A 57,671-nucleotide genomic window follows, 5' to 3' on the forward strand; every position below is an offset into this window, starting at 1 on the left:
TTTTTAAATACAATCAATTTAACCTATACACCCCGGTGATGCATCATAGATCTCGTTCCCAAACACATTATTCACTGGAGTGACTATCATGATCAACACAACTATCAAACCTTTCTCAGCTACAGCGTTCAAACAGGGCGAATTCGTCGATATCACTGAAGCCGATGTACTCGGTAAATGGGCCGTATTTTTCTTCTACCCTGCTGACTTCACCTTTGTCTGCCCTACCGAACTAGAAGACCTTGGTAGCAAATATGAAGAACTGAAAAAAATGGGTGTTGAAGTGTTCTCTGTCTCTACCGACACGCACTTCTGCCACAAAGCTTGGCACGACACTTCTGAAGCCATCGGCACCATCAACTACTACATGGTTGGTGATCAGACTGCCACTATTACTAACAACTTTGGTGTACTGCGTGAAGGCCAAGGCCTTGCGGATCGTGCAACCTTCTTGATCGATCCAGAAGGAGTGATTCAAGCGATGGAAATCACTGCAGAAGGTATTGGCCGTGATGCTGACGACCTGATGCGCAAAATCAAAGCCGCACAATATGTTGCAGCTCACCCAGGTGAAGTTTGCCCAGCAAAATGGAAAGAAGGTGAAGCGACATTGGCGCCATCATTGGATCTCGTCGGCAAAATCTGATCCACCAGCGATGACGGGCCTTTTATAGGCTACCCCATCTATAGGCTACCCCATCTATAGGCTACCCCATCGCCGAATAAAGACACCCACCATCACGCTTCTTAAAAGTGTTGATGGTGGGGGTTTGACCGACCACTCAATACCTTTTAACTCAATTCAATCCGGATGGTGATTTATGTTAGACAGCAACATGAAACAACAACTGGGCACCTACCTTCAGAAAATCGATAGTCCGATTGAGTTGACGGTGTCTGTAAACGAAACTCCAAAATCAAACGAGCTGGAATCACTCGCCAAAGAGATCGCTGAGCTATCAGCTAACATAAGCCTAAACATCAAAACCGATGATTCAGGCCGCGTACCCCGCATGGCGATTGCCCCTAAAGGAGAAGTCGCTAGGGTCACCTTTGCCGGTGTGCCGATGGGGCATGAGTTCACCTCGTTAGTGTTAGCCCTGCTACAAGCCAGTGGCTACCCGAGTAAAGAAAGTGAAGCGCTACAGGCGCAGGCAAAAAGCCTGACTAAGCCGCTTAATTTTGAAGTCTACATCTCGCTGTCATGCCACAACTGCCCCGATGTAGTTCAGGCAATTAACCTGATGGCGATACTGAACCCGAATATCAACGCAACCATGATCGATGGTGGTGTCTTCCCACAAGAAGTGGAAGAGCTCGGTATCATGGCGGTGCCAACACTGATGTTAAACGGCCAGCCCTTTGGCAATGGCCGCATGACCTTAGAAGAGATTATTAACAAAGTCGATGATAGTGCCGATGAGAAACAAGCCGCAGCGCTTGCCGCTAAAGCCCCTTTTGATGTGCTGGTCGTCGGTGGTGGCCCCGCCGGCGCATCCGCCGCGATTTACGCCGCCCGTAAAGGCATTCGTACCGGTATTGTCGCTGATCGTTTTGGTGGTCAGGTGATGGATACCATGGCTATCGAGAACTTTATTTCGGTTAAGGCAACCGAGGGGCCTCGGCTGGTCGCAGGGCTAGAAGAGCACGTCAAAGAGTATGACATCGATGTGATGACGAACCAGCGTGCCGTCGATATCCGAGATATAACCGAGCCTGATGGCCAACAGATCAAACAGGTTGAACTGGAGAACGGTGCCATCTTAACCGCTAAATCCGTTATTTTAGCGACCGGAGCCCGCTGGCGCAAAATGAACGTCCCCGGCGAAGAACAATATAAAACGAAAGGGGTTGCCTTTTGTCCGCACTGTGATGGCCCGCTATTTAAAGGCAAACCGGTAGCCGTCATTGGTGGCGGCAACTCCGGCATAGAAGCCGCAATTGATCTCGCAGGCATCGTTGAACACGTAACGGTATTGGAGTTTTCCGACATCTTACGGGCCGATGCGGTGCTGGTGAAAAAAGCAGAATCACTGCCTAACATCACCATCATTAAAGAGGCGATGACCACCGAAGTACTGGGGGATGGCAATAAGGTCACTGGCCTTACGTATATGGATCGCACCACCGACGAAAGCCACATTGTCAATGTAGACGGTATTTTCGTCCAGATCGGTTTAGTGCCCAACAGCGACTTTTTGAAAAGCACTATCGAACTGAGCAACCGAGGAGAGATAGTCATCGACAACCGTGGCCAAACCAGTATGCCCGGCGTGTTTGCTGCTGGTGATGTCACCACCGTACCGTTCAAGCAGATCATTATCTCCATGGGCGCCGGTGCAACCGCTGCCCTCGAGGCGTTTGATTACTTGATCCGTCAGTAATCAAAGCGTCAACCGGCGTTGCATTCAATTCATCTAAAAAGCCACCGCCCAACAGCGGTGGCTTTTCCATCTTCCTTATGCCTGAACAATAGCGTGATATAGCCATCAGATTGTTCATTACAGCCCTATCGATGACGGGTGGCATGCTCTGGCTTTTGCAAGCGAGTCCCGTCGAGCCCGAGTGACGTGTGATACAGCGGTAAAGAACTTGCGGCATTCGCATTACAAGGTTGTTTTAAGGTTCCATTCATCCATGCTATATACTCTGAACAGTAACGAGGGAGTGAACACTCAGCTCTCGCAATATAAATCACAATAGGGACATGCATGAAACTTAAATTACTACTATCTAGCATCGCGATCTCTATCGCATTTTCATCGACAGCTCTGGCAATTGGCGGCGATGATCCCATCCCAGGCATTGATATCATCATCAAGAAATCCGCACTGTGCCACCCACACTGTGATGAAAAAGCACCGATTGCTCCCAGTGCAAGTGGTAGCGGGACCTCCGTTCAAGGCAGTCATGCTGTCAAGAAGGTGAATTCTGTGCGTTCACCCAGCGTTAAGATGAAGCAAGGTGACCCGAATGCTAACCGTTATGATTTTAAAACAGAATAAAGAATTTTCGATCGAGTCGCGTCCCTCAAGCAAACGACACAATCGTTTCGAACTAAGAACTACGTGCTCTTTTCACTCGGGTCAGCACACTTAAAAAGCGCTCATTCAATACCCTATAATGATAGAAAATGGCCTTAACCAGATATTCCGTCTTCCAAGTGCTTGGTTCATAATTGAGATAGCAATCTCCCCACAGAACACTTCATCACGATTACCCGATAGGTTAAAGAAACAGATAGCTGACCGTGGGTTAAACCATGAAGAATCAGACCGATACTGATCGGCGTTTCCATCATAGAGATCAGATAGGAGCCCCATAAAACAGATTCCTTGGGGCGTTTGATTACTTGATACGTCACTAATTAAAGCGCCAGCGGCGTTACATTCAGCTAGTCTAAAAAGCTACCGTCCAACCACGGCCACTTTTTCACATCGACAATGTATATCGATCACACAGGTCTTTCGTCATATTTTACTGACATTCACAACGACCAGTACAGCCAATAGGATCGTTATGATATTGACCTGAGAGACTCCCCCACACTTCACGCTACTGCCTACAACTAAAAAAATACCCACAAAACGGCTTTAGATCATAAAGTTACACATATATCATGGGTGCAGCCGCACGCCCTTCCCCCTTAAGCTGGCGCCTTGATGTGCATGCACATTGATAAAAATAACAATGAAAAGAGACAACCGATGCAGATGTTAGCGGTGCTGATTAACCCGGTATTACCGGTTTTTGCCATTTTGGCGTTAGGGTTTTATTTAGGCCGCTGTAAAAAACTCAGTGATGAGCAGGCAAAGAGCATTAACTGGGTCGCGACCGCTGTTTTTCTCCCCATCCTCGTCTTAGGCTTGGTCAGCAATGCGCCGATTGAGCAGTTTAGTCTCGCACCGCTATGCGCTTACCTGTCGGCTGAGGCCGTACTGATAACGCTGGCATTCTGGTTAGGGCGCAAGCTTGGGTTGGAAAAACAGGAAGCCGTTTTGATGTCAGTCGGCTGCGTCTTCGTCAACAATGTGTTTCTGGTACTACCCATCAGTCAATTCCTGTTCGGCAGTGAAAATACTACCGCGATCATTGCCATTGTGACCTTGGATACCATTTTGTTATTTACCGGCACCTTGTTTGCCCTCGAACTGACCCGCCCAGAGCGCCCCTCATTAGGCCGCGTTATTAGCATTGTGGCACGTTTGCCGCTGATTATTGCCATCGCAGTAGGGTTACTGCTAAACCTTCTTCAAATACAACTCCCCGATGCGATAGCAACCTTCATTAGTTTTAATGGCAAAGCCGCAGCCCCCCTTGCGCTACTGGCACTGGGCGTGGTGCTGTCACAAATATCACTGCATCCAGATAAAATCGTCTGGCTGTTTACCGGACTGAAACTAATTGTGTTGCCACTCTTTGTTTGGCTCACCCTGTCCTTCTTTGCCCCACAAACGCAAGATAGCAGCCTCTATATGCTCAGTTCCGCTGGGCCGATCACCACCGCAGTATTCTCTTTTGGGATGCTGTATGGCATACATACCCAACGTATTGCCCAGTTACTGGTTTTGACCACGCTATTCAGCCTAATCTCATTGGCGGCATTGGCCTGACAAGCAGAACGTCAATAAGCGCTCAGGAGTGCATCGCCACCTTGCGGTATACTCAGCACAACCAACAATAATAAAATAACCGGAAGCGTTCCCCTCATGCGAAAAGACCTTTCAATATCAGCGGTTACGGCGGGCTTACTGGCTGTGTTGATCTCCTATTCCGGGCCTTTGGTTATTTTCTACCAAGCCGCACTGAGTGCCGATATCTCCAGCGAGATGATCTCCTCCTGGGTTTGGGCCGTTTCCATGGGCGCGGCCGTATCCGGCATTTTTCTTAGCATCTGGTTTAAGGCTCCGATCATTACCGCTTGGTCTGCACCGGGCACCGCCTTGCTGATCACTCTATTTCCCGAACTTTCACTAAATGAAGCGGTGGGGGCATATATTACGGCGGCGGTCATACTGATCATGATCGGCTTTTCCGGCTACTTCGACCGTATTATGAATATCATCCCTCGAGGCATAACCTATGCCATGCTAGCGGGTATCCTATTTCAGTTTGGTGTGAATGCCTTCCTCTCCATCGAGGTCATGCCGGAACTGAGCATTCTGATGATCAGTAGCTACCTTATTTTTCGTCGACTGCTGCCCAAATACTGCCTGCTTCTGCTGCTAGGCATCGGCCTCCTCGGAGCCATCGCTCTGGGTGAAACGAATCTGCAGTCGGTGTCATTCAACCTTACGGTACCGATCTTTATCGCCCCTGAATTCACCTTCAGTGCAACCCTTAGCCTTGCCTTACCCTTGGTGATTGTGAGCCTGAGCGGACAGTTTTTACCGGGCTTTGCCATCCTCAAAGCCTCGGGGTTTAATACGCCGGCCAGGCCTATCTTTCTCTGTACCGGCGGCATCTCGCTCATCACCGCATTGTTTGGGGGGATCACGACCGCCATTGCGGCCATAACGGCAGCACTGTGTACCGGTAAAGATGCACACCCCGATCACTCTAAGCGCTATGTTGCCGGCATCGCCAATGGTGTGTTTTATCTAATCGGCGCGACCTTTTCCGGCACCATCATTGCGTTATTTACCGCCCTACCTGATCACTTTGTCGCAGTACTCGCCGGATTGGCGTTGCTCGGCGCGATCTCCAGTAATCTACTCGGCGCCGCACAGGAAACCACTCACTTTGAAGCATCATTGATCACCTTTATCGTCACCGCCTCAGGTATGAACTACCTCGGTATTGGCGCGGCTTTTTGGGGTGTTATTATTGGTTTGATCAGCTATCTTGTGCTGTACCAGCCATTTGGATTTACAAGCGGCTTAAAACAACGAAAATAACGTTACGTGAACCCAGTGTCAGCAGGCCCATATGACCGCTATATAGATAACAAAGCCGATTCGAAATTGCGATTCAGCGCTTAAACCGTCATCATATAGGCCGTTTATAACTGTCACGGTATACAAAGCATCATGAGTAATTTCACCGACGTATCTTATCTAAACACGGTCTTTGGTAATCTGAAGGGCGATCTGCAGAACCCCGACTGGGAAAAAGCGGGCAAACAACTGCATCTGATTCAGGAAGAGCTAGCTGAACTGGTGGAGGGGATTAACAATAAAGATATGTCTGAAGTACGTGATGCGGTAGCGGACATCCTTGTGGTTACCTACGGTATGGCGCATATCCTTGGCATCGATGCCGATACTGATATGTCAGCGGTACAGGCCAGCAACCTATCAAAACTGTGTAAAACAGAAGATGAAGTCGAGCAAACACTGGCCTACTATCGCACCGAAGTAGGTCTGAATGTTTACCGTGGAGGCGAGCTACCCGAAGCCTTTATCAAATCGGCAGAAGATCAAACCGGTAAAGATGGCAAATTCTACCCCGGCCATAAGTTTCTTAAATGCATCAACTGGCATGAGCCTAAACTGGTCTGACAACCCTCTTACCTCTTTAGCCATTCGGTCAAACGCACATTCCGCAAGCTCACTCAAACGGTGCCCATGGCACCGTTTTTAATATCCGTTCACGGCTAACAGTCGCAGGTCAATTATGCTTTGCGGGTCGCTGTTTTTCTCGGCTTACTCGGTTTTTTAGTTTTCGCTGGCCCGCGCTTAGTCCCATTGGCCGGTTTACGTGTGCCCGTTCGGCTGGTACGTCGCTTTGGCTTGGGTTTAGGACTGAGGGCCTTGAGCGTATCCGGAATAACCACTTGGGATGACTGAGCAATCAACTCTTTTAGCCGCTCCGTCAGCGGTTGCATAAAACTATTATAGCTCGCCTCTTGCTGACACACTCGACCTAGCTCTGCTTCCCATACAGCGGTCATATCCGGAGTCGTCGCACTTTCGGGTAAACAGTTGATCAGCGCCCGGCCAACCTCAGTAGAGCGTATGGCTTTACCTTCACGGCTAAGAAAGCCTCGAGTGAACAGCAGTTCGATAATCCCCGCACGTGTTGCTTCGGTGCCTAGACCATCCGTTTCTTTTAATACTTTACGAATCTCCGGATCGGTAACATAACGGCCAATGCCAGTCATCGCGGCTAACAAAGTTGCGTCGGTGAAGTATTTAGGCGGCTGGGTATTTTTTTCATCCAACACCCCATCAACACAGGTTAATGACTGCCCCTCCCGCAAGACCGGTAGGCTACTGTGTTTTTCTGCCGCATCGGACAGCAAAGGTTTCCAGCCAAGGCGCTTGGTCTGATGCGCACTGGCAATAAACTGGCCACCAGCAATACGCAGATCAACCCGAGTATCATCATATTCATAAGGCGACATAAACTGCGCCAGATAATAACGACTCACTAAGATGTAGAGCTTACGTTCAGCATCACTCAGCGAAGCCAGATTTGCCTGACGAGTAGTGGGAATAATCGCATGGTGAGCACTGACTTTCTTATTGTTCCAGGCAGCGGAACGCCGACTAGCATCAATTTGTGGCAAATGTTCAGCAAGGCTTTGCTGATTGCTCATGATGCTTGCGATCACGTCCCCCGCCTGAGCAAAATGATCTTCCGGCAGATACCGGCAATCAGAACGCGGGTAGGTTAACAATTTATGGCGTTCATACAATGTCTGGCAGCTATCCAATACCGCTTTGGCGCTCATGCCAAAACGTTTAGCCGCTTCTATCTGTAAGCTAGACAAGCTAAAAGGTAACGGGGCATTTTCACGCTTACGTTTTTGCGTCAGGCTCAGTAACTCTGCCGGTTGACCTTTGATCCGGTTGATCACCGTTTCCGCCAGTTTACGGTTTAATACTCGCCCTTCCTCATCCTGATAAGGCTGACAGTTTTCACTCGGTTTCCATTTGGCATTAAAACGCTCTCCCGCTTCTGTTTCTATTACCGCTTGCACCTCGTAAAAGGGCTTTGAGACAAAGTTATCAATCTCAGCATCACGCCGCACAACCAAGCCCAATAAGGGAGTCTGCACCCGCCCCACCGACAGCACCCCCTGATAACCCGCTTTACGCCCCTGAATACTGTAGGCGCGGGTCATATTGATGCCGTAAATCCAATCCGCGCGAGAGCGCGCCAATGCTGAAACAGATAACGGTATAAATTCAGAGTTAGCTTTTAAATTATGTAGCGCTGCACTAACGGCTTTAGGGTTAAGGTCACTGATCAAGACGCGCTGGGCAGTGCGTTTCTTTGTTTCACTCGCACCGAGGTAGTTAATCACCTCATCCACCAGCAACTGGCCCTCCCGGTCAGGATCGCCAGCGTGAACCAACTGTTTTGATTGCCGGATTAAACGCCGCAACACCGTTAACTGAGAACGGGTTTTAGTGCGCGGCTTTAGCTTCCACTCCGCCGGGATAATCGGCAGATGCTCAAAGCGCCAGGGTTTAAAATCTGGGTTGTAGTCCGCCGGATCAGCCAATTCGAGCAGGTGCCCTAAGCACCAACTGACACAATCACCATTACCTAGCTCAATAAAACCATCCTGTTTTTTATGGGGTTTCGGCAACACATCCGCGATGGCGCGGGCAAGGCTGGGCTTTTCTGCTATGTATAGAATCATGGTTAAAAAGTACTGGTTAAATATACAGACAAGTTATCCCAATTTGATCGATGACGCTAGCGACAGGCACAAAAAAAGCAGCCTTCGCTGCTTTTTTAAGCCTCGACGAGACTTATGCGCCAATCTTGGGTGTGACATAAGCCTGTTCAAGATAGTGAATAATGTCGGAGGATTCATACATCCAACGCACTTCGCCATCGGCCTCATCAATACGCAGGCAGGGAACTTTCAGCCGACCACCACCCTCTAGCAGTTCTTGACGGTACAATTCGACCTTTTTGGCATCACGCAACTCAATATTCAGACCGTTACGACGCAGCGCGCGGCGCACCTTAACGCAAAACGGACACGCCTCATACTGATAGAGAGATAAGTGAGCGGTGCGAAGATCTAACTCACGCTGCTGCTCAGGATCTCTTTTAATCGCCCGAGGACGAAATACAAAATTCAATAGCAGGATAATCCTACCCAGAAACCAACGAATAAATGCCACTCTGATAACTCCTTAATTCGGGCCTGATGGCAACCGGTTAATTCGCGCGACAGTATATCACTACCTTAATCAATTGTTCCTGTAAAAAATCAGGGCTTAACCCGAGGCCGATTGATTGTATAATGTTAAATTATTACGACAGCCGCTGAACTTATCGCATCGATACCGGTCTACCGCTGTCCAGCTTTGCCTGAAAACCAGGTTTCGGTTTTAGGGGGGAAGGCTGAACGTCTACACACACAGGAAGAACATGAATTCGTCAAATAAACTCCCAAAAAAGCCATGGATCGCATGCCTTTTTGCCGTGGCACTTTCAACCTCGGCTGACGCCGCTAATTATGTTAGCGATGATGTCTATACCTTTTATCACGGTGGTCCAGGAACGGAATACCGGATTACCGGGCGGATACGCAGTGGCTCACCAGTCACCGTGCTTAATCGTAATGAGAAAACGGATTTCATTCAGATTAAGACCCCGAGTGGCAAAGTTGGTTGGATGCCCGCCGACAAGATCTCATCAGGTATTAGCTTAGCGACCCGCTATCCAAAACTGCAAGAGCAACTAAAACAGAATGAAGAGAATCTGGCGGCGCAGGCTGAAGAGATCTTAGCGTTAAAACAACAGAATCAGAGCCTTGCCGGCCAAAATGCGGGAAATGCGGGTAAAGTATCGGCCCTTGAGGAAGAGATCGTCAGCCTCAACCGCACCATCAATGGTATGGATGAAAGCAATCTGATGCGCTGGTTTACCTACGGTGGCTTAGTCGCCTTCGGTGGATTACTACTAGGTTTAATGATTCCTTATCTGCCAAAACGTAGAAAGCGTCATGACACCTGGTAATCTGCGGGGCTAGCGGCAGCTAAAAGCCCCCAGATGCCATTAACCGGCCGAAATCATGTTGCAAAGGTGAGCCTCCAGCGTTAACGGAGGCTCATACCTTAAATTCATATCGACCGTTAATCGTTGGCTTTATCGCGTAAGACAAACTTCTGAATTTTTCCGGTTGAGGTTTTTGGTAACGGACCGAAAACGACTTTCTTCGGTGTTTTAAAGTTCGCCATATTCTCACGGCAGAAATCAATTATCTCCTGCTCAGACACTTCCGCGCCCTCTTTTAGGGTGACAAAGGCACAGGGCACTTCACCCCACTTCTCATCATCTCGGGCAACAACCGCCGCTTCCATAACACTCTTATTGCGATATAACACATCTTCGACTTCAATCGAGGAAATGTTTTCCCCTCCGGAGATAATAATATCTTTTGAGCGATCCTTAATTTCAATATAACCATCGGGATGCCACACGGCTAAATCACCGGAATGGAACCAACCTCCGGCAAAGCTTTCTTCAGTGGTGGTCGGGTTTTTCAGGTAACCCTTCATCACCAGATTACCACGCATAAAGATCTCACCCATGGTGAGGCCATCTTGAGGCACCGGCTCGAGTGTAGTCGGATCCGCGACCATCAGCCCATCAAGCATCGGCGCCCGAACACCCTGACGGGATTTCAATCGCGCAATCTCTTCGTCGTTTCGATCATTCCATTCCTGATGCCACTCACATACGACCGATGGCCCGTAGGTTTCGGTCAGCCCATAAACATGGGTAACATCGAAGCCCATCGCTTCCACCCCCTGAATCACGGCGGCCGGTGGCGCAGCTCCGGCGGTCATCACTTTAACCTGATGATCAATACCCGCTTTCATCTCATCCGGCGCGTTATTCAACATATTCAAGACAATCGGCGCACTACAGAAGTGATTAACCTTCTCATCTTTAATCGCTGAGTAAATATCATCGGCCCGAACATGACGCAAACAGACACTCACGCCGCTAGATGCGGCCAGACTCCAAGGGAAACACCAACCATTGCAGTGGAACATCGGCAGTGTCCAGAGATACACCGGGTGATGCCCCATATCCCAAGAAACGATATTACTCATCGCATTCAGATACGCGCCCCGATGATGGTAAACCACCCCTTTCGGGTTGCCCGTTGTTCCTGAGGTATAGTTGAGGGTAATGGCATCCCACTCATCTTCCGGCATCTGCCAAGCATAAGCTGCATCGCCGGTGGCAATGAAGGCTTCATAATCGGTGGAGCCAATCAACTTACCGCCTTCATAATAGGGATCATCAATATCGATCACTAACGGCTTATGGGGGATCATTTTAAGTGCTTGATCAATGACCTCAGAAAACTCTCGATCCACCATAATCACTTTCGCTTCGCCGTGCTGCAGAATAAAAGCGATCGCTTCGGCATCCAGACGCACGTTCAGCGCATTTAGCACCGCACCACACATCGGCACACCAAAATGCGCCTCAAACAGTTCGGGTAGGTTCGGCGCCATCACCGCGACCGTATCCCCTTTTCCAATCCCATTCTGAACCAAGGCGCTGGCTAACTGACGGCAGCGATCATACGTTTCCGACCAGTTACGTCGGGTTTGCTGATGCACCACCGCTGTATGGTTAGGAAAGACGAAAGCGGAACGCTCGAGAAAGCTTAATGGGCTCATAGCAGAAAAGTTGGCGCTGTTCTTATCCAAGCCAAACTGATATGGATTCGAGTGTTTTGACATAGTAGTTAATCCCTGAACATTGCTGTATCCGCGATCAGCCAGCGGGCCCAGCAGTATTTTTATTGTGAAAACGGATGTGATAAATCGCACCGCCTAGGGTATACCCTTATTGCATCCGTTATAATACGTAATTACCCTGATGAAACAAGCTAGCCTTAAGTCCAAAGCCGTATCAAATGCAGCACTGGAACGACATATTAAGGGTTTTTACCTGATCAGCGAGCACTCATGAGTATAGAACAAAACCTGAAAGCGATCAGTGAGATGGATGAGGGCGAACGATCGCGCTTTCTCGTCGAGCAGTCCACCGATATGATCTCCCGCCACACACCGACAACGGAATGGACCTTTCTCGATGTGAGCCCAGCGGTAGAACGTATGCTCGGCTATACCGTCGAAGAGATGATAGGCACCGCCGGCTATGACCTCTTCCACCCGGAAGATGCTGATAACCTGATAAAGCGTTCCGACTCCGTCCGTTATCGCAAAGGGATGTACACCAACGTTTATCGTTATAAACATAAAAATGGTCACTACATCTGGCTAGAAACCACCAGCCGTACGTTGAGAAATGCCGAAGGCAAGCCCATTGAGGTGGTCTGTGTCTCTCGTGACGTTACCGAGCAAACCCTGGCACAACAAGCCACCCGCCGACTGGCACGCGTGGTGGAAGCCTCTTCCGACATGATTATGTTCTGCAACCATAAAACCATGCAGCTGACCTATATGAATGAGGCCACCTACATCACCTTGGGTACCGAAAAAGAAAACCCGATGGTGTTTTATCTTGAGCAGATGTTTTCCCCCAAAATTTTTGCCTCATTAGTGCAAGATGCCCTCGGTCACGCTGCCGCCCACGGCACCTGGTATGGCAGCATTAAAATGCAACTGCCCTCTGGCCGTGAGCGTACCGCAGAAATTCGTGAAGTGATCGCCCACCGAAACCTTAATGACGATATGCAGGTGGAGTATTACTCAATTATCGGCCGGGATATTACCCTGCGCCGAAAGGCCGAAGATGAGATGAAACGTAACCAATTGGAGATGGCGCACATTGCCCGGTTACTCTCCGTTGGCGAAATGGCCTCCGGACTCGCCCATGAGATCAACCAACCGTTGGCCGCCATTCTAAATTATTGTCGCGGCTCAATGCGCCGTATTGAAGAGGGACGTATCAGCTCGGTGGAGGAAGTCAGCCACTCGATGGGATTGATTACCCGCCAAGCCAAACGTGCCGCAGAGATCGTCAAACGCATGCGCAGCTTCGTTAAGAAGACCGAATACCAGCGTATGGAATTCTCACTTAATGACAGCTGCCAAGAGATCGCTGAGTTTCTTAAACAGGAAGCACTGGATCACAACACCACCTTTGAATTTGAACTGGAACATGGCGAACTAGCCATCGTCGCTGATAAAATTCAGATTGAACAGGTGCTGGTTAACCTGATTAGGAATGCGATTGAGGCTTATAATGGCTGTGAAGTTAGCCATCGTCCCGTTATTATACGCACCCGAAAAACCAAGGATTATATCTATATCTCGGTGTCAGACCACGCCAAAGGCATCAGTGCCGAGATATTAAGTAAACTGTTTGAGCCTTTTTTCACCTCTAAATCGACCGGTTTGGGAATGGGATTATCCATCTCACGCACCATTATCGAGGCCCACGGTGGGCAGCTATGGGCCGAAAGTGATGGTCAAACAGGCACACAGTTTTTTATTAAAATTCCAGCGAAAGGCTAGGACCTGACAACATGAGCAGATACAACGGTACCGTTTTTATTGTCGATGACGACGATGATTTTCGAGATTCCATGCAATGGCTATTGGAAAGTGATGACCTGCCGGTCAAGAGTTTCTCCTCGGCCCGTGACTTTCTCAGCAACTACAAAGGCGACCAAGGCTGTATGCTGCTGGATGTGCGTATGCCTGAAATTAATGGTCTAGCGCTACAACAAATCATGTTGGAAAGAGATATCCGCCTGCCGATCATTGTGCTCAGTGGTCACGGTGATATCCCGATGGCCGTGACTGCCATGAAAAACGGCGCGATCGACTTCCTCGAAAAGCCCTTCGATGACGAAGTACTGATTCCATTGGTGCAAAATGCATTGAAAAAAGCCGATGAGATATTAGCCGGTCAGCAACAGCTAGAGCAGATTCACGCCCGCTATGAAACCCTGAGCCGACGGGAACGGGAAGTGATGGCGCTGGTCGTTTCTGGCAAAGCTAACCGAGAAATCGCCGAAGAACTCGGTATTAGCCCGAAGACCGTCGAAGTACACCGCTCTCGGGTGATGAGTAAAATGCGCGCTGAAAGCTTGCCGGCACTGGTCAACCAAGCCGCCCAATTGGAAAACTAAGCCGCAAAAACAGCTCACAACAAAAGCAGGTAACAAGGTCGTCACTCAGCACACGCTGAAAACCACGCTGTTACCTGCTTTACTGCCCCTCAAGGCGACGATCACCCATCAACCTTAACTACTGATCGCGACTAACCGTTTCACGGAGCACTGTTTGTTCGATTGTGACAACCGATTCAACCACCGACTCAACTTCTAACTCAACTGCAGCTTCAAGCTCCTCAACGACAGCCGAGTGCTGTTGCAGCCAAACGAGTAGTCGCGGCAACAGTAAACCCGCAATCACAATAGCCATCCCGACAAACTGCAAATCCGTCACTGACTGACCAAACAGCAATGCAGTCAATACCGCAAACACCGGCACAAAATTAAAGAATAGCGAGGCCGTCGCGGCCCCCAACTGATTCACGCCACTGATCCATAATAGATAGCCGCCCACCGTACCAAAGACACCGATGAACAGCAGATCAGCCAATACCCAAGCGGAGATCGCTAGACTTTCCTGCACCGGATGCACCTCAGCACTAAAAGCTAGCATCAGCGAGATCACTCCTGCACCCGCCATCATGCCAACAAGCGTGAAAGGAATCATCGGCAGCCAACGACCGATACTTTGAGTTAAGCAGGTATACAGGCTCCAACACAACATACCGACAAAAATCAGCTGGTCCCCCTGATTAAATTCAAAGCCAAGCAATCGTGATAACTCGCCGTTGGTCAGCACCAACAACACACCCGACAGACAAATAATCAGACTGAAGATAGCACTCAGATGAGGCAATTTTCGCTGCCACAAGGTGCCCATTAAAGAAGTCGTTAAAGGACTCAGCGCCATAATCAATGCGCCATTACTGGCATCGGTTTTTGTCAGCCCAGTGAACAGGCATAGATTCAATCCGCCGACGCCCACAATCGAGGCAATAATCGCCCACAACCACTGTTGAGCCGTTAATCGCGGCAACGGAACCTTCACCCAAATGGCATAAATGAATAGACAGCTAGCCGCCACCGCAAAACGCCAAAGCACTAGGGTCAGGGCACTGACTTCCGCTAACGCATGCTTTCCTACCGGAAAACATGCGCCCCAAAAAATGTGCACAGCAGCAACATCCAAACAGCGTTGCTATTAGCTGAACGACTCATGCGGATCTCTCTCTAACATTGCGATTACAACCTATAGAGCGCAGACATCGATATATAGGAAAAATGAGCGGGCATAATAGCATAAGAGATTAAATGATTATCTAGCTGCGATGGGCTCTTTATGCCAGACGTAAAGGATAGCCAGATTCAGCGAACTCAAAGCCAATATCATCGTTATCGCCGCTGTCGATAGTCACTGAAGATCAGGCTACAACGCCAAGGATTCAATGAATTGAGTCATCGCCTGCAGCGTTGCTTTTTTTGCTTGTAAGTGGGGTACATGGCCACACTGAGGTATAAACACACCCGTTGCTCTTTCGCCAATGCCACTGACAATATCCTCTACCTGCGAGACTTCACCGTATTCATCCTCTGCGCCCTGCATAATCAGCGCCGGACAATGAATATTCTGTACCCAATCCGTCAAGTCTAACGGCTGGAAACGATCTCGCAGCCAGGTTTCATGCCAGGCGCGAAACAATATATCCGTGCGCTCACCGTGATAACGGGCCAGCTTTTCAGGAAAATCCGTGGTGTTATACAGCTCCACTGCGGCAATAATGCCCGCTGTGGTTAAAGGATCGATACGAATATGCGCCGCCTCGGTGATCACAGCGACCACCCGTTCGGGCAGTGCTGCCGCCGCAATCAGTGCGATAGAACCACCGTCACTGTGACCGACTAAGATAACCTGCTCTAGCCCCGCCGCATCCAACACCGGCTTAACCCAATCCCGTCCTTCTCGATCAAGATAATCATCCGGGCGTGGTAGGGTTATCGGTGATGAACGACCATAACCGCGACGCTCATAAACCAGCAAGTCCATGCCGGTTGCATCAGCTAACAATTGTGGAAAGTCCTTCCACATATCGATATGCCCCAATGCCTCATGTAACAACACCAGAGTGGGCCGATCCCAGCCTTCGTTATGGGGATGACGACCGTGCAGCGCAAAAATCTCAGTACCATCGTTGAGGATAAGTCGCCGCTCTTGCCACTGAATCTCAGCCATTCTTTAACGCTCCGCTGGTATTGAGTAGGTCAGCGTCGTGTGCGCCACCACCTCTTCACTGCCCTCTGAGCGAATCCACACCTCTCCAACCGCCAATCGCTTGCCCACTTTCATCAAATTACAGCGGGCGATCAGGTCGCAATCCGGTCTAGGTTTACTCATAAAGTTGATATTCAAGTTGGTCGTCACTGCCAACGCCACAGGACCAATCTGGCCTAGTAGTGCCGCATACATACAAACATCCGCCAGCGCCATCATCGATGGCCCAGAAACAGTACCGCCCGGCCGCAAGTGTCCGGTATCAACCGGCAGCCTCATCTCGGCCCAACTATCTCCTAAGTCGGAGAGTAGACCAAACTTTTCACCCTGCGGAAAATGCTCCGCCAGAAAATCACTCATCTGTTCAATTGTCATAACAGGCATAAAAACGTCGCCCCATAGTTTTTATTCATTTTATTATTCAGGTTTATCGACCACCGCTAGCGTTACCGTCGCTTTGGATACCAGTTCGGCGTGATCCTCCCGAAAGCAGAATACCTCCGCCTCGGCAATGATTAAACTGGCACCAGGCTTTAACACCCGCGCCTGACAGCATAGCCGCTCACCTTTAGCCGCCCGCAGCAGATTAATCTTAAACTCTGCCGTGAGAATAATCTGCCCTTCGGCCAATAGGGTCGCCGCGGCGGTTCCGGCACTGTGATCAGCCAGAGTAGCTTGCACTCCGGCGTGGACATAGCCGTCCTGTTGCAGATGGTTCTCTTGCAGCGTCAAAGCCGTATTACAGCGTCCTGCTTCAAAATCAGTTAGCTGAAACCCTAATGCTTGGACAAACGGTGCCTGAGAAAATACCCGTTCAACTTCTGCCGCGAAGTTCGGGTTACGCACCCGGTACTCCGTCGGTAACGCCGGTAGCTCAATCATCGTTATGACATGCCATCCGCTTCATCCTTGGCGCGATTACGCAGAATGAAACGCTGAATTTTGCCACTCGGCGTTTTCGGTAGCTCCTGCATAAATTCGATCTCCCGTGGGAAAGCGTGGGTCGATAGACGGCTGCGGACGTGCGTTTTCAACTCGGCAATCAATTCATCGCTCGGATCAAACTGTTCGCGAAGCACCACATAGGCTTTAATAATCGCACCACGCTCAAGATCCGGCTTACCGATCACGCCACTTTCTGCCACGGCTTCATGTTCCAGCAGCGTATTTTCAACATCTGATGGCCCAACACGGTAACCGGCAGTCGTGATAATGTCGTCATCACGGCCATTGAAGGAGTAACTGCCATCACCATGGCTAACCACCACATCGCCGGTCAGATAGTATTTACCCCGGAACGGGTTTTTCTCGCCCCAAGTGTAGCCAGGGAAAATAAACAGCGGGGATTTTTCCATGTCCACGGCTAGCTCACCAATCTGACCTTCTTGTAGTTCATTGAGATCATTATCCAATGCCACTACACGATGTCCTGGCAGAGAGAATCCCATAGATCCAACACGGACGATATCCTGTTTAAGATTATGGTGATTACAGGCGGTCATGCCGGTTTCGGTTTGACCATAATGATCCATCACAGGGCAGCCTAAACGACGCTCAACCCAGCCAATCACTTCAGGATTTAGTGGCTCACCAGCACTGCTCGCCAGCCGTAGTTCGAAACCGCTGTGCTCGGCCAACAAGTTCTCATGGGCCATCAATAAACGATAAGCCGTCGGTGCTGCGGCAAGATTGGTAATCTTATACTTGCTCAGCATCTGATAAGTGGTTTCAGGGGTAAACGCATTCTCATTGAAATGCGTGGTGTTACCTAACAGTAAGGGGCCGACAACCGCATAATAGAGACCGTAAGCCCAACCCGGATCTGCCACATTCCAATAACGATCTTGTGGTTCTAAGCCGATGGCATAGCGCATATAAACATAGAATGACAACAATGCACGCGCAGGCACAGCCACCCCTTTCGCCTTACCCACCGTACCGGAGGTAAACATCTGCAGGAAGGGATCATCCGCACTTATTCTAACGGGCTCAAACTCACTGCTCTGAGCGGCCATCTCTGTTTCAAAATCAGGTAATGCTGCATAGTTATCGGCCGCTGCCGCACGGTTAAATAACAGCACCGGAGGGCAACCATTCACGGTGTCCAATTTTTCAATATTGTCGGGATCCGTGACAATCAGTTTTGTCTCCGCTTGCGTCACTCGATACTCAATCGCACCACTGCCAAACGCGGTAAACAGCGGTTGATACACCGCGCCGGCTCGCAGTGTGCCTAACACGACCACCAGTAGTTCTGGCGTCCGAGGCATTAAACACGCTACCCGATCGCCTTTACCAATACCCCGAGCCGTCAGCAGATTGGCAAACTGTGCCGCGCGCTGCTGCAACTCAGCAAAAGAATGACTCGATGCCGGACGGCTCGCACCTTCGTAATTTAGCGCGATGCGTTGATCATCCTCAGCCCAACGGTCACAGATCTCTTCACAGACATTAAAACCCTGTTTCAGATCTCCGATCAGCTTCTCTTCGATCATGGACGGCGTAAAGGAATCGTAAAATTCCTGGTAATTAGCAATAGTCATTATTTGCCTCGTTATTATGTTTATTAAGGCCCTGCTAGAGAACGCGATACGTCCCCGTAACAGGCTCATCCCTTTGTGTGCTTATTTTATCTAGCGAAACCACAATTGATGTAACCTAGGGTCACCGGCTAATCAAACAGCCCGGCATCCCTTAGTTTGTCAATTTCAGCCTGGCTATAGCCTAATCTTTCCATTATTTGTGCACCCTGCTCACCACACCGAGGAGCAGGCTGTATCGGTTGTTGCTCAAATCCGAGGGCCGAATCGACCTGCCGCTCACCACTCGGTTGCGTGACGATCATATGGCGGGCAACAAACTGGGGGTGTTCGGCGGCTTCAGACACCGTCAAGACCGGCTCGACACAGATATCTTGGTCGGCCAGTTCCTCACACCAGGTTTCGAGGTCCTGCTTGGCAAATTTTTGCTGTAATAAGGTTTTCAGCTGACGATCTTCTAAAGGCGGGTTATCTTGAATATTCAATGCTCTCGCCAGCCGCTGACGAAACTGCGGCTCTAAGCTACCCACCGACAGGTAACGATCATCGGAGGTACGGTAATAATCATAAACGCCACCGCCATTGAGAAAGTTACTCTCGGGCTGTGGGTCCGGCGCGCCATTTAGCGCAGCGGGTATCATTAATGCTTGTAACGCGAGGGTGTTATCCGCCATCGAGATATCCAGATAGCAACCTTCACCACTACTTTGCCGACCAATCACCGCCGCCAATATGGAAATCACGGCGGGGTGAGAGCCGGCCGCCACATCCGCTACCTGCAACCCCATCGGGGCAGGGCCACTTGCCTTACGCCCCATATGGCTGGCCGCACCCGACAACGCCAGATAGTTAAGATCGTGGCCCGCTTTGTCGCGGTAGGGACCCGTTTGACCATAACCTGTGATAGAACAGTAAATCAGCCGTGGGTTAACCTGCTTTAGGGTGTCGTAATCCAATCCCAAACGCGCCATCACCCCCGGGCGAAACTGTTCAATTAAAATATCGTATTCCGCCACCAACTGACTGATCAGTCCAACCGCCTCCGGATGTTTCAAATTCAACGCAAGAGATTGTTTGCCCCGGTTAAGGTAGCTAAAGGCAGCCGACTGGCCATCGATCAACGGTTTCATATTGCGCACCAGATCATGCCGAGAAGCCGACTCAACCCGTAACACCTCAGCACCTAAATCCGCTAACATCATGGTTGCATAAGGGCCGGGCAACAACGTTGACAGATCGAGTACTTTTAGACCTTTCAAGGGCTCTTTCAAGGGTAGATCCTCAGCTAGCAGCGTTAAGAATTTCGCGTGCGATGATCAACCTTTGAACTTCGCTGGTGCCCTCATAGATTGAGGTAATCCGAACATCCCGACTCAGCCGCTCTAACGGATATTCCTGCATATAGCCGTAACCACCGAGTAGCTGTAAGGCGGTGTAACAAGCCTGATTAGCCTTTTCACTGGCAAACAGCTTGGCCATCGATGCTTCTTTAGCAAAGCTCTGGCCCCGTTGTTTGCGATCCGCGGCGCTCATCAACAAAAGGCGCGCCGCTTCAAGTTCCGTCATCCGGTCGGCAATCATCCATTGCAACCCTTGGAAATCAGCAATCGGCTTACCAAACTGCTGACGCTCTTTGGTGTAGGCAATGGCGTAATCCATCGCCGCTAAACCAACCCCCAGTGCCAATGAACCAACCCCGATACGACCACCGGCAAGCTCACTCACGGCGATGCGAAAGCCATCATTCAGCTTACCAAGAATGGCTGAGTCGGGAACTTCACACTGATCAAAATGGACTTCATTGGTGGCTGAACCGTGCTGCCCCATTTTTTTCTCGGCAGCACCGACGGTAATACCGGCAGCATCGGCGGGCACCAAAAAGCAGGTGATCCCTTTGCCTTTTCTCGCCTCAGGATCAGTCACGGCCCAGACCACGAAGACACCGGCAAATTCGGCACTGGTGATCCATTGTTTAGTGCCGGAAATAGACCAGCCAGTATCCGTTTTGACGGCTTTGGTGCGCATCGAAGCCGGATCAGAGCCTGCTCCCGCTTCCGTTAAACAGAAGCTGCCACTGAGGTATTCACCACTACAAATCTTCGGCAAGTAATGTTGTTTCTGTTCTTCATTGCCCACCACCTGAATAACCTCAGCCACCATATTGGTAACGGACATGGTCACGGCCGTTGATGCACAGGCTCGAGCGATCTCTGTCACCGCTAGACTGAAGGCAACCGCACCCGCTTCTGTTCCGCCGTAGTCGGCATCGATATTCAGGCCCATAAAGCCCAGCTCGGCAAGTTCACGGCAATGGCCGGTAAGAATACTACGATCTTTGGTTTGGTCGAGTTGCTCAGCGGTCGGCGCCAATTCACTTTCCGCATAGCGGCGAGCGGCGTCCTGAATCATTTGTTGTTCTTCGGTGAGATTCAGATCCATCGGAAATTCCTAGTTTTTATTATCTAAGCTTGGCAAGTGCCAAAGCATAATTAGGGTATACCCCTAAGTATATACCCTAAAAACAGTAAAGTCGTAAACAGTAAATAAATTTTTTTACCCTGCACCCACAAGGAATCTCGACTGGAAACTGCCCTAGATCATAAAAATATCGCGATAACATCAGCTTTCTTCTGAGTTTAATTGCCCTGTCCGTTTTACCTGTTAGAATCCGCCCCGTCACAAAACCACGCTATCTGTACCTAAGAATGATGAATAACAAAAAAAACAATAAAATACTGATCAGTGCCTGCCTACTAGGTAGTAAAGTCCGTTACGACGGCAAAGATAATCTCATCGACAGCCCACTCATCCAACGACTACGGGATGAGGGACGTTTAGTTCCGGTCTGCCCTGAAATCGAAGGCGGCCTAAGCACCCCTCGAGCGCCTGCAGAAATCCAAGATAAATTTCCGCTACGTATCACCAATATCGATGATGAAGATGTTACCCCACAGTTTTTGAGCGGCGCAGAAAAAACCCTCGAAATCGCCCTACGAGAAGGCTGCTGTTGCGCCCTCATGAAGTCCCGCAGTCCCTCCTGTGGCAATCATGAAGTCTATGATGGACATTTCAACAATACGATTAAGCCTGGCTCCGGTGTGACCGCCGATGAGCTTATGCGTAAAGGCTTTCCGGTATACAATGAACGGCAACTCGATCAGCTGACCGAATTTATGGCGTTGCAGGACCGCTAAACCCGGTTTCGCTCGCCTTTACAGCTGATTAGCCTTGCCCGGCAAGGCAATCAACCGCCGTTCAGCTACAGGAGACCCGTCTATGATCACAGACGAGCTGGCAAATCTGTCACAGCTTTATACCCTCATTATCGATTTCTTTGTTAACTACAGTTTTCAGGTTATCGGCGCCATCATCATCTTGATTATTGGCCTCATCGTGGCGCGCTGGGTGGGTAAATTAGTACTCAACATCTGCCTACGCCACAATGTCGATGTCACTCTCAGCAACTTTATCAGCAGCACTATTAAGCTACTCCTTATCGCTATGGTGGCGATTATCTGTCTCGGTAAGTTTGGTATCAGTGTCGCCCCCTTTATCGCGGCGATTGGTGCTATTTCACTGAGTATCGGTTTGGCACTGCAAGGGGTTTTCTCAAACTACGGCGCGGGCTTTACCATTATCTTGACCCGCCCTTTTGTCGTGGGTAATACCCTACGCTGCAACAATGTCTGCGGTGTCGTAGAAGAGATCCGTTTGGCCTATACGCAGCTGTCGACCGAAGATGGCGAGATCATTACCATCCCCAATAAACATATCGTTGGCGAGGTACTGATTAACTCGTTTGAAAATACCATTGTCGAGGCCAGCATCGGCATCAGCTACTCGGCTAATTCAGACCAAGCCATCGCATTAATTCAAGCGCAATTGCAAGCCAACCAGGGGATCGTGAAAGAACCGGCCCCACAGGTGGGGATCGCCAACTTCGGCGATTCGGGTGTCGATATTGCTTATCGCTACTGGGTGCCAACGAAACAACTATTTGAACTTCAGTTTCAAATTAATGGTGCTGTTTACAAAGCCTTCAATGATGCAGGCATTGAGATTCCATTCCCACAACGGGAAGTGACCCTCAAGCAGGCTGAAACCCTCAAACCTTAGCAGATTACGGGTAACCTGCTATCTAAACCTTTGATAAATAAGAAATGGGTATAAGCAATCACTTATACCCATTTCAAAAACATTCTAGTCATTCTTTGGCCAGGATGGCGATGTTAACTTAGCTGTCAGCGCAGCAACAATCGAGGCTAATAGTTGAGTATCCATTTCGAATCATTAAGTGCCAATTTGGTTTCGTGAAAGCACCCTATCCCGGTTTGATGAAAAACGATAGCAAGTTAGCGATGTTATTCACACTAGCCAACATCACAGGAATTGATCAAATACTTAGAGCGTAGGGCAAGTCCGCCTGCACCCAGAGAAATCATGATGCCGACGGTGAGATAAGAGAACTGTTAGGCCAAATTTTGATCATTCTGTTTGAGTCAGCGAATTAACTAAAACTCGGGCACTTAAGCATAGACTCCTTAGCGGAAGATTAGCCGTAATAGCTGAGCACGGGTAACACTCAATATTTTTCTGACCAAGTCACCACATCAGGCAGCGACTGCGCCCTGAGATAGGGCACATTATGCTGAAGTTAAGTGCTTGAGCTCAAAACTTATCCAGCATCTCTGGACGGAAATCATCATTAGTCACGTTCACCCCATACTTCTCCATGGTCAGTTGCAGCTCTTTCATCGACTTGTGCAACTCTTCCATCGTAAGGGTGTTGTTATCAAGGTTATACAGCTGCTCTGAGCCATTATAGCTCCAATGCATGATAACCATCGCATCGCGGTCGCCGGCTTCAACCGCTTCTTTGAGTTTTTTCTGCTTGCGATAAATTTTGTTAAGCATCTGTTTAAGATCCCAAACATAGCTCACCTCATACATATACTCATGGTCGCGGTGGTGACGAAGTAACGCTACCACCACAATACCGCCGATCACTACGCCGGCCACGTTAAGCCAAAAATTATTACCGTCGGCATTGCCCATGACTTGGATTAAGAGGCTAGACACCGCTAATGCAATCACCGCCAGAATGATCACTACGCCAATCATAATCTGCTTATAATGCTTACTGTAACGTTCTTTGTTGATCTCTTTAAGCTGCATCGTTTTTCCCCTGTAACATCAGCGGCCGATTATAGAGCCTCCGGCGGTCAAAGGAACCTGTGCAATATCAGTATTTAGGTTTTTATATTGAATAGTTTCGCTGCCCCCTTGTTCCAAACGCCTCCCCCCTAAAATGCTTGCTCTTAAAGTTTCGGATATCAGGTATAAAAATCTATGCGCGCCAGTCAATTTCTGATTGCAACACTGAAAGAAACCCCTTCTGATGCAGAAGTTATCAGCCACCAGCTGATGCTTCGCTCGGGCATGGTCCGTCGAGTCGCGGCAGGGCTGTACAACTGGCTTCCGACGGGGCTGCGTACCCTGCGCAAAGTTGAACGCATTGTTCGTGAAGAGATGGACAAATCCGGCGCACAGGAAGTCCTAATGCCGTCGATTCAGCCCGCTGAACTGTGGCAGGAATCTGGCCGCTGGGAAAAATACGGCCCAGAACTGCTGCGTTTGCATGACCGTCATAACCGTGAATTCTGTGTTGGCCCAACCCATGAAGAGGTGATCACTGATCTGGTGCGCAACGAGATTCACAGCTATAAGCAGTTGCCCGCTAACTTCTATCAGGTACAAACAAAGTTCCGTGATGAAGTTCGCCCACGCTTTGGCATTATGCGCTCCCGTGAATTCATCATGAAAGACGCCTACTCGTTCCACTGTAATTTAGAGTCTCTGCAACAGACCTATGATCTGATGCACCAGACCTACTGCAAAATCTTCGACCGTATCGGACTGGATTACCGCCCTGTACTCGCCGATAACGGTTCTATTGGTGGTAATTCATCCCATGAATTCCATGTACTGGCTGACTCGGGCGAAGACGATATCGCCTTTTCCGATAGCAGTGATTTTGCCGCAAATATTGAAAAAGCCGAGGCCATTGCCCCAGCCGGTGAACGTGCAGCGCCCACTGAAGAGATGAGATTGGTAGACACGCCCGACGCCAAAACCATCGCCCAGCTGGTTGAGCTGCATAATTTACCGATTGAAAAAACCATCAAGACACTGTTTGTGAACGCATCCGATGAATGCGATGCCGACTTTGTCGCATTGCTGGTGCGCGGTGACCATGACCTCAACGAAATTAAAGCCGAAAAACTACCGCAAGTTGCCGTACCGCTAGAAATGGCCGATGAAGAGGCGATCAAAGCACTTATCGGTGCAGGCCCTGGCTCCCTCGGCCCTGTTAACCTGCCGATCCCTTGCATCGTAGACCGTACCGTTGCACAGATGTCTGACTTCGGTGCCGGTGCCAATATTGAAGGCAAACATTATTTCGGCGTCAACTGGGAGCGTGATGTCGCGCTACCTGAAGTGGCCGACCTGCGGAATGTTGTCGAAGGCGACCCTAGCCCTTGCGGTAAAGGTAATATCGTGATTAAACGCGGTATAGAAGTGGGCCATATTTTCCAACTTGGACAACAGTATGCTGCAGCGCTGAATGCCAACGTCCTAGATGAGAATGGCAAAGCCGTCACCATGGATATGGGTTGTTACGGTATTGGGGTTTCCCGCGTGGTTGCTGCGGCGATTGAGCAGAACTATGACGACCGCGGCATTATCTGGCCTGAAGCGATTGCACCCTTTAGCATCGCACTGGTTGCTCTTAAGTATGAAAAATCGGAAGCGGTTCGTAACCAAGCTGATGCGCTGTATGAAACACTGACGGCGGCAGGCTATGACGTGATTCTAGATGACCGTCCTAAGGTTAGCCCTGGCGCTAAGATGGCCGATATGGAGTTGATGGGCATTCCTCATCGTATCGTGATCTCTGATCGCGGTCTTGAAGCAGGCACCGTGGAGTATAAATACCGCCGCGCTGCTGATAAGCAAGAGATTCAACTGGCTGAACTCGAGGCGTTTATGCGCTCAACCTTCACACAGTAAAATCTTTCGAGGCTTATTTCATCTAAGCCCTCGATAATCGAAGCAGGCCTCGCGCCTGCTTTTTTTCGCCTGAAATAACCCGCCCACCGCCATATTGGCACTCATCCACGGGTTATTCTCCTCAAGAGAACGGGAACAACAGCACGAAAAACGGGTCTATCACACAGTATTACTGAATACCTTGCCTGTGGGCTGGAAATCCCCAGCAAAGCCAAGCATTATTAACGCCATAAGATTCAGCCCTTGCTCATCAGCGCCTCGCTGAATCGTCTTACACTCTGAGAGGAATTCACTCGCTATGTTTATTGCCATGAACCGTTTCCGTATTAAACTGGGCCACGAACAGGACTTTATCGATATCTGGAAAAACCGCGATAGCCACCTCGAATCAGTGCCGGGCTTCATCTCCTTCAACCTATTGCAGGGCGATACCACCGAAGAGTACACACTGATGTCATCCCATGCTGTCTGGCAGGACAAGGCAGCATTTGATGGCTGGCTAAAATCCGATGCTTTCAAAAAAGCCCATGCTAACGCCGGTGGCCGCAAGGATATCTATATGGGCCCACCACAATTTGAAGGCTTTGAAACAGTTATTTAAAAACCGCTATAATCCACGTTTAAACCGCTGTAGGAATCTGTTTGTGCGACTGATTATGACACTGCTGTTACTGGCATGGAGTTTATCGCTATCGGCGGCAACGCAAGAAATCGATCCCGAACTGCGGGAAGAATTGAAACAGGCGTTTGCTGATAGCAGCAGCTTTGAAGACCGCTTTGCTGCTGAGGTTTGGTTAACGGATATGTCCGGCCGTATCAAACGCTATGTCGACAGTGATCGGGAACGCATCGAGATTCTCAGAACCGTACACGCCGAAGCAGACCGGGTGCAACTGCCACCGGCGCTATTGCTCGGCGTCATCCACACAGAGAGCCGCTTCAATCGTTTTGCCGTATCGGTCGTTGGCGCACAGGGGCTGATGCAGGTTATGCCTTTCTGGAAAAAAGAAATTGGCCGCAACGACGACAACCTTACCAATATCAAAACCAATCTTCGCTACGGTGCTACTATTTTGAAACACTACCTCAAGCGCTCCAAAGGCAACCTAACCGAAGCCTTGGCCCGTTATAACGGCAGCTATGGTAAAGTTTGGTATCCCGAAAAAGTGTATCGCAGCCAACGCCGCTATGAAGATTAAGTAGGCTAACCCTAGCAGCCCAAAAACGACTCATGTCAATAATGGCTAATAGGGTTATCTAGGGTTTTAAAGGATCACGAACTCGATAAACTCCTCAGGTGCTTCAACCCGTGAGCTTGTCACTTCGGCAACCGTTGCTAACGCCGGGCCAATACTGAGCCAAGCCTCCAACTGCATGACCCCATGCTCATGACCACGGGCCATCACTTCGACCCGCCCATCGTCCAGATTACGTACCCAGCCCGTTAAACCATGCGCTTGAGCTTTTTCCAATGTAGACTTGCGAAACCAAACCCCTTGCACTCGGCCACTGACGAACGCATGTAAGCATTGTCCCATAAAGAATCCTCTTATCGTTGATCAATCATTTCACACACCCTATTTAACGCTAGCCGTTGAGCGATGGTTCAGCACCGGGCTTAACCTGAGCGTCTGACGGCGCGATAAAAAGCTGTTCTAAGGTCAAACTCAACTGTTGTTGGCGCACCTCGCTGAGCTGCTGTAAACGCTGGTCTAACTGCTGTTGCCAATAACGGGTCGACTCAACAGAAGAGCGCTCCGGTAACGGCCATGGCAGTAGTTTGTTTAATTGCTCCAGCGTAAAGCTTCCCATATCACGGGCGAGGATATAGCCCCCACGATCGGTTCGGCTAATCACCGAAGCATCCAAGAGAATAACATTGTAATGATCCCACTCATTCTGCTCTAAGCCTTCAACCTGTTGCAACAGCTGCCGGTCGGACAGCGACTTACCCGACTGCTGAGCCTGCCATAAACGCTGCAACACCGCCACCAGCGTATGTAGGTGGGACAGATGTTTACCCTTACGGTGGTCTCGATAGACACTCAATGCCCGACTTAACTCTGCGCCTAACAGAATGATCGTCCAAGAGATAAATATCCACGCCAGAAATAACGGCACAGCAGCGAAAGCGCCATAGATCAACTCATAAGACGGAAATTGAGTAACAAACAGGGCAAACGCGCGCTTAGCTGTCTCAAACAGTATCGCCACCACTAACCCACCGATCACCGCATTGCGCAGCGGTACCTTACAATTAGGCACCGCCGCATAGAGCAGCGTAAAGGCGGCAGCCGACATCACCAAAGGCAAGGCCGATAATAACCGCGCTCGACCGACTAACTCCGTTGCACTGGTAAACAGCGATAACGAAGCGATATAGGAACTCACCAACAAACCCAAGCCGATCAGAATCGGCCCAAGGCTCAAGACGGCCCAGTACAGTAGAAAGCTCGACATCCCTTTACGCGGCTCGCTCACCCGCCAGATGCGGTTAAACGCGCCCTCAATATTTTTCATCATCATGATCGACGTGACGAATAGGAACACTAACCCCACCGCCGTTAGCTTACTGGCCTGAGCGGCGAAATCAGAAAGATACTCTTGTACGACCGCGCCGGTCGCGGGGACAAAATTTTCAAAAATCCAACCCTGCAATTGCTCTCCTGCCCCCTGAAAGGAAGGGATCGCGGCTAACATCGCATAGGACACTGTCATCAAAGGCACAACCGCAAACAGAGTGGTATAGGTGAGCGCCGACGCGTTCAACATGCCTTTATTGCGGATAAATTGACGAGCAAGATACAGCAAAAAATGCCCAATGCCCCGCAGTGTCAACAGATGATTGCCCTTCATAACGATCCTGTAACGATGAATTAAAGCGATATAATACCCTGCCGCTCTTTAGGCTGGTAGCTAAGCTGTATACAATATCGCACTTACATCAAAATCTGTCGTTACGAACAGGATCAGTACTATGTCTGTTGAAATTTATCACAACCCTCGCTGCTCAAAATCCCGCACTACATTGGCGCTATTAGAGGAGCATAACGTTACCCCCCAAGTGCGCCTTTATCTTGAAAATCCACCGACCGCGGCCGAGCTGACCGATGTCATTACTCAACTCGGTATCAGCCCTCGCGAGCTACTGCGTAAAGGTGAAGCGGAATACAAAGAAAACAACCTTAGCGATACGAACCTAACGGATGCTCAGTTAGTCGACCTGATGGTTCAGTTTCCGCGTCTAATTGAACGCCCTATCGTTATTACCAAAGGCCAGGCCCGCATCGGTCGCCCACCTGAGTCTGTACTGGAGATTCTGTAAGTGTCGCAACCTTACGTCCTCGTACTCTATTACAGTCGCCACGGTGCTACCCGCGCCATGGCGAATCTGATCGCTAGAGGCATCGAACAGAGCGGTATAGAAGCTCGCCTGCGGACTGTCCCGGCGATCTCAGCAAACTGTGAAGCCACCGAGGACAGCATCCCCGAGAATGGCGATCTGTATTGCAGCGAAGCCGATCTTGCTCACTGTTGCGGCCTCGCACTCGGTAGCCCTACCCGCTTTGGCAACATGGCCGCGCCGCTGAAATACTTTATCGATTCAACCAGCAACCTTTGGTTAAATGGCGCCCTAATTGATAAACCCGCCGCACTATTTAGCTCCAGCTCCAGCCTACATGGCGGTCAAGAAAGCACCCTGTTAAGCATGATGTTACCTTTAATGCATCACGGCATGGTGATCTGCGGTTTGCCCTACAGCGAATCAGGATTGCTCAGTACCACCAGCGGCGGCACCCCTTACGGAGCTACCCATCTGGCTGGACAACAGAGCGATCGAGCTGTCGATGACACCGAAACCGCACTCTGTCTGGCACAGGGAAAACGACTTGGGCGATTAGCGCTTCAGTTATCAGCTTAAAATCTCAGGATTAAAGATGCAGCAAACACTCGCAAAAAAAGTGACTATCAGCCGGGCCGTGACACTGTTCAGCTATTTTGGTCTGATTCTCTTGCTCACCGCTTGGCACCTGATCATTGCGCCACCCGAAAACGCCAACCCTTATAGTATCTGGGCCTTCCAGACAGTGCCGTTGCTACTGTTCTATCCGGCTATTCTGAAGAAACATCTACGCGGGCATATCTGGTTATGTTTCTTTATTACGGTGTACTTCATGCATTCGGTGACCATCGCTATGTCCGCCCATAGCAGCGCTATTCTCGGCTTAGCCGAAACACTGCTGGTCGCGGCACTGTTTATTGGCGCTATGATGTTTGCCCGCTGGCAGAGCCAGTTAAACAAACTGTTAAATAACCCTGAACAAAACCGGTAACGGGAAGCTCGCGTGGATCTCAAGTCAGTCAGAAAACAGTTCCCGGCGCTGCAACAGCAGATAAACAGCCAGCCACTGGTATACCTCGATAATGCTGCCACTAGTCAGAAGCCCGAGGCCGTTATCCGCGCCGTGGAACAGTTTTATCGGCAACAAAATGCCAACGTTCACCGGGGCGCTCACCAACTGAGCGAACAAGCCACCCGCTTGTTTGAAGCGGCGCGCACAGAGGTCAAAGTTTTTATCAATGCCGCCGCTGAGCAGGAGATTATCTGGACCCGAGGCACCACGGAGGGGATCAATTTGATAGCGCAAAGCTATGCCCGTCCGTTACTGCAACTGGGTGATGAGATTCTCCTGACCGAATTGGAACACCACGCTAATATCGTCCCCTGGCAGATCGTGGCAGAACAAACCGGCGCAGCGATCAAGGTCGTGCCGATTCACGATAATGGCGACCTTAACCTGCCACGTTTTGCCGAGCTGCTCAATGAGCGAACACGCATTGTCAGCCTGACTCACATATCCAATGCCCTAGGCACGATCACCCCGGTTGCCGGGCTAATCCGCCAAGCGAAGAGCATCGGTGCCACCGTGATTGTGGATGGTGCCCAGGCAGTATCTCATCTCGAGATCGATGTACAACGGCTCGGCTGTGACTTTTATCTATTTTCCGGTCATAAACTGTTTGGCCCAACCGGTATCGGTGTTCTCTATGGACGCCAAGCGCTGCTAGAGGCGATGCCTCCTTGGCAAAGCGGGGGCGAGATGATCCGTAAGGTGTCATTTTCGGGCACTGAATACAACGATCTACCGTTTAAGTTTGAAGCCGGCACACCCAATATCAGCGGCGCATTGGGATTAGCAGAAGCGATTCGTTTTCTCAATCGCCTGGATCGTAAAGCCCTAGCGCATCATGAGCGGGCGCTGATGAGCAAAGCGGTTGAGTTATGCTCAGCGATTCCCGGCTTTACCCGCATCGGTAACCCCACCGCCTGTGCATCGATTTTGTCATTTCAGTTGATCAGCCACCATCAACAGGATGTCGGCCTGATGCTGGACCAACAAGGTATTGCGGTACGTACCGGCCATCACTGTGCGATGCCCTTGATGGAACGACTTGGCCTGCCGGGCACCATCCGCGCTTCATTCGCGTTTTATAATAGCATTAAGGATGTTGAACGCTTTGCCGAAGCCCTCAGCCTAATTGCCCAAGGCGGCTCGTTTTCAACCGCTGATACGGCGCCCACTCAATCCGTTTTTGATAGCTCCCCTTTTGGTCGAGAAGTGAATGACCGTGATATTCTGGCCAAACTGACCCCCTTAAAAAACTGGAATGATCGTTATCGGGAGATCATGCTACTTGGCAAGCGCCTACCATCATTTACAGCGACGATGAAAAGCGATACGCCGCGCATTAACGGTTGTGAAAGTGATGCCTGGGTCATGGTCGAAAAAGACGCTGACGGCGCACTCTGGTTTGCCGCCGACTCGGATGCCCGCATTATTCGCGGATTAATCGCCCTCGTCCTCGCTGCGCTAAACGGCCGGACGGCACAAGAGATTCTGGACTTTGATATTGATGGCTACTTTGAACAACTACAGCTAAGCCGACATCTTAGCCCTTCTAGGGGCAACGGTTTGAAAGCGATTATTGAAGTGGTCAAACACCACGCTCATGATGCCCTCAACGAGAGCCCAGTTTAACAAAGGTATGTCTTGATAGGGAGTAAAGCAGAACAGCAAGCGGATGACGCGCTACCGGCTTATGATTTAAAACCGGCAGTCTAACTCATCGTATCGGCGCTAATCATAATCAAGTCGCGCCCATCATCTTTGGCATCATAGAGCGCATCATCTGCCGCTTTAACCAGCCCATCAAGGTTCGATGAGTTATGGGGGAAGCAGGATACCCCAGCACTAAAGGTATACTGGATTTCCTGTGATTCATCCTCTAGCACAACCGGGTTGTCGCGAAGTGTTGATTTAAATTGCATCAGTAGCTGGACAGCACTATCAATGCCGGTATTGGGCAGCAACAAGAGAAACTCTTCACCACCCCAACGCATCAGCGAGTCCGAACGACGCAACACACCGTTGATCAAGGTTACAAAATGCTTTAGCGCTGCATCACCGGCCAAATGACCATAGGCATCATTAATATTTTTAAAGTGATCAAGGTCGATCAAACAGATTGTTAGTTGCTGCTGATAACGCACCGCATAACTCAGCTGCTTAGAAAAATGAATATAACCTGCTCGACGATTCAATAACCCGGTAAGGTGATCATGACTCGCTTGGGAGCGCAGCATCTCTTCTAGTTGCTTACTCCGAGTAATGTCGTGACACATCCCGACAACGCGTACCGCCTTGCCATCAGCATCACGTTCGCATACACGCCCCCGGTCCCTCACCCAAATATAGCTACCATCTCGCCGCTTAAGCTGATATTCCGCTTCGTAGCTGTCGGTATCACCGTCGATATGCGCCCCTAAGGTCGCCATCACCCGCTCGCGATCTGCTTCATGCACCGAGGAGATCCATGTTTCAACGCAGGGTTCCATCTCATGGGGCAGATAGCCTTGCAAGCGTTTCAATTGCGGCGAGAAAAACACCTCATTTGTCTGGGTATTCCAATCCCACAGGCCATCTGAGGCCTCATTAAGGGCATAGGTGAGCCGTGCATCCTTGGTGCGAAATTCTTCGCGCTGAGAGGAAGTGCGATCCAAGTTGCGAGCAATCGAGAGGAATAGTTCTTGGCCTTCAAACTCTATCACCGAGGTATACACCTCGACGGGAAAGAAGGTTCCTTGCTGATGGAAATGACGGCCGATAAAGGTAAACGCTTGAGGTCGGGCAGCATAGATCAATTCAGAAATCTGCGCCCAATGCTCCTCATTTTCAACGCCATGCTGCAGTGAGATAACACTGTGTTGTAAGAGCTGCTCGCGACTCATGCCCAAATCTTGCCAAGCACAGGTATTCGCATCAAGAATGCGGGAGGTTTGCGGCTCTAATACATAGATCGCATCGCTACAGCCTTCAAAGATAGCTTTATAGAATCCTTCCGAAAAGCATGCTGACATAGTAATAAAGCCAAATAGTTATTGATGAAACGATCTAGACACTCTGTTCGCCAAGCTAAAAATCAATCAGAAAAGACAGCGCATGCCATCTGCTATCGTCAATTAAATGAATTATAGCACCTTTTGTTCACGCGCAGCCCGCTCAAGCATTTTCTGCAGTACTCGGGAGACCGCCACAAAACCAAAGGTCGCGGTGACACAAGTTGAGGCACCAAAACCACCACTGCAATCTAACCGCGTATTGCCATCAGCCACTGTTTTCATCTGACAGACACTGCCGTCGGGCTGCGGGTAGACCAGTTGCTCAGTAGAATAGACACAATCAACCGCAAACCGCCGACCGCTTTTACTGAAGTTATAATAACGACGCAATAAGGAGCGGGTTTTCGCCGCCAGAGGATCATGATGGGTTTTACTCAGATCGGCAATATTGATCTGGGTAGGGTCCGTTTGTCCGCCCGCACCACCCACGGTAATCACCGGAATTTTACTACGTTTACAGTGAGCAATCAGTGCCGCTTTCTCTTTAACACTGTCAATACAGTCAATTACGTAATCGAACTGTTTACCGATTAAGGTTGAAATATTATCTAAGGTGATAAAATCATCGACCACCTCAACCTGACAATCTGGATTAATCAGCCGAATTCGCTCCGCCATTGCCTCGGTTTTAGGCTCACCGATAGTGGTGTTCAATGTATGGATCTGACGATTGGTATTGGTAATACAGATATCGTCGAGATCAATCAATGTGATATGGCCAATGGCTGAGCGGGCTAATGCCTCTGCCGCCCACGAGCCCACACCACCGATACCAATGACACAGATACTGGCCTGCTGAAACAGCTCGACCCCGGCTACACCGTAGAGTCGCTGGGTACCACCAAATCGCTGTTGAAAGGTATCAGACATAAATAAAATGCACCCTAAAAGTCATCTTCCGTCAGCTCCGTTATAACAGCATCACCACAATGGCAACAATCACCCTCGATAAACACAATACCCTTGAGCAGATATTCCCGCGGATTAATCATTCCCAAATTAACCGCCTGGCAGCTATCACACCAAGTTTGTTGCAAAAATGCTTGCTGCTCTTCCTCACTGCGGGCACTGAAATCCCGCTCGATTCGTTCTTCTTGCATAGGAGTACCCTTACTAACGGTCTGGTTTCGCGTCATTCTGACAACTTATGATGATCTTGGCCATGCGAGGTTGCCTGGCGGCACCCATGTTTCTAACTGCTGTTTTACCGACGGTTGAAGAAAAAGCTCCCCCACAGTCGGATCACAGCGATATTCACAACGCTGCCCCTGCCAATCGAAAGCAATACTCCAGGCATGTAAATAACCACGATCTACCGGTGAGTCGGACACACTGTGATAACGCTGATCACCCAGAATCGCCGCACCAATACTTTTCAGTGCCACTCGCAGCTGATGCGTCTTACCGGTTAAAGGACGCAACAAAAACAAACGCATCCCGGGCTGCGGTGAACAGCTGAAAAACCGCGTGATAGCGGGGTTATTCTGTGTGGTCGTGAGCTTCCAGCTACCTCGACGGGCACGTTCCATATCGCCTTTAATCAAACCCTGCTTTTTACGGGGCTTCTGATCGGAGAGCGCAATATAATATTTTTCGACTGTTTTAGCCTGAAACTGACGGGATAGATAGGAAGCGGCTTCGCCATGACGGGCCAAGATCAGCAATCCTGAAGTCATTTTATCGAGTCGATGCACAAGATAGAGTGGGCCACAATTTAACGCTGTTGATATCTGTTGTAACAGCCCTGCCTCGGCCTGATCTCGATGTACTGAAATACCGGGGGCTTTATTGATAATGATATAATCGGGGGTCTGAGCAATCAGAGAAAAGTTAGACATCAATGGTTTTCCCAACTCAAAACAGCGACACAAAAGCCCGCAGAGAGTGGCCGTGCCAATACAGTCCGTTCAGACGACGGGTCACCCAGTGGGCTTCGGCGTTAGTGCCTTCAATGGTGAGTACCGCGACGGTCTGCTCAGACAGATCCCCGGGAACCAGCTCTAAAGCGTCCACTTCGGTGTAATGCGCTAACATTTCTTGTAACTCGGCTTCAGACACATCAGACGTAAAGCCTGCCAGAATAATTTTCATAGTGATCCAGCGTAAGGTCAGAGACCTAGAACTTGCTTAACAAAGGGAATCGTCACTTTACGTTTGGCGCTCAACGAAGCCGAATCCAGCTTATCTAACAATTTAAACAGATCGGACATGCTGCGACTGGCTCGATGGATAAGAAACCATGCAACCTCTTCACTGATGGTAAAACCACGCCCACGGGCACGTAACTGCAGAGCCTGCACTTTGCCATCATCATCAAGATTATGCACCTGAAACACCATTCCCCAACTCAAGCGGGACGCCAGATCAGGCAGGTTCAGATTTAACTGACGTGGCGCGCGATCACCCGCGACCAACAAACGATTGTTTTCAGCCCGAATACGGTTAAAAAAGTGAAACACTCCTTCTTCCCAAGCTTTGTTACCCGCAATAATTTGAATATGATCGATGCAGACTAGATCCAGATGTTCCATCCCTTCAAGGATACCCGGCCCCATATCCATCAGCTCATCTAAGGGCAGGTATACCGCCGTACGGCCCACCGGATCCGAGGCATGACAAACCGCCTGCAACAGGTGCGAACAACCGCTATCGCTATTACCCCAGATATATAAGTACTGCTCGCCTTCACCGCGGGCAGCCTGATCGAGGGTACTGCAAAGCAGTTCATTCCCCTGATAAAGGAAATTTTCAAATCGGGCATCATCCCTCAGGGTGATCCCTAGGGGTATCTGAAACGGCTCAGGACTACTCATCTATATCAATACTTATATGGCCAGCAGCTAGGCACCGGGCCTTTACTCACATTTTAAGTTTCTGGGCTTCCAAGCTATATCGCATCAAAAACATAGGCTTAGCGTCTGTTTTCGTGGTTAGCCCGGTATTACGATGCTCATTCACAATTGAGCACTGAATCTTAAATCTCTTGCTTCAATCCTACGACCGCTCAACAATCATAAAGTTTACTACTTTTATAACCCTGATGCAGGTGGCGAAGGAGCACCATAATAACCGCCGCAACGGGAAGTGCAATCAAAATCCCTACAAAACCGAATAGCTGGCCACCGGCCATAATGGCGAAGATAACAGCAACAGGATGCAAGCCAATACGATCCCCCACCAACAGCGGTGTCAGGACCATACCTTCCAATGCTTGACCGATAGCAAATACCACCCCCACCCAAGCCAACATAGTAATATCATTGAACTGCAACATGGCGGCGACACCCGCAGCCACAATCCCCACGATAAAGCCCATATAAGGCACAATACTGGCCACGCCGGCTAACATCCCCACCAGCAAAGCTAAATCCAAACCGACCGTCCAAAGCCCTAGCGCGTAGATAATGCCTAGCGCCAACATCACCAACAACTGACCTTTAATAAAGGCACCTAGCACCTCATCACATTCATTCGCCCAGAGGGTGACCTTTTTTTCTAGGTTACGCGGCAAGAGATAACCAATTTTCCCCATCATGACATCCCAGTCACGTAACAGATAGAACATCACTACGGGAATCAGCACTAAGTTAGCCACCCAAGCGGCCACCGCCAAACCCGACTCGCCGACACTACTAAAAACGGTTTTAACCAGACTCCCGGTTTGCTGCCAATGACCACTCATCAACGCCTGCAAACTCTGTAGATCAAAACCAGCCAATGAGATACCCGTATTTGTCTCCAACCAAGGTATCCAGACCGTTTGGATCATAGCAAACACCTGAGGCACCATTTTAATCATCACCTGCAACTGATATCCCAGCTTAGGCAATAACCAGATCACCAATAACAACAACACCGTAGTCATCACCAGAAATACCACGACCACCGACAGGGTACGGCTCAACCCGCGAGCTTCCAACCTATCGGCTAATGGATCGGTTAAATAGGCCAGTAGAGCGGCTACAACAAACGGGGATAAAATAGGTTGCAGCAAATACAGCAGCAAGGCCATCACGACCCCGAGGATAAGAAAAAACCACCGCTGTGAATCACTCATAAACATTCCCTCTTCCACTGACGGGTAGGACACGCGTTGACACCGATTTTATCAGCATGATGTGTTAGTCCTGCCAGCGGTATGAATAAACCGTTTCAGCACCGCCGGCATTTAGCCTTGGCGTTGGCGACATACGGGGATTCAGGCGGATAGCCTGTTCCAACGATGACACACCACCTTGGACCTCAACTCGAAACTGTACTCGATCAGCCTGGACTCCGCTGATCCGCAACGCCTCAACCGGAGGCAACTGACGCAAATAATCCAACAACTGCAGGTAATCTTCTGTATCGGCGACATTGGTGACTTCGAGTTGCAAACCGGTTTCGACGTAATTAAAACGGACAGCACCCAATGACGCTAGCACGGTATCCGCAGTATCATCGATAACCTCTTGTAATTGATCGGACAATGCTCCCTCTGGTTTAATTGAGCGGGCGTTGCCTGCTTGCAATAACAACCATTCGGTTTGCCAACCACCACTGTGACTCTGTGTTAACCGGCCAATCAAAATAGCATCGGGCTGGTAACGTTGCGATGCTTGCTCAATAGGCTCGCGAAAAAAGCCCCATAAGTCACTCACATCCAGTGCCGTCTGATCATTCAGATCGAATAGCGGTATATCTAAGGGAACTCCCCGCGCTTGAGCCTGCTGAGTCAACTGAGTGTAAATTTCACTTTCAGGCGCCACATAATCACGCGGGGCTGCACCACGCTGTTCGGCCAACCAAACCAAGACAACTGGGCGGGCAGACCCAACCGGGTTGAGATTGGCCTGCTGCAACAACCGCTCAACCAGCACCTGATCGAACTCCAATAATAAACGCTGACCTAGCACCTCGCGCCCATCGCCCGCCGAGATAGGCGTCTGTGTTGCCTGATAACTAAATTGATTTAACCACGCCGAGGGCTGCTGCAAGGCACTCACCACCGCGGGTTTATTCATCACATTACTTCGCCCAGACACTTTAATAAGGACGGCTTTCAACCCCTGCTGTAGCTGCTCATCGGAAGGTTGAGCCAATTGTTCCGGCACCAGCATTTCAGCGCTATATAAACCCTTCACCATACCCGCCTGGGTTAAGGTACACAGGCCTAGCAGCATCACTAGCAGCAGACCATTACAAAGCTTACGTATCATGATTGTTCATTAGCCCCATTTGACTGTTTGATAATCAATTCAGACAGTCTGAAAAAAGTGTCTTTTTAAGCGGCATAAACTTTAACACACAATAGCCCCCTCACCATCAACCTGATAGAATACGCGTCAAATTTTTTCAATCAGTAATCAGCCCGAACAGGTTCATACAAACTATGTCTGCAACTGACCATAACACTCCTATCAGCTACAAAGACGCTGGTGTCGATATCGATGCCGGAAACGCACTGGTAGATCGCATTAAAGGCGTTGCAAAACGCACCGCCCGTCCCGAAGTTATGGGTGGCCTAGGTGGCTTTGGCGCTCTATGCGAAATCCCAGAAGGCTATAAAAAGCCTGTACTGGTATCCGGTACCGACGGTGTAGGTACTAAGTTGCGTCTAGCAATGGACCTGAAAAAGCACGATACCATCGGCATCGACCTAGTCGCCATGTGTGTTAACGACCTTATTGTTGCGGGTGCCGAACCCCTGTTCTTTCTCGACTATTATGCGACGGGCAAACTAAATATCGATATCGCCGCCGACGTTGTGACCGGTATTGGTGCGGGCTGTGAACTCGCCGGCGCAGCACTTGTCGGTGGTGAAACCGCGGAAATGCCCGGCATGTATGAAGGCGAAGATTATGATCTCGCGGGTTTCTGTGTTGGTGTTGTTGAGAAAGATGACATCATCGATGGCTCTAAAGTCAGCGTCGGCGATAAAATTATTGCCCTTCCTTCATCCGGCCCACACTCCAACGGTTATTCTCTGATCCGCAAGATCATCGAAGTCCGTGACGCCGACCTAAGCGGCACCGTCGATGGTAAGCCACTGACTGAAGCGCTGCTTGAGCCAACCCGTATCTACGTTAAGCCAGTGCTGCAATTAATCAAAAACAGCCAGGTTAATGCGCTATCCCACATTACTGGTGGCGGCTTGCTGGAAAACATTCCCCGCGTACTGCCACAAAATGCTAAAGCCGTTATTGATATTAATAGCTGGCAGATGCCGGAAGTGTTCCGTTGGATTCAAAAGCTGGGTAACGTTGATGCCCGTGAAATGTACCGCACCCTCAACTGCGGTATCGGCATGGTGATCTGCGTACCCGCGGAAACCGCAAATACTGCCCTGCAAATCCTTAAAGATGCCGGTGAAGCTCCCTTTATTGTTGGCGAAATTGCAACCGCCGCCGAGGGCGAAGAACAGGTCGATCTACTGGGCCTGGAGGCCTAAGAATGGCAGACAAAAGCATTGTTGTTCTGATCTCCGGCAGCGGCTCAAACCTGCAAGCGATCATCGATGCTATCGCGAGCGGCCAGATTGATGGCCGCATCGCTGCGGTACTGAGTAATAAAGCAGAAGCGTTCGGCCTTGAGCGGGCTAAAACAGCCGGCATTCCTCAAATCATGATCAATCATAACGATTATGACAGCCGCGAAAATTTCGATAAAGCGATGATCGATGCCATTGATGCATATACGCCAGATCTCATTGTGCTGGCGGGCTTTATGCGCATCCTCACGCCCGCGTTTGTGCGGCACTATCAGGGACGCATGCTTAACATCCATCCATCCCTGCTACCTAAATATAAAGGCCTGCATACTCACCAACGCGCTTTGGATGCCGGTGATGCACAGCATGGTTGCACAGTTCACTTTGTTACAGAAGAACTCGATGGTGGCCCGCTCGCCATCCAAGCACCCCTGAGTATTGAGTCAACCGATACAGCCGAAAGCTTACAGCAGCGTGTCCACAGCACGGAACATACAATTTATCCGCTAGCGGTTGAGTGGTTCTGTGCCGACCGTCTGACGCTATCCGTTTCAGGCGCTGTTCAGCTCGATGGCACTAATCTGCCACCTGAAGGATACCAATTCATTCAGGAGTAACTGATGCGATTCAGTAAACTACTTATCCCGGCCTTACTACTTTCTTGCTCACTCACGGTACAGGCCGCCGAACTATTCAAACCCTACAAGGCTGTTTATAAAGCCCAATGGGATATAGGCATCGCCTTCGGAGGCGACGCTATTGGCGAACTAACACGCAACGGTAACCAGTGGAAAGCCTCTCTCAGTGCCGAGGCATTAATTGCCAAAGTCGACGAATATTCCGAATTCACCCTAGAAGACGATAACGTCGTACCACAGCATTACGAATATCATCGCAAAGTCATTGGCAACAACAAGGACACCGTGTTGCAGTTTGACTGGAACAACAGCAGCGTCTTAAAGGCTAGCAAAAAGCAGCCTAAAACAATGACAATCCCCACCGGCACTCAGGATAAAATCAGCTATCAAATGCAGCTGCGCCTCGACTTAGCCGCCGGAAAACAGCAGCTGTCTTATCAAGTGGCCGATGGCAACAAGATCAAAATCTATCCCTTTATTATTGTCGGCACGGAAACAGTCGAAACTGCTATAGGCACTTTTGAAGCCGTTAAGATTCAACGCGATCGCGGGGCTGACAGTAAACGCGAAACCTTCCTGTGGTGCGCCCCAGAACTCGACTATATGGTTGTAAAACTGCAACAGGTCGAAAAAAGCGGCAAGGAGTACAGCTTGCTAATCGACAAACTGGAATTTATGGAACCCTGATGACCCCATACGAACAACAGGCCGACTCAATGTATAACCAGCTGATCGAGATGGAGAACGGCGCCGAACCCAATCAACTGTTTCTGTGCAGCTACCTTCTCGGTCACATAAGCTTGGTCAGCGCGGAGCAAGGCGATACCGCTCAACAGTTTAGACAAAAACTAGAACAAAGCTTAGAAAACGCCTTTAAAATTGACCAGCTAAGCGAGCAAGATATCAATGATATTCGCGCCCTCTGGCAACAGCTCAGCGAGACAAATGCATGAATTTTGACAAAGAGGGTATAGTCTCAGTCTGGTATTCGACCACCGACTTCGCAACCATTCCCGATAGTTATTTTGAAGAAGATGAACAGGGCCTAGATCGTTGGGCTAAAAACTTTGAAATTACTGAATATGATCCTGAAAACATGGAAACTAACGGCTGTGAGAAAGGCATTGCTCCCATCCGTGAGATTATCGCCCCATGCTCTTGGTCATATTCCTATGGTGATGCCATCATTAAAAAGATCGAAAAGCTGGGTGACAAACAGGTTAGCTGGATAATTCTGCTGTTTGATTTTGAATACCGCGCCAAGAAAACTCATATCTTCGAAGACGAATACGTGCACTTTGTTGGCTGCTTCCCATACGACATGGACGCAGGCAACTTAGAATAGCAGCACCCTTTGCCAGCAAAGTGAGGGCCTGCTTCGCCGCTAGCGCCTTCACGCAAAACAAAACTCACCTACAAACCAAGCCCATTTCCACACAAAGCCTATTCAAAACGAAACGGCTTAAAAGCGAAACTTAGCCAGGCTGATTCGCCCATTCAGCACCGCAACCCCCTCCTCTTGCAACAATTCCACCTGCCTCAAATACCCCTCACTGCCAACCGGCATAGATATTCGGCCACTGGCATTAATCACACGAAACCAAGGCAGTTGAGTATCCTTAGGCAACTGACTCAAACAACGCCCCACCATTCTAGCCGCACCGGGCATACCCGCCATCTGGGCCACCTGACCATAGGTAGCAACCCTCCCCTCAGGAATCGCCGCCACCGCATGCCATATCATCTCATACGCCGGATTCTGCGCCATACCACTCCTCAAGCAAACCAAACATTAGATATTCGACGCCTAAACACTGAGCCTAAACAAAACGCCCATTGCGACCAACCGAACCAAATAAAAACATCATAAAAAGAAAGTTTGAAATCATTCAAGCGCCTTCTGAGCGAAAAAACGGCGACAACAATTACATTTAGAGCCCCCCCATTCGCGCGCACTCCAACAGACCAACACCAAGCGATAAACAATACTATCGATAACAACGCCCCAGAGAACAACCACCACGAGAATTAGACACCAAACTCTGATACATTGGTCTGAAGCTCAGCGGCAGTGCAACCCAAAGCCACCATGATGAAGAAAATAATGCCCCGTATAAAAGCACTCATACAAACTCACTACTTGCTTCTACTGCTAACACTGAGTCCAGCAAGCGCCTTCGCCTCGGCCATTCCTGATTTTGATCAACAAGGGCTAACACAATGGGAAAGCGAAAACTTTGTTGGTGAAACCCGCTACAGCCTTACAACCGAAGGCGATAATGAGATATTGGAAGCCCGCTCTAACCAATCAGCATCCGGCCTCTTTTATAAACAGGCCTTACCCATTACCGCAGACACCCGACTCAGTTGGCGCTGGAAAATCAACAACACCTGGCCTGACGCGGTCGAAACCAGCAAAACCGGTGATGACTTTCCGGTACGCGTTTACATCGTAGTTTCAGACGGCCCGTTTTTTTGGCAAAAACGCACCCTCGTCTATGTCTGGTCTAACAACAAACCGATCAACAGCCGCTGGGATAACCCGTACACCAGCAAGGCGCTGATGTGGGCAGTTGATAGCGGTACAGAACTGGCCGGGCAATGGACCGAACACCACCGCCCTTTACAAGCCGACCTCAAGACAGCCTTTGACACCATTTACACCGAAATCGAGGCCATTGCCATCATGACCGACAGCGATAATGGTGGCTCAAGCTTCCTCAGCTGGTATGACAACATCGAACTAAACTGAACAATATCCGCCCTCTGTGATCGCAACAAGAAAAAACGGGCATTTATTTAATAATGGGCGTATAATACCGCGTTTTACAATTCCATTCCTTCCGGTACCTTCAAATATGTCAGACACACAAGTCGCGTTCAGCGACCTTGATCTCCCCTCTTCCGTTCTTAAATCCATCACAGAGCTTGGCTATGAAACACCATCACCAATTCAAGCCGCTTGTATCCCGCTATTACTGAACGGGCAGGATGTTCTGGGGATGGCACAAACAGGTACCGGTAAAACCGCTGCTTTCGCTTTACCTTTACTGAGCCGTATTGACCTGAAACTCAACAAACCTCAGGTTTTGGTGCTAGCACCAACACGCGAACTCGCGGTTCAGGTGGCTGAAGCGTTCCAAGCGTATGCACGTCACGTTCCTGGTTTCCATGTACTGCCGATCTACGGTGGTCAGAGCTATGCCCTGCAGCTGAAACAACTGCGTCGTGGCCCACATGTTGTCGTGGGTACACCTGGTCGCGTAATGGATCACTTGGATCGCGGCACACTCAAGCTTGACGAACTCAAAGCAATGGTGCTTGACGAAGCCGACGAAATGCTGCGCATGGGCTTTATCGATGACGTTGAAACCATTATGGCTAAAACGCCGTCAGAACGTCAGACTGCACTATTTTCGGCCACCATGCCGGAACAGATCCGTCGGATTACTAAGCGTTATATGCGCGATCCGCAAGAGATCAAAATTGCATCAAAAACATCCACCATGGAAAACATCGATCAGCGCTGCTGGATCGTTTCTGGTGTCAACAAACTTGATGCACTGGTTCGTATTCTGGAAACAGAAGACTGTGGCGGTATCATTATTTTTGCCCGCACGAAAACAGCCACCACCGAAATTGCCGAAAAACTTGAAGCTCGTGGCTATTCTGCAGCAGCACTTAACGGTGACATGAACCAGCAGCTACGTGAACGCACCGTACAGCGCCTGAAAGACGCCAAACTCGATATTGTTGTTGCAACCGATGTTGCCGCACGGGGTCTTGATGTTGAGCGTGTCGGCATGGTGATCAACTATGATATCCCTTATGACACCGAAGCCTATGTTCACCGTATCGGTCGTACCGGTCGTGCTGGACGTGACGGCAAGGCGATTCTCTTTGTTGCACCACGCGAACGTCGCCTGCTGAAACAGATCGAACAAGCGACACGTCAGCCAATCAAGCAGATGGACCTTCCTTCACGGGATATGGTGCAGAGCAAACGCCTTGAATCTTTCCGCGAACAGATTACCACTATCTTCAATGATGAAGACATGGGAACCTACCGCGAGCTGATCGATCAACTGGCTTCTGAAACCAAGCTGGAAACATTGGATCTAGCCTCTGCCTTGCTGTTTATGGCACAGAAAGAGAAACCACTGATTCTACCGCCTGAGCCTGAGCCACGTGCTCGCCGCGAACGAGACAACGACCGTGATAGCGATCGTGGTGCCAAGCGCGAACGCATTAACTATGCGGATCTCGATGTATACCGCCTTGAAGTCGGCCGTAACGACGGCATACAGGTTAAAAACATCGTCGGCGCAATTGCTAACGAAGCGGACATTAACAGCCGCCATATCGGGGATATCCGGCTATTTGATGATTACAGCACCGTTCAGCTACCTAAAGGTATGCCGACCGAAGTATTGCAGCAACTCAAAGGCGTGTTTATCTGTCGCAAGAAGATCGATATCAGTCTGATGGAAGGTGAAATTGCTCGCCCTGCTCCTCGCAAACCACGCGGAGAGTTTAAAGGCAAAGGTCGCGGCCCTAACGATCGTAGTGCACCTCGCAAGCCACGGCCAAAACGCGAAGGCTAAGCACTCCTATGCGTTAAAAAACTAATTAAAAGAGAGCCTATTGGCTCTCTTTTTTTGCGTCCACATTAGCCAATGTTAACCGCCAATGAAATGCTAATAAGCCCTACAAGGCACTGCAGCATAACTACTTGAAAGCAATCCAAAAGCAACAAAAATCTAACTAAGGATTCAGTTGCAACAGCGCATCACCCTCTGCTAACCTCTAACTAAAGATCGATCATTAAGCCTCACAGCAAGGTGTCTTTAAAGCGCCCAACATAGGCATTGAATGCATCTTAAACCGCTTTCATTAAAAACAATCTAGCTGGCCTATCACCAGCAATTCGGTCTCAATACAGGATATTAACCATCAGTATCAAACAGCAGAACAACCAAGGCAGCCGTATTAATCCTCTCGCTGATCTGCACCCCAATGCCGTACAGGATCAACGTTGACATTGTCAGCCTTGACCTTGAACGCACACCTGAGCAGATAATTGACATCAAAGGAAACCCACCATGAAAAAAGCCATTACTTTAGTTTTCGCAATGACCTTTCTTTCTGTGCCGCCCGCGATGGCCCACGAACACGCCCATATGGATATCAGTTCTGAATATATTGCCGGTTTTTTGGCTGGTGCTAACTTGACCGATGGCGCTATTATTCAGAACATCAACACAGGCAATGAAAGCGATTTTTTACAGCGAGCCTACCGCACTCGACTCGGTAAAAAACATCCTAATGCACAAGCGACCTATCTAGCAGGCTTCTGCCTACCCGAGGGAATAGATGACAAAACAGTGATCCATAAAGTCACCGAAAAACTAAAAAGCACCACATACCCCGAAAATACTCAACGGGATGTCATCGTTTATAACACCATCAAATCACTCTACCCTTGCCGAGAGTAAACCCCTTAATCCAACCCACACACGACAGAGAACACCGTAGAAAACAGATGCGACTAATATTTATGATAGCGACACAGTTTAGATTAATTAGCCGATTACAGAGTTTAGGAGTCACCAATGAGACGTAAAAGTAAGGCTGTAGGTAAAGTGTATACCGCACCCTGGGAAAAAGCTTTCGCGACTGTTCTGACCCCTTTAGAGGAGTTTATCCATCGCCAGACCACCAGTGGTATCTTACTGATGCTGTTTGCAGTGGTCGCACTGGTTGTCGCTAACACCCAGCTAAATGAAGGCTATCACCACATACTGCAAACACACTTCGTTATCGGTTTCGAAGGCTTCCAATTATCCAAAACGCTACACCATTGGATTAATGACGGCCTAATGGCGCTTTTCTTCTTGGTCGTCGGCCTCGAATTGAAACGCGAGCTGCTGGTCGGCGAACTGGCGAATATAAAGCAAGCATCATTACCCATTATTGCCGCTGTGGGCGGCATGCTGATGCCCGCGCTGATTTATGCAGCTATCAACCCAGAAGGCCATACCCTGAACGGTTGGGGTATCCCTATGGCCACCGACATCGCATTTGCCCTTGGCGCGTTGGCGCTGCTAGGCAACCGGGTACCACAGAATCTACTGATGTTTCTGGTGGCACTAGCAATTGTCGATGACTTAGGCGCAGTGGTCGTTATTGCGGTATTTTATACCGAAACGATCAATATCCCTGCCCTATTGACCGCAGGGGCAATGGTCTTCGTCCTCATCTGCCTCAACCTTGGTGGTGTACGACGTATCCTACCCTATTCCCTGATTGGCGTTATTCTCTGGATCGCGATGCTAAAAAGTGGCGTACATGCCACCCTAGCAGGGGTTTTACTCGCCTTCACTATTCCGATGAAACCTAAATATGACCCCAAGCGCTTTCTGGCTCTAGTCCGCGACAGCGCCGATCATATTAAAAGCGTATTCGGTCAAAACGAGAATATTATATTAAACGATGCATTAAGGTCCCGTGTGCGGGCACTTGGAGAAGGGGTTTATAAAGTTCAAGCACCGGCTCAAGTACTCGAACATAAACTGCACCTACCATCGGCTTATCTGATCATTCCAATCTTCGCTCTTGCCAATGCCGGCGTGCCTATTAACTGGTCTGAATATGCCGAAGTACTTTCACACCAGGTCACGCTGGGTATAGGTGCAGGTCTGATTTTTGGTAAGTTAATTGGTATCGCTGGATTTACATGGCTGGCTGTCAAACTGAAAGTTAGCTCACTGCCGAAAGGCCTGAATTTCGATCATATCATCGGGGTAGCCTTCATGGGCGGCATCGGTTTCACCATGTCGATTTTCATCGCTGAATTAGGCTTTGCCCAATACCCATCAGACCTACTGATGGCTAAAACCGGCATTCTGTTTGCCTCTTTAATCTCAGGCCTCATCGGCTTTGCTTGGCTGTACTTTAAAACCAGCAAAAACGAAGCATAACCCTCCAGAGAAAAGAGAGTCTAAGGCTCTCTTTTCTCCACCCCTTCCGTAAAGGCCATCAATTACTCACTCAACTAGCTTCTAAAGGCTTCAACTGATCACCGAGGCGCACAAGCCCCGACTCAAGAATCCGCGCACACAGCCCGCCATAGCCTAGCATCGAGGCTGCACCGCCCTGCCCTAGCGCTTGATTCATCCGCACACAGGGATAACATAATGCCGTTGCTTCGAAGATCGCACCACCAATACTAAAGGTTTGATGCCGCAAGGCATTAAGATTGATACCACTAACCACTAAATTACGTCGCAGCAAACTTGGATCTATCTGCGCGATGCCCGTATAAGTTTCAATCAAACCGATGAACTCACTGGAGATCAGTGTGACCTGCCGTGCAGAACCCGGTGTTTTAGCACACCGATGATCGCCTTCAAGACCTAAACCCGCAAGCGCTTGCGCCTGATCAACCACTAACATTGCCTGCTTACGCCCGGGCCGTAAGCCGATCCACTCGAGCCGACCAGGCTTAAGGTCTTTGCCATAGCGAGCAAACAGTTTTTTTTGCGTCATAGCGACTAAAAGATCCCCTCACCCTGCTGATCAATCATCTGCTTAGCTTTACGTATCGTCTCAGTTGCACAACTTTCACTGGAGGGCAGCATGTCAGCCCGAATAAACCGGTGGCTCTGCTCACCCTTAGTGATTACCCCGTTGACACGATAGCCGCCATCTTCATGCACGGGCGCCGGCGTAATCGTGAAGCCTTGATACTCTTCTGATGGCAACTCTTGCGGCACTTCCGGCTTTTTATCCGCCGCACCAAAAACCGATTTGATAGTAGAAAACAGACTCATAACAACTCCTTTAATAGATCAAACCAGAATACCTGTAGATAAGAATCAAACGCAATCAACAGGCACAAAAAAACCGCCGATAGGCGGTTTTTCTAACATCGAGTCGTTAACAAGTAGCTAAGCACTCATAACGACTCGAACAACGCAGTGCGTTTATTTCCAGCCAGTTACTTCACGCAGACCGTCAGCGATCTGAGCAAGGGAACGAACAGTTTTTACACCAGCAGCTTCCAGAGCAGCAAACTTCTCGTCTGCTGTACCTTTACCACCAGAGATGATCGCGCCAGCATGACCCATACGCTTACCAGCAGGTGCAGTAACACCAGCAATGTAAGAGACAACAGGCTTAGTTACGTTAGCTTTGATGTAAGCTGCCGCTTCTTCTTCAGCAGAACCACCGATCTCACCGATCATAACAATCGCTTCAGTCTGTGGATCGTTCTGGAACAGTTCCAGAATATCGATGAAGTTAGAACCTGGAATTGGGTCACCACCAATACCGACACAGGTAGACTGACCGAAGCCAGCATCTGTCGTCTGCTTAACCGCTTCATAAGTCAGGGTACCGGAACGTGAAACGATTCCGACCTTACCTGGCAGATGAATGTGGCCTGGCATGATACCAATCTTACACTCTCCCGGCGTGATAACACCCGGGCAGTTTGGTCCGATCAGACGAACACCTAGATTGTCACATACCACTTTACATTCCAGCATATCAAGAACTGGGATGTGCTCAGTGATACAAACGATCAGCTTGATACCACTGTTAGCCGCTTCAAGGATAGAATCCTTACAGAAAGCAGCAGGTACATAGATAACAGATGCTTCAGCACCCGTTACTTCAACCGCTTCGGCAACCGTATTAAATACAGGCAGACCTAAATGCTCAGTACCGCCTTTACCCGGTGTAACACCACCGACCATTTTAGTACCGTAAGCAATCGCTTGTTCAGAGTGGAAGGTACCCTGACCACCAGTGAAACCTTGACAGATTACTTTGGTGTCTTTATTAATCAGAACGGACATTGTTATTTACCCTCCGCTGCTTTAACGGCTTGCTCAGCGGCATCTGTCAGGCTAGTCGCGGCAATGATAGCCAGACCAGACTCAGACAACAGCTTAGAACCAAGCTCTGCATTGTTACCTTCCAGACGTACAACTACTGGTACTTTTACGCCTACTTCCTTCACTGCACCGATAATACCTTCAGCAATCAGATCGCAACGTACGATACCGCCAAAGATGTTAACCAGAACGGCTTTAACCTTAGAATCTTCAAGAATAATCTTGAAAGCTTCGGTAACACGCTCTTTAGTTGCGCCGCCACCAACGTCCAGGAAGTTAGCCGGAAATCCGCCGAACAAAGAAACGATATCCATCGTACCCATTGCCAAGCCAGCACCGTTAACCATACAACCGATGGTACCATCCAGCGCTACATAGTTAAGTTCCCACTGAGCCGCGCGTGCTTCACGCTCGTCTTCTTGTGAAGGATCTTGCATCGCTTGCAGATCTTTATGACGGTAAACAGAGTTACCATCAATCGCTACTTTAGCATCCAAGCAGTGCAGGTTGCCTTCGGTAGTAATAACCAGCGGGTTAATTTCAAGCAGAGCCAGATCTTTCTCTTTGAACATCTTAGCCAGACCCAGGAAAATCTGAGTAAACTGCTTAATCTGAACGCCTTCAAGACCCAGTTTGAATGCCAGTTCACGCGCCTGATATGGCTGTGCACCGGTGACAGGATCAATTGTCGCTTTAAGAATTTTCTCTGGTGTTTCTTCCGCAACCTTCTCGATCTCAACACCACCTTCAGTAGAGGCCATGAAGACGATACGACGAGATGAACGATCAACAACCGCACCCAGATACAGCTCATTAGCAATATCAGTGCAGTCTTCAACCAGAATTTTGGAAACAGGCTGACCATTAGCGTCAGTTTGGTAAGTTACCAGGTTTTTACCCAGCCAGTTGGCAGCAAATTCCTTTGCTTCAGCAGGAGAGTTGATCAGCTTTACGCCGCCAGCCTTACCGCGGCCACCTGCGTGAACCTGCGTTTTAACTACCCACTTATCACCGCCAATTTTCTCAGCAGCCGCCGCAGCAGCTTCTGGAGTATCTACCGCGATTCCTTTTGAAACCGGCAGACCATATTCGGCAAACAGCTGTTTACCTTGGTACTCATGAAGATTCATGCTCTAATCCGTCGTCTATTTCACACTTATCTAGGAACCTGCGAAAAGATAGGAGAGTGTACCTTTTCGCAGCCCAATTGCGTCCGGTGATAACAGATCCACCTTCTACAATAATCGGCCGGGAAATACCCGGCCGAAATTTAAAATCTTATTGTACAGCGATTAACGCTTTTTACGATTAGCCATATGGATAGCATGACCATCAACAGCCAAAGCTGCTTCATGGATTACTTCCGATACAGTTGGGTGCGCAAATACAGTTAACTGCAAGTCTTCTGCAGTTGAACCAAATTCCATCGCAATCGCCGCCTGAGCAATCAACTCAGAAGCCATACCACCCACCATATGAACACCCAAAATACGATCGGTTGCTTCATCGGCAATCATTTTAACGAAACCGTCTGTATCATCGGCAGCCATCGCACGACCCGAAGCAGCGAATGGGAATTTACCCACTTTAATGGCAACGCCAGCCGCTTTAAGCTCTTGCTCAGTCTTACCAACCCAGGCCAATTCAGGATGAGTGTAGATAATGCTAGGAATAACATCGTAATTCATCTGTGCATGATGTCCGGCGATAATATCAGCCACCATGATGCCTTCTTCAGATGCCTTGTGAGCCAACATAGGGCCACGTACAGAGTCACCAACCGCATACACGCCCGGCGCTTCAGTACGACACTGACCATCAACAAAGATAAAGCCGCGCTCATCCAGTTTAACGCCAGAATCATCCGCCAACAGACCTTTAGTCAATGGACGACGACCAACAGCAACGATCAACTTATCGACAACCAGCTCTTTATCGCCTTCAGCATCGGTATACTTCAGGGTGACTTCTTGACCATTGATCTCTGTACCGGTGCAACGTGCACCCAGTTTGATATCAAGGTTCTGCTTCTTAAAGACTTTAGCCGCTTCTTTAGCAACGTCCTTATCGGCCATCCCCAAGAACTCATCCATCGCTTCCAACACGGTGACTTCAGTACCCAAACGCGCCCAGACAGAACCCATTTCAAGCCCGATAACACCGGCACCGATAACACCCAAACGCTTCGGTGTTTCATCGATATTCAATGCGCCTTCGTTATCCAGAATCAGACCTTCAGTCAGCGGAGCTGGCGGAATTTCTACCGGCACAGAACCTGAAGCGAGAATCACATTGTCAGCAGCATAAACAGTTGCCGTGCCATCAGCAGCAGTCACTTGAACCTGCTTATTCGCCAGCAATTTACCCATACCTTGGATAACGGTAACACCATTGGCCTTAAATAGACCGGCAACACCCATGGTCAGGTTGCTAACGATTTTATTCTTGCGGGCAACCATTTTTTTAACATCCATGGAGATATCACCCGTCTGGATGCCATGTACGTCAGCGTGCTGTGTCTTATGGAACTGATGTGTTGACTCAAGCAATGCTTTAGAAGGGATACAACCCACGTTTAGACAAGTACCTCCCAATACAGGAGCCCCTTTGCCATCAACCCATTTTTCTACACACGCAGTTTTCAGACCCAACTGTGCTGCGCGAATAGCGGCTACATAACCGCCAGGGCCTGCACCAATTACAATTACGTCAAATTTATCAGACATCTCTTTCCTACCTATCGATTCGTTCTATTAATGGACTGAATTAAACTTCCAGCAGCATACGTGCAGGATCTTCCAGAAGGTCTTTAATAGTCACGAGGAATTGTACCGCTTCCTTACCATCAATCATACGATGGTCGTAGGACAACGCTAGATACATCATAGGCAGAATTTCAACCTGTCCATTCACAGCCATAGGGCGGTCCTGGATTTTGTGCATACCCATGATAGCGGTTTGTGGCGGATTCAGAATAGGTGTGGACATCAACGAACCAAACACACCACCGTTGGTGATTGTGAATGTACCGCCTTGCATATCATCCAGACCCAGCTTACCGTCACGGCCACGTTTACCGAAATCGGCAATCGTAGATTCAACATCAGCCAATGTCATTGCATCCGTGTCACGCAGAACAGGCACCATCAGGCCACGTTCAGTGGATACAGCAACACCAATATCTTGATAACCATGATAAACCATGTCGTTACCATCGATAGAGGCATTCACCGCTGGGAAACGCTTCAACGCTTCAGTCGCGGCTTTAACGAAGAAAGACATAAAGCCTAAACGAGTACCGTTATGGGTCTTCTCGAACAGATCTTTGTACTGCTTACGCAGTTCCATGATCGGCTTCATATTGACTTCGTTATAGGTTGTCAGCATGGCAGCGCTTTGCTGTGCTTCAACCAAACGCTTAGCGATAGTGGCACGCAGACGCGTCATTGGTACACGCTTCTCGACTCGCTCACCGCTAACGATATTCAGTGCTGCTGCATTATCAACCTTAACCGGCGCGGCAGGTGCTGCAGCAGGTTTAGTTTTCAGGAAGTTAACCACATCTTCCTTAGTGATACCGCCATTCTTGCCAGTACCTGAGATCTGGTTTGCATCCAAACCATTTTCTTCAATCAGCTTTCGTGCTGCTGGACCGACTTTTTCAGCATCCGTTGAAGCAGAAGCATCCGTAGATGCTGCAGGCGCTTCAGCGGCCGCCGGTGCAGCAGACGCCGCAGCACCCGCTTCAAAAATAGCCAGTACTTCTTCACTCAGTACAGTATCGCCTTCACCTTTGATGATCTCTTTGATCACACCATCAGACGGCGCTACAACTTCCAAAACAACTTTATCAGTTTCAATATCAACGATCAGCTCATCGGTAGCACAAGCTTCACCTGGCTGTTTGTGCCAGGTCGCTACAGTACCGTCGGCTACGGATTCAGGGAAGGTCGGCGTTTTGATTTCGATTGACATGTCTTTTCCTTTCTCAGTGCTACATAACAGGCTTTTTTGTCTGGCCTGTTAGCCATTGATTGCTTCATTAACCAGTTTTTCCTGCTGTTCAAGGTGTACAGAAATGTAACCTACGGCAGGAGCTGCGGCATGTGGACGACCCACACCTTCCATATGAATCTTGTCATTGTGACGAGCCAGTGCATGGCGCATATGATGCTGCGAACAATACCAAGCACCTTGGTTCATTGGCTCTTCTTGACACCAAACAACAGATTCAAGGTTAGTGTAATCTTTGATCGCATCAAACATTTGATCTTCAGGGAACGGATACAGTTGCTCAATACGAATAATCGCAACGTCATCCTTCTCTAATTCAGCACGACGGTTATACAGATCGTAATAAACCTTACCGCTACACAGCACAAGGCGTTTAACCTTCTTCGGCTCCAGCGTATCGGTTTCAGCGATAACGGGATAGAAAGCACCATCGGACAATTCATCCAGCGAAGAAACCGCCTGCTTATGACGCAACAAGCTCTTCGGTGTCATGACGACTAACGGCTTACGCAGTGGGCGAACAATCTGACGACGTAACAGGTGGAACATCTGCGCCGGCGTAGTCGGTACACACACCTGAATATTGTGTTCAGCACACAATTGTAGGTAGCGCTCTAGACGTGCGGAGGAGTGCTCTGGTCCCTGTCCTTCAAAGCCATGTGGCAACAGCATGGTCAAACCACACAGTCGAGCCCATTTATGCTCACCACTGGTAATAAACTGGTCGATAACAACCTGAGCGCCGTTGGCGAAATCACCAAACTGAGCTTCCCAGATCACGAGCGCGTTCGGCATCGTGGTTGAATAACCATATTCAAATGCTAACACCGCTTCTTCTGACAAGAAGGAGTCATGCAGGGTTAGCACAGGCTGATCCGCATCGATGTTTTTCAGTGGCTCATAGACTTCACCATTGCGCTGATCATGCAGCACAGCGTGACGATGCGAGAATGTACCGCGGCCGACGTCCTGACCGGTCAAGCGAACCGGGAAACCTTCCGCCAGAATAGTGGCATAAGCCAACGATTCAGCCATACCCCAGTTCAATTGCATAGCACCGACCGCCATACGCTTACGGTCGTCGTAGATTTTCTGAACCTGACGCTGAACCTGGAAGCCTTCCGGCACTTCACAGATTTTAGTGCCTAGCTCTTGCAGCAACTTGTTATCGACACGGGTATCGCAATCAAATGACCACTGGTGCCCTAAGTAAGGCGTCCAGTCAACAAACAACTCTTGGTTAGGCTGCAATACCAAGGAATGGGTGACATGCTTACCCTCTTCCAGATCCTTACGGTAATCCAGCTCTAGCTGCTTACTTTGCTCAGCAGTAAGAAGCCCCTCAGAGATCAACTGCTGCGCATAGAGCTCACGGGTCGACTTCTGCACTTTGATCTGTTTGTACATCAATGGCTGCGTGCCTGAAGGCTCATCCGCTTCGTTATGACCACGACGACGATAACAAACCAGGTCAATGACCACATCTTTCTTAAATTCAGTACGGTAATCAACCGCCAACTGAGTAACAAAGCGCACCGCTTCAGGGTCATCACCATTCACATGGAAAATAGGCGCCTGAACCATCTTAGCGATATCAGTACAGTATTCAGTCGAGCGGGAGTCTTCCTGCTTGTTAGTGGTAAAACCAACTTGGTTATTCACCACAATATGAATCGTACCACCGGTCTTGTAAGCACGGGTCTGGGACATCTGGAATGTCTCCATCACCACACCCTGACCCGCAAATGCTTGGTCACCGTGAATATTGACCGGCACAACCGTCGTACCAACCGAATCTTCACGACGATCTTGACGAGCACGTACGGAGCCTTCAACAACGGGTGACGAAATCTCAAGGTGGGATGGGTTAAACGCCATCGCGAGGTGAACTTCACCACCACCGGTCATTACGTTGGATGAAAAGCCCTGGTGGTATTTCACATCACCCGAAGTTTCCAGCGTTTTCTTACCTTCAAACTCACCAAACAGTTCGGTCGGGTTTTTACCGAAGATATTCACTAGGGTGTTCAAACGCCCCCGGTGAGCCATACCGATAACCACCTCACGAGCACCTTGCTTACCAGCACGCTGGATCAAGGTATTCAATGAAACAATCAGTGTTTCACCGCCCTCAAGACCAAAACGTTTAGCACCAGCAAAGCGGGAACCCAGATATTTTTCCAGACCTTCTGCCGCTGTCAGACGTTCAAGCACCATCATCTTCTTGTCGGCATCGACAACGGGATGAGAGCGAACGGGTTCCAGTCGAGATTGAATCCAGCGTTTTTCTTGAGTATCGACAATATGCATATATTCAGCGCCCACTGTTGTGCAGTAGGTTTTGTTTAGATCGTCGAGAATCTCTTTAAGCGTGGCCTCTTCACTACCAAAGAACAGGGAACCTGTTTGGAATGTAGTATCGAAATCGGCTGCAGATAATTCATGAAAACGCGGATCGAGATCCGGCACCGGTTCACGCTGACTCAGGTTCAGCGGATCGATATCGGCTGCCTGATGACCACGGACACGATAAGCATTAATCATCCGCAATACACGGATCTGCTTTTTCTCATGTTCAGAGCTACTGCTGTTACCGCCCACAGGCGCAGCATGGCGCTGATTCTTAGCCAAATAGAGGAAATGATCCCGAACCGTAGAATGTGGAACATCCTGGGTCAGGTTGTCGCCGACTTTGGGTAGTCGGTCAAATTCTTCACGCCATTCCTGAGGAATCGCGTTGGGGTCCATCAGATAGGATTCATATAGCTGCTCAATGTAAGACAGGTTGCCACCGTATAGATGGGCATTCTTCCACATCAGCTCCATTATGCCTTCTTGCATTCTTGATCACCCTGGCTCAGGGGTACTTTGGAAGTACAGGATGCACCACGTCCTGTCCAACTGGCCTTTTGGGCCGTCCCCTGTTTAGTTACCGTTATTATTTCTCACGTCTATGCCCTGTTAGAGGTACAGAGCATACGGGACGTGATTCTACGCTTTTTAACGCTTGGTTCATATATCAATGCAGAGGGAATTCTAAAAACTTTCCATACAAACGGATATAAGTCTTTTGACTAGTATCCAAAAATTACTTAAAAAAAGCGGCTCCAACAGGAGCCGCCTTATTTTTGCAATCAGGTCGCTTGTGAAAGCAACATGTTGCGGATCTTACCGATTGCCTTAGTCGGGTTAAGCCCTTTAGGACAAACCGCGACACAGTTCATGATCCCGTGGCAGCGGAATACACTGAAAGGATCATCCAACTCAGCCAGTCGCTCCGAAGTAGCGGTATCACGACTGTCAGCCAAGAAGCGATAAGCCTGCAGCAGACCAGACGGTCCAACAAACTTATCAGGGTTCCACCAGAAAGATGGGCAGGCAGTAGAACAGCATGCACAGAGAATACACTCGTACAAACCATCCAGCTCAGCGCGCTCTTCTGGTGACTGCAGACGTTCGATCGCCGGTGGCGGCGTATCGTTGATCAAGAACGGCTTGATCTTTTCGTACTGCGTATAGAACTGAGTCATATCGACAACTAGGTCACGAATAACCGGCAGACCCGGCAACGGACGCAATACAAGCTTGTCACTTTCAACAACTTCAGATAATGGTGTGATACATGCCAGACCATTCAGGCCGTTCATGTTCATACCATCTGAGCCACATACACCTTCACGACATGAACGACGATATCCTAACGTCGGATCCTTGTCTTTCAGTAGTTGCAGCAGATCCAATACCATGATGTCCTTGCCACCCGGGATATCAATATGGATATCCTGCATGTAAGGCGCATCATCGATCTCAGGATTATAGCGATATACACTTACCAGCATCGTAACAACCCCTTAGTAAGTTCGAACTTTTGGTGGGAATGCATCCATGGTCTTCGGAGCAAAGTTTACATCACGCTTAGTGATCTCTTTGGTCTTCGGATCAAACATTGAGTGGCACAACCAGTTAACATCATCACGTTCAGTGTAATCATTACGGGCGTGAGCGCCGCGACTTTCCGTCCGTGTCAGTGCTGCGATAGCCGTTGCCTCAGCAACTTCCATCAGGTTTTCCAACTCAAGGGCTTCGATGCGTGCAGTGTTGAAAGACTTAGACTTATCTTCAAGGTGCAGATTAGAGACACGTGTACGAATCTCCTTCAGCATCTCAAGGCCTTTCTCCATGCTTTCGCCTTCACGGAATACACCGAAATACAACTGCATGGTTTTCTGAAGATCAGCACGAACCTCAGAAACACGCTCACCACCGGTAGAATTGTTCAGACGATTCAGACGTGCCATCGCTTGTTCAATGTCAGCTTCAGTTGCATCATCAACAGCGTAGCCTTCAG

General features: G+C 49.4%; 58 protein-coding genes and 1 pseudogene (1 of these 59 cut by a window edge). 28 read left to right on the forward strand and 31 right to left on the reverse strand.

The window, feature by feature from the left end; all coding sequences use genetic code 11:
• The first annotated feature begins 88 nt into the window (after positions 1-88).
• From ahpC to AC0L4K_RS11255, 6 genes are all read left to right on the forward strand, one after another.
• Complete coding sequence (ahpC, locus tag AC0L4K_RS11230; RefSeq protein ID WP_126158103.1) at positions 89-646, forward strand: alkyl hydroperoxide reductase subunit C; 558 nt, start codon at positions 89-91, stop codon at positions 644-646.
• Positions 647-821: 175 nt separating this feature from the next.
• Entirely contained in the window at positions 822-2,384 is a 1,563-nt protein-coding gene (gene ahpF, locus AC0L4K_RS11235) for an alkyl hydroperoxide reductase subunit F (RefSeq protein ID WP_473266163.1), read from the forward strand.
• Positions 2,385-2,711: 327 nt separating this feature from the next.
• Positions 2,712-3,005, forward strand: a complete 294-nt coding sequence (locus tag AC0L4K_RS11240) for a hypothetical protein (RefSeq protein ID WP_417222316.1) — start codon at positions 2,712-2,714, stop codon at positions 3,003-3,005.
• A gap of 702 nt (positions 3,006-3,707) precedes the next feature.
• A complete protein-coding gene (locus AC0L4K_RS11245; protein WP_473266165.1) occupies positions 3,708-4,613 on the forward strand; it encodes an AEC family transporter in 906 nt (301 codons plus the stop codon).
• 96 nt (positions 4,614-4,709) lie between these two features.
• Positions 4,710-5,897 (forward strand): benzoate/H(+) symporter BenE family transporter, encoded by a 1,188-nt coding sequence (locus AC0L4K_RS11250; RefSeq protein WP_473266168.1) that lies wholly within the window; start codon positions 4,710-4,712, stop codon positions 5,895-5,897.
• Between the two features lie 132 nt (positions 5,898-6,029).
• The gene (locus AC0L4K_RS11255) at positions 6,030-6,500 is read left to right on the forward strand and encodes a nucleoside triphosphate pyrophosphohydrolase family protein (protein ID WP_417222306.1); all 471 of its coding nucleotides are present in this window, start codon (positions 6,030-6,032) and stop codon (positions 6,498-6,500) included.
• Positions 6,501-6,613: 113 nt separating this feature from the next.
• On the opposite strand, the gene AC0L4K_RS11260 is transcribed toward AC0L4K_RS11255, so the two are convergent.
• Together AC0L4K_RS11260 and AC0L4K_RS11265 are read right to left on the reverse strand one after the other, a co-directional pair.
• The gene (locus tag AC0L4K_RS11260) at positions 6,614-8,593 is read right to left on the reverse strand and encodes a DNA topoisomerase III (RefSeq protein ID WP_473266169.1); all 1,980 of its coding nucleotides are present in this window, start codon (positions 8,591-8,593) and stop codon (positions 6,614-6,616) included.
• Between the two features lie 112 nt (positions 8,594-8,705).
• Positions 8,706-9,086, reverse strand: a complete 381-nt coding sequence (locus AC0L4K_RS11265; protein ID WP_417222302.1) for a glutathione S-transferase N-terminal domain-containing protein — start codon at positions 9,084-9,086, stop codon at positions 8,706-8,708.
• A 250-nt stretch (positions 9,087-9,336) separates the two neighbouring features.
• Between AC0L4K_RS11265 and AC0L4K_RS11270 the strand changes: the two genes are divergently transcribed.
• Positions 9,337-9,927: a TIGR04211 family SH3 domain-containing protein gene (locus AC0L4K_RS11270; RefSeq protein WP_417222300.1), complete on the forward strand. Its 591-nt coding sequence runs from the start codon at positions 9,337-9,339 to the stop codon at positions 9,925-9,927.
• Positions 9,928-10,043: 116 nt separating this feature from the next.
• Here AC0L4K_RS11270 and AC0L4K_RS11275 read toward each other — a convergent pair whose 3' ends face one another.
• Positions 10,044-11,672 (reverse strand): acyl-CoA synthetase, encoded by a 1,629-nt coding sequence (locus AC0L4K_RS11275; RefSeq protein ID WP_473266172.1) that lies wholly within the window; start codon positions 11,670-11,672, stop codon positions 10,044-10,046.
• Positions 11,673-11,900: 228 nt separating this feature from the next.
• Here AC0L4K_RS11275 and AC0L4K_RS11280 point away from each other — a divergent pair, with 228 nt between their 5' ends.
• Together AC0L4K_RS11280 and AC0L4K_RS11285 are read left to right on the forward strand one after the other, a co-directional pair.
• The gene (locus AC0L4K_RS11280; protein ID WP_417222294.1) at positions 11,901-13,415 is read left to right on the forward strand and encodes a PAS domain-containing sensor histidine kinase; all 1,515 of its coding nucleotides are present in this window, start codon (positions 11,901-11,903) and stop codon (positions 13,413-13,415) included.
• 11 nt (positions 13,416-13,426) lie between these two features.
• Entirely contained in the window at positions 13,427-14,035 is a 609-nt protein-coding gene (locus AC0L4K_RS11285) for a response regulator transcription factor (protein WP_417222292.1), read from the forward strand.
• A gap of 118 nt (positions 14,036-14,153) precedes the next feature.
• Here the strand turns inward: AC0L4K_RS11285 and AC0L4K_RS11290 are convergent, their stop codons facing one another.
• From AC0L4K_RS11290 to AC0L4K_RS11320, 7 genes are all read right to left on the reverse strand, one after another.
• Positions 14,154-15,134 carry a DMT family transporter gene (locus tag AC0L4K_RS11290; RefSeq protein ID WP_473266174.1) on the reverse strand — a complete coding sequence of 327 codons (981 nt, stop codon included), beginning with the start codon at positions 15,132-15,134 and terminating at the stop codon, positions 14,154-14,156.
• Between the two features lie 252 nt (positions 15,135-15,386).
• Positions 15,387-16,190 (reverse strand): alpha/beta fold hydrolase, encoded by an 804-nt coding sequence (locus tag AC0L4K_RS11295; protein WP_473266176.1) that lies wholly within the window; start codon positions 16,188-16,190, stop codon positions 15,387-15,389.
• Between the two features lie 3 nt (positions 16,191-16,193).
• Positions 16,194-16,613, reverse strand: coding sequence for a PaaI family thioesterase (locus tag AC0L4K_RS11300; protein ID WP_473266177.1), 420 nt, complete (start codon positions 16,611-16,613; stop codon positions 16,194-16,196).
• 33 nt (positions 16,614-16,646) lie between these two features.
• Positions 16,647-17,111, reverse strand: coding sequence for a PaaI family thioesterase (locus AC0L4K_RS11305; RefSeq protein WP_417222281.1), 465 nt, complete (start codon positions 17,109-17,111; stop codon positions 16,647-16,649).
• A 2-nt stretch (positions 17,112-17,113) separates the two neighbouring features.
• A complete protein-coding gene (locus tag AC0L4K_RS11310) occupies positions 17,114-18,772 on the reverse strand; it encodes an AMP-binding protein (RefSeq protein ID WP_417222278.1) in 1,659 nt (552 codons plus the stop codon).
• Between the two features lie 128 nt (positions 18,773-18,900).
• Positions 18,901-20,040: a CaiB/BaiF CoA transferase family protein gene (locus AC0L4K_RS11315; RefSeq protein WP_473266181.1), complete on the reverse strand. Its 1,140-nt coding sequence runs from the start codon at positions 20,038-20,040 to the stop codon at positions 18,901-18,903.
• 10 nt (positions 20,041-20,050) lie between these two features.
• Positions 20,051-21,208 carry an acyl-CoA dehydrogenase family protein gene (locus AC0L4K_RS11320; RefSeq protein ID WP_473266182.1) on the reverse strand — a complete coding sequence of 386 codons (1,158 nt, stop codon included), beginning with the start codon at positions 21,206-21,208 and terminating at the stop codon, positions 20,051-20,053.
• A 266-nt stretch (positions 21,209-21,474) separates the two neighbouring features.
• Between AC0L4K_RS11320 and AC0L4K_RS11325 the strand changes: the two genes are divergently transcribed.
• From AC0L4K_RS11325 to AC0L4K_RS11335, 3 genes and pseudogenes are all read left to right on the forward strand, one after another.
• Positions 21,475-21,963 (forward strand): 2-thiouracil desulfurase family protein, encoded by a 489-nt coding sequence (locus tag AC0L4K_RS11325; protein WP_473266184.1) that lies wholly within the window; start codon positions 21,475-21,477, stop codon positions 21,961-21,963.
• Positions 21,964-22,045: 82 nt separating this feature from the next.
• Positions 22,046-22,885 carry a mechanosensitive ion channel family protein gene (locus tag AC0L4K_RS11330; protein ID WP_417222270.1) on the forward strand — a complete coding sequence of 280 codons (840 nt, stop codon included), beginning with the start codon at positions 22,046-22,048 and terminating at the stop codon, positions 22,883-22,885.
• A gap of 143 nt (positions 22,886-23,028) precedes the next feature.
• Positions 23,029-23,181, forward strand: a pseudogene (locus AC0L4K_RS11335) (IS5/IS1182 family transposase); the annotation flags it as partial.
• Positions 23,182-23,437: 256 nt separating this feature from the next.
• On the opposite strand, the gene AC0L4K_RS11340 reads toward AC0L4K_RS11335, so the two are convergent.
• Entirely contained in the window at positions 23,438-23,944 is a 507-nt protein-coding gene (locus AC0L4K_RS11340; RefSeq protein ID WP_473266187.1) for a DUF3087 family protein, read from the reverse strand.
• 174 nt (positions 23,945-24,118) lie between these two features.
• Between AC0L4K_RS11340 and AC0L4K_RS11345 the strand changes: the two genes are divergently transcribed.
• From AC0L4K_RS11345 to AC0L4K_RS11355, 3 genes are all read left to right on the forward strand, one after another.
• Positions 24,119-25,840 carry a proline--tRNA ligase gene (locus AC0L4K_RS11345; RefSeq protein WP_473266188.1) on the forward strand — a complete coding sequence of 574 codons (1,722 nt, stop codon included), beginning with the start codon at positions 24,119-24,121 and terminating at the stop codon, positions 25,838-25,840.
• A gap of 298 nt (positions 25,841-26,138) precedes the next feature.
• Complete coding sequence (hmuQ, locus tag AC0L4K_RS11350; protein ID WP_473266189.1) at positions 26,139-26,441, forward strand: heme-degrading protein HmuQ; 303 nt, start codon at positions 26,139-26,141, stop codon at positions 26,439-26,441.
• Between the two features lie 43 nt (positions 26,442-26,484).
• A complete protein-coding gene (locus AC0L4K_RS11355) occupies positions 26,485-27,039 on the forward strand; it encodes a lytic transglycosylase domain-containing protein (RefSeq protein ID WP_417222254.1) in 555 nt (184 codons plus the stop codon).
• Between the two features lie 66 nt (positions 27,040-27,105).
• Here AC0L4K_RS11355 and AC0L4K_RS11360 read toward each other — a convergent pair whose 3' ends face one another.
• Together AC0L4K_RS11360 and AC0L4K_RS11365 are read right to left on the reverse strand one after the other, a co-directional pair.
• On the reverse strand, positions 27,106-27,378 hold the full coding sequence (locus tag AC0L4K_RS11360) for an acylphosphatase (RefSeq protein ID WP_417222252.1): 273 nt from the start codon (positions 27,376-27,378) through the stop codon (positions 27,106-27,108).
• Positions 27,379-27,427: 49 nt separating this feature from the next.
• The gene (locus AC0L4K_RS11365) at positions 27,428-28,696 is read right to left on the reverse strand and encodes a virulence factor BrkB family protein (protein ID WP_417222249.1); all 1,269 of its coding nucleotides are present in this window, start codon (positions 28,694-28,696) and stop codon (positions 27,428-27,430) included.
• 121 nt (positions 28,697-28,817) lie between these two features.
• Between AC0L4K_RS11365 and arsC the strand changes: the two genes are divergently transcribed.
• The 4 genes from arsC to AC0L4K_RS11385 are packed head-to-tail and all read left to right on the forward strand — an operon-like array spanning position 28,818 to position 31,881.
• Positions 28,818-29,165, forward strand: coding sequence for an arsenate reductase (glutaredoxin) (arsC, locus tag AC0L4K_RS11370; RefSeq protein ID WP_473266193.1), 348 nt, complete (start codon positions 28,818-28,820; stop codon positions 29,163-29,165).
• Positions 29,166-29,762: an NAD(P)H:quinone oxidoreductase gene (wrbA, locus tag AC0L4K_RS11375; RefSeq protein ID WP_417222244.1), complete on the forward strand. Its 597-nt coding sequence runs from the start codon at positions 29,166-29,168 to the stop codon at positions 29,760-29,762.
• Between the two features lie 16 nt (positions 29,763-29,778).
• The gene (locus AC0L4K_RS11380; RefSeq protein WP_473266195.1) at positions 29,779-30,174 is read left to right on the forward strand and encodes a DUF2069 domain-containing protein; all 396 of its coding nucleotides are present in this window, start codon (positions 29,779-29,781) and stop codon (positions 30,172-30,174) included.
• A 12-nt stretch (positions 30,175-30,186) separates the two neighbouring features.
• On the forward strand, positions 30,187-31,881 hold the full coding sequence (locus tag AC0L4K_RS11385) for a SufS family cysteine desulfurase (protein WP_473266196.1): 1,695 nt from the start codon (positions 30,187-30,189) through the stop codon (positions 31,879-31,881).
• 80 nt (positions 31,882-31,961) lie between these two features.
• Here AC0L4K_RS11385 and AC0L4K_RS11390 read toward each other — a convergent pair whose 3' ends face one another.
• The 8 genes from AC0L4K_RS11390 to AC0L4K_RS11425 form a co-directional block, all read right to left on the reverse strand.
• A complete protein-coding gene (locus AC0L4K_RS11390; RefSeq protein WP_473266197.1) occupies positions 31,962-33,260 on the reverse strand; it encodes a sensor domain-containing diguanylate cyclase in 1,299 nt (432 codons plus the stop codon).
• Positions 33,261-33,371: 111 nt separating this feature from the next.
• Entirely contained in the window at positions 33,372-34,172 is an 801-nt protein-coding gene (tcdA, locus tag AC0L4K_RS11395) for a tRNA cyclic N6-threonylcarbamoyladenosine(37) synthase TcdA (protein WP_473266199.1), read from the reverse strand.
• Between the two features lie 14 nt (positions 34,173-34,186).
• Complete coding sequence (locus AC0L4K_RS11400; protein WP_417222230.1) at positions 34,187-34,402, reverse strand: hypothetical protein; 216 nt, start codon at positions 34,400-34,402, stop codon at positions 34,187-34,189.
• Between the two features lie 45 nt (positions 34,403-34,447).
• Positions 34,448-35,140 (reverse strand): TIGR01621 family pseudouridine synthase, encoded by a 693-nt coding sequence (locus tag AC0L4K_RS11405; RefSeq protein WP_473266201.1) that lies wholly within the window; start codon positions 35,138-35,140, stop codon positions 34,448-34,450.
• Positions 35,141-35,156: 16 nt separating this feature from the next.
• The gene (locus AC0L4K_RS11410) at positions 35,157-35,393 is read right to left on the reverse strand and encodes an RNA-binding protein (protein WP_473266203.1); all 237 of its coding nucleotides are present in this window, start codon (positions 35,391-35,393) and stop codon (positions 35,157-35,159) included.
• 17 nt (positions 35,394-35,410) lie between these two features.
• A complete protein-coding gene (gene hda / locus AC0L4K_RS11415) occupies positions 35,411-36,115 on the reverse strand; it encodes a DnaA regulatory inactivator Hda (RefSeq protein WP_473266206.1) in 705 nt (234 codons plus the stop codon).
• A 191-nt stretch (positions 36,116-36,306) separates the two neighbouring features.
• Complete coding sequence (locus tag AC0L4K_RS11420; RefSeq protein ID WP_417222222.1) at positions 36,307-37,359, reverse strand: AI-2E family transporter; 1,053 nt, start codon at positions 37,357-37,359, stop codon at positions 36,307-36,309.
• 64 nt (positions 37,360-37,423) lie between these two features.
• The gene (locus tag AC0L4K_RS11425; RefSeq protein ID WP_473266209.1) at positions 37,424-38,500 is read right to left on the reverse strand and encodes a DUF2066 domain-containing protein; all 1,077 of its coding nucleotides are present in this window, start codon (positions 38,498-38,500) and stop codon (positions 37,424-37,426) included.
• Between the two features lie 173 nt (positions 38,501-38,673).
• Here AC0L4K_RS11425 and purM point away from each other — a divergent pair, with 173 nt between their 5' ends.
• From purM to AC0L4K_RS11450, 5 genes are read left to right on the forward strand one after another with little or no spacing between them, the layout of a single operon-like run.
• Complete coding sequence (gene purM / locus AC0L4K_RS11430) at positions 38,674-39,732, forward strand: phosphoribosylformylglycinamidine cyclo-ligase (protein WP_417222218.1); 1,059 nt, start codon at positions 38,674-38,676, stop codon at positions 39,730-39,732.
• A 2-nt stretch (positions 39,733-39,734) separates the two neighbouring features.
• On the forward strand, positions 39,735-40,388 hold the full coding sequence (purN, locus tag AC0L4K_RS11435) for a phosphoribosylglycinamide formyltransferase (protein WP_417222217.1): 654 nt from the start codon (positions 39,735-39,737) through the stop codon (positions 40,386-40,388).
• A gap of 3 nt (positions 40,389-40,391) precedes the next feature.
• Positions 40,392-41,096: a DUF3108 domain-containing protein gene (locus AC0L4K_RS11440; RefSeq protein ID WP_473266211.1), complete on the forward strand. Its 705-nt coding sequence runs from the start codon at positions 40,392-40,394 to the stop codon at positions 41,094-41,096.
• Positions 41,096-41,362 carry a YfcL family protein gene (locus AC0L4K_RS11445; protein ID WP_417222213.1) on the forward strand — a complete coding sequence of 89 codons (267 nt, stop codon included), beginning with the start codon at positions 41,096-41,098 and terminating at the stop codon, positions 41,360-41,362. Before AC0L4K_RS11440 ends, AC0L4K_RS11445 begins: the two co-directional genes overlap by 1 nt.
• Entirely contained in the window at positions 41,359-41,754 is a 396-nt protein-coding gene (locus AC0L4K_RS11450) for an immunity 22 family protein (RefSeq protein WP_417222212.1), read from the forward strand. Before AC0L4K_RS11445 ends, AC0L4K_RS11450 begins: the two co-directional genes overlap by 4 nt.
• 117 nt (positions 41,755-41,871) lie before the next feature.
• Here the strand turns inward: AC0L4K_RS11450 and AC0L4K_RS11455 are convergent, their stop codons facing one another.
• Positions 41,872-42,177, reverse strand: coding sequence for an MGMT family protein (locus tag AC0L4K_RS11455; protein WP_473266214.1), 306 nt, complete (start codon positions 42,175-42,177; stop codon positions 41,872-41,874).
• Between the two features lie 336 nt (positions 42,178-42,513).
• Here AC0L4K_RS11455 and AC0L4K_RS11460 point away from each other — a divergent pair, with 336 nt between their 5' ends.
• From AC0L4K_RS11460 to nhaA, 4 genes are all read left to right on the forward strand, one after another.
• Entirely contained in the window at positions 42,514-43,161 is a 648-nt protein-coding gene (locus AC0L4K_RS11460) for a DUF3047 domain-containing protein (protein ID WP_473266215.1), read from the forward strand.
• 106 nt (positions 43,162-43,267) lie between these two features.
• Complete coding sequence (locus tag AC0L4K_RS11465; protein WP_417222207.1) at positions 43,268-45,013, forward strand: DEAD/DEAH box helicase; 1,746 nt, start codon at positions 43,268-43,270, stop codon at positions 45,011-45,013.
• Between the two features lie 498 nt (positions 45,014-45,511).
• Positions 45,512-45,904, forward strand: a complete 393-nt coding sequence (locus AC0L4K_RS11470; protein WP_417222204.1) for a hypothetical protein — start codon at positions 45,512-45,514, stop codon at positions 45,902-45,904.
• A 117-nt stretch (positions 45,905-46,021) separates the two neighbouring features.
• Positions 46,022-47,389: a Na+/H+ antiporter NhaA gene (gene nhaA / locus AC0L4K_RS11475; RefSeq protein ID WP_417222202.1), complete on the forward strand. Its 1,368-nt coding sequence runs from the start codon at positions 46,022-46,024 to the stop codon at positions 47,387-47,389.
• A 70-nt stretch (positions 47,390-47,459) separates the two neighbouring features.
• On the opposite strand, the gene AC0L4K_RS11480 is transcribed toward nhaA, so the two are convergent.
• The 9 genes from AC0L4K_RS11480 to sdhA form a co-directional block, all read right to left on the reverse strand.
• A complete protein-coding gene (locus tag AC0L4K_RS11480; protein WP_473266218.1) occupies positions 47,460-47,957 on the reverse strand; it encodes an MOSC domain-containing protein in 498 nt (165 codons plus the stop codon).
• A 5-nt stretch (positions 47,958-47,962) separates the two neighbouring features.
• A complete protein-coding gene (locus AC0L4K_RS11485; RefSeq protein WP_473266221.1) occupies positions 47,963-48,241 on the reverse strand; it encodes an HlyU family transcriptional regulator in 279 nt (92 codons plus the stop codon).
• A 153-nt stretch (positions 48,242-48,394) separates the two neighbouring features.
• The gene (gene sucD, locus AC0L4K_RS11490; RefSeq protein ID WP_126158038.1) at positions 48,395-49,270 is read right to left on the reverse strand and encodes a succinate--CoA ligase subunit alpha; all 876 of its coding nucleotides are present in this window, start codon (positions 49,268-49,270) and stop codon (positions 48,395-48,397) included.
• Positions 49,271-49,272: 2 nt separating this feature from the next.
• Positions 49,273-50,439 carry an ADP-forming succinate--CoA ligase subunit beta gene (sucC, locus tag AC0L4K_RS11495; RefSeq protein WP_417222195.1) on the reverse strand — a complete coding sequence of 389 codons (1,167 nt, stop codon included), beginning with the start codon at positions 50,437-50,439 and terminating at the stop codon, positions 49,273-49,275.
• Positions 50,440-50,601: 162 nt separating this feature from the next.
• Positions 50,602-52,035: a dihydrolipoyl dehydrogenase gene (gene lpdA / locus AC0L4K_RS11500; RefSeq protein ID WP_417222193.1), complete on the reverse strand. Its 1,434-nt coding sequence runs from the start codon at positions 52,033-52,035 to the stop codon at positions 50,602-50,604.
• A gap of 40 nt (positions 52,036-52,075) precedes the next feature.
• On the reverse strand, positions 52,076-53,284 hold the full coding sequence (odhB, locus tag AC0L4K_RS11505; protein ID WP_473266226.1) for a 2-oxoglutarate dehydrogenase complex dihydrolipoyllysine-residue succinyltransferase: 1,209 nt from the start codon (positions 53,282-53,284) through the stop codon (positions 52,076-52,078).
• Between the two features lie 48 nt (positions 53,285-53,332).
• The gene (locus AC0L4K_RS11510) at positions 53,333-56,164 is read right to left on the reverse strand and encodes a 2-oxoglutarate dehydrogenase E1 component (RefSeq protein ID WP_417222189.1); all 2,832 of its coding nucleotides are present in this window, start codon (positions 56,162-56,164) and stop codon (positions 53,333-53,335) included.
• A 293-nt stretch (positions 56,165-56,457) separates the two neighbouring features.
• Positions 56,458-57,162 (reverse strand): succinate dehydrogenase iron-sulfur subunit, encoded by a 705-nt coding sequence (locus AC0L4K_RS11515; protein WP_417222187.1) that lies wholly within the window; start codon positions 57,160-57,162, stop codon positions 56,458-56,460.
• Between the two features lie 12 nt (positions 57,163-57,174).
• Positions 57,175-57,671, reverse strand: the 3' portion of a protein-coding gene (gene sdhA, locus AC0L4K_RS11520; protein WP_417222186.1) for a succinate dehydrogenase flavoprotein subunit. It continues 1,279 nt past the right edge of the window; only the last 497 of its 1,776 coding nucleotides appear in the window; its start codon lies off the right edge, out of view; the stop codon is at positions 57,175-57,177.

The organism is Amphritea sp. GJ51-11 (genome assembly GCF_055808735.1).

Coding starts and splice junctions, on each gene's coding strand:
- ahpC (WP_126158103.1), top strand. CDS start 89: ATGATCAACACAACTATCAAACCTTTCTCAGCTACAGCGTTCAAACAG.
- ahpF (WP_473266163.1), top strand. CDS start 822: ATGTTAGACAGCAACATGAAACAACAACTGGGCACCTACCTTCAGAAA.
- AC0L4K_RS11240 (WP_417222316.1), top strand. CDS start 2,712: ATGAAACTTAAATTACTACTATCTAGCATCGCGATCTCTATCGCATTT.
- AC0L4K_RS11245 (WP_473266165.1), top strand. CDS start 3,708: ATGCAGATGTTAGCGGTGCTGATTAACCCGGTATTACCGGTTTTTGCC.
- AC0L4K_RS11250 (WP_473266168.1), top strand. CDS start 4,710: ATGCGAAAAGACCTTTCAATATCAGCGGTTACGGCGGGCTTACTGGCT.
- AC0L4K_RS11255 (WP_417222306.1), top strand. CDS start 6,030: ATGAGTAATTTCACCGACGTATCTTATCTAAACACGGTCTTTGGTAAT.
- AC0L4K_RS11260 (WP_473266169.1), bottom strand. CDS start 8,593: ATGATTCTATACATAGCAGAAAAGCCCAGCCTTGCCCGCGCCATCGCG.
- AC0L4K_RS11270 (WP_417222300.1), top strand. CDS start 9,337: ATGAATTCGTCAAATAAACTCCCAAAAAAGCCATGGATCGCATGCCTT.
- AC0L4K_RS11275 (WP_473266172.1), bottom strand. CDS start 11,672: ATGTCAAAACACTCGAATCCATATCAGTTTGGCTTGGATAAGAACAGC.
- AC0L4K_RS11280 (WP_417222294.1), top strand. CDS start 11,901: ATGAGTATAGAACAAAACCTGAAAGCGATCAGTGAGATGGATGAGGGC.
- AC0L4K_RS11285 (WP_417222292.1), top strand. CDS start 13,427: ATGAGCAGATACAACGGTACCGTTTTTATTGTCGATGACGACGATGAT.
- AC0L4K_RS11295 (WP_473266176.1), bottom strand. CDS start 16,190: ATGGCTGAGATTCAGTGGCAAGAGCGGCGACTTATCCTCAACGATGGT.
- AC0L4K_RS11300 (WP_473266177.1), bottom strand. CDS start 16,613: ATGCCTGTTATGACAATTGAACAGATGAGTGATTTTCTGGCGGAGCAT.
- AC0L4K_RS11305 (WP_417222281.1), bottom strand. CDS start 17,111: ATGATTGAGCTACCGGCGTTACCGACGGAGTACCGGGTGCGTAACCCG.
- AC0L4K_RS11310 (WP_417222278.1), bottom strand. CDS start 18,772: ATGACTATTGCTAATTACCAGGAATTTTACGATTCCTTTACGCCGTCC.
- AC0L4K_RS11320 (WP_473266182.1), bottom strand. CDS start 21,208: ATGGATCTGAATCTCACCGAAGAACAACAAATGATTCAGGACGCCGCT.
- AC0L4K_RS11325 (WP_473266184.1), top strand. CDS start 21,475: ATGATGAATAACAAAAAAAACAATAAAATACTGATCAGTGCCTGCCTA.
- AC0L4K_RS11330 (WP_417222270.1), top strand. CDS start 22,046: ATGATCACAGACGAGCTGGCAAATCTGTCACAGCTTTATACCCTCATT.
- AC0L4K_RS11340 (WP_473266187.1), bottom strand. CDS start 23,944: ATGCAGCTTAAAGAGATCAACAAAGAACGTTACAGTAAGCATTATAAG.
- AC0L4K_RS11345 (WP_473266188.1), top strand. CDS start 24,119: ATGCGCGCCAGTCAATTTCTGATTGCAACACTGAAAGAAACCCCTTCT.
- hmuQ (WP_473266189.1), top strand. CDS start 26,139: ATGTTTATTGCCATGAACCGTTTCCGTATTAAACTGGGCCACGAACAG.
- AC0L4K_RS11360 (WP_417222252.1), bottom strand. CDS start 27,378: ATGGGACAATGCTTACATGCGTTCGTCAGTGGCCGAGTGCAAGGGGTT.
- AC0L4K_RS11365 (WP_417222249.1), bottom strand. CDS start 28,696: ATGAAGGGCAATCATCTGTTGACACTGCGGGGCATTGGGCATTTTTTG.
- arsC (WP_473266193.1), top strand. CDS start 28,818: ATGTCTGTTGAAATTTATCACAACCCTCGCTGCTCAAAATCCCGCACT.
- AC0L4K_RS11380 (WP_473266195.1), top strand. CDS start 29,779: ATGCAGCAAACACTCGCAAAAAAAGTGACTATCAGCCGGGCCGTGACA.
- AC0L4K_RS11390 (WP_473266197.1), bottom strand. CDS start 33,260: ATGTCAGCATGCTTTTCGGAAGGATTCTATAAAGCTATCTTTGAAGGC.
- tcdA (WP_473266199.1), bottom strand. CDS start 34,172: ATGTCTGATACCTTTCAACAGCGATTTGGTGGTACCCAGCGACTCTAC.
- AC0L4K_RS11400 (WP_417222230.1), bottom strand. CDS start 34,402: ATGCAAGAAGAACGAATCGAGCGGGATTTCAGTGCCCGCAGTGAGGAA.
- AC0L4K_RS11405 (WP_473266201.1), bottom strand. CDS start 35,140: ATGTCTAACTTTTCTCTGATTGCTCAGACCCCCGATTATATCATTATC.
- AC0L4K_RS11410 (WP_473266203.1), bottom strand. CDS start 35,393: ATGAAAATTATTCTGGCAGGCTTTACGTCTGATGTGTCTGAAGCCGAG.
- hda (WP_473266206.1), bottom strand. CDS start 36,115: ATGAGTAGTCCTGAGCCGTTTCAGATACCCCTAGGGATCACCCTGAGG.
- AC0L4K_RS11420 (WP_417222222.1), bottom strand. CDS start 37,359: ATGAGTGATTCACAGCGGTGGTTTTTTCTTATCCTCGGGGTCGTGATG.
- AC0L4K_RS11425 (WP_473266209.1), bottom strand. CDS start 38,500: ATGATACGTAAGCTTTGTAATGGTCTGCTGCTAGTGATGCTGCTAGGC.
- purM (WP_417222218.1), top strand. CDS start 38,674: ATGTCTGCAACTGACCATAACACTCCTATCAGCTACAAAGACGCTGGT.
- purN (WP_417222217.1), top strand. CDS start 39,735: ATGGCAGACAAAAGCATTGTTGTTCTGATCTCCGGCAGCGGCTCAAAC.
- AC0L4K_RS11440 (WP_473266211.1), top strand. CDS start 40,392: ATGCGATTCAGTAAACTACTTATCCCGGCCTTACTACTTTCTTGCTCA.
- AC0L4K_RS11445 (WP_417222213.1), top strand. CDS start 41,096: ATGACCCCATACGAACAACAGGCCGACTCAATGTATAACCAGCTGATC.
- AC0L4K_RS11450 (WP_417222212.1), top strand. CDS start 41,359: ATGAATTTTGACAAAGAGGGTATAGTCTCAGTCTGGTATTCGACCACC.
- AC0L4K_RS11455 (WP_473266214.1), bottom strand. CDS start 42,177: ATGGCGCAGAATCCGGCGTATGAGATGATATGGCATGCGGTGGCGGCG.
- AC0L4K_RS11460 (WP_473266215.1), top strand. CDS start 42,514: ATGCCCCGTATAAAAGCACTCATACAAACTCACTACTTGCTTCTACTG.
- AC0L4K_RS11465 (WP_417222207.1), top strand. CDS start 43,268: ATGTCAGACACACAAGTCGCGTTCAGCGACCTTGATCTCCCCTCTTCC.
- AC0L4K_RS11470 (WP_417222204.1), top strand. CDS start 45,512: ATGAAAAAAGCCATTACTTTAGTTTTCGCAATGACCTTTCTTTCTGTG.
- nhaA (WP_417222202.1), top strand. CDS start 46,022: ATGAGACGTAAAAGTAAGGCTGTAGGTAAAGTGTATACCGCACCCTGG.
- AC0L4K_RS11480 (WP_473266218.1), bottom strand. CDS start 47,957: ATGACGCAAAAAAAACTGTTTGCTCGCTATGGCAAAGACCTTAAGCCT.
- AC0L4K_RS11485 (WP_473266221.1), bottom strand. CDS start 48,241: ATGAGTCTGTTTTCTACTATCAAATCGGTTTTTGGTGCGGCGGATAAA.
- sucD (WP_126158038.1), bottom strand. CDS start 49,270: ATGTCCGTTCTGATTAATAAAGACACCAAAGTAATCTGTCAAGGTTTC.
- sucC (WP_417222195.1), bottom strand. CDS start 50,439: ATGAATCTTCATGAGTACCAAGGTAAACAGCTGTTTGCCGAATATGGT.
- lpdA (WP_417222193.1), bottom strand. CDS start 52,035: ATGTCTGATAAATTTGACGTAATTGTAATTGGTGCAGGCCCTGGCGGT.
- odhB (WP_473266226.1), bottom strand. CDS start 53,284: ATGTCAATCGAAATCAAAACGCCGACCTTCCCTGAATCCGTAGCCGAC.
- AC0L4K_RS11510 (WP_417222189.1), bottom strand. CDS start 56,164: ATGCAAGAAGGCATAATGGAGCTGATGTGGAAGAATGCCCATCTATAC.
- AC0L4K_RS11515 (WP_417222187.1), bottom strand. CDS start 57,162: ATGCTGGTAAGTGTATATCGCTATAATCCTGAGATCGATGATGCGCCT.